Source organism: Ruegeria sp. BC3 (assembly GCF_056539265.1).
Window position 1 is genome coordinate 229,267 of record NZ_JBQFUP010000003.1, and the last position, 55,105, is coordinate 284,371.

Genomic DNA, 55,105 nt, shown 5'->3' on the forward strand with positions numbered 1-55,105 from the left:
GTTCAACGCCTATATCTTTGCCAATATGTACGGACGGGCCAAGCGTGTCGCGGCGTCGTCCGTTTTGGTTGGAACCGGTGTTTCGATCCTGACTGTCTGGCTCTGGCTGACATTATTGGGATAGCTTTTTGTCCAACGGATTGACATTGCCGCGTCGCGCGACACCTATCGGAAAAACCACAGGAACAAGCTGAATGCCGCACGCCCTCATTGTCGCCCATGGCCAACCGTCAGATCCCGAGCCTGCCGAGACTGCGCTGGCCGCATACGCCGCGGAAGTTGATACGTTTTGCGATGGGGTCAGCGTGGTCTCTGCAACGCTTGCGGCGCCGGGGTGTCTTGAGGCGCGGCTGGATGGGCTTCCCGATGACACTGTAATTTATCCGCTTTTCATGGCCAAGGGATGGTTCGTGACCAGTGCGTTGCCAAAACGTTTAGGCGCACGGGCTGTTCAAATCCTTGATCCGCTGGGCGTCGACCCGGACTTGCCCGCCCTCGCCGCCGCTGCGCTGCAGGACACGTTGGCCCAGCACGATTGGGACGCGACTGAAACCAACCTGGTGCTTGCTGCCCACGGATCAGGTCGCAGCCGCAATCCATCGGCCGTGGCGACCGCGTTTGCCTCAAACTTGTCGGAGCACATGTCTTTCAGCTCCACCCGCGTTGGCTTTGTCGAAGAAGCGCCATCCATCGCCGAAGCTGCATGCAACGCAGGTGATAAAGCCCTGTGCCTTCCGTTCTTTGCCTGTACCGGTGGCCATGTCCTGGAGGATGTCCCGCAAGAGCTTGAGAGCGCTAAATTCCAAGGGCACGTCATGCCGGTTGTCGGAGACCTGCCCCAGATCAAACGCCACATTGCCCGAACCCTCAGCAAAGCGTTTTCCTGAAACACGCCTGTTGCGATTACTGAGAGCTGGCGGTCCTGAACCCGGCCTCCACGAGTGCCGAGTACAAGCAGTGACGAGAGCGCCCCTGTCGCTTCGCCTCATACAGCGCCTGATCCGCGGCGTTTAGCAGCTCTGCCGCATCCGGAGTTTTGAATTGCGTGGACAAGGCCGTGCCGACACTGGCCGAGATCTGGCACGGTGCCCCCTGAAACATCATGGGTTGCCGCAACCGATTGATCAGGCGTACCGCGATGTCAGACAGAACAGCTTCGTCCACGAGGCCCTTGAAAATGATAACAAATTCATCACCGCCGATGCGGGCAACAGTATCGTCATTCCGCGTCTCCTCCTCCATAATGCGAGCGGCCTGTTGCAGCACGAAATCCCCTGCTGCATGGCCCAAGCGGTCATTGACGCTTTTGAAAAAATCCAGATCCAGATGCATCAGTGCAAAGGCCGAACCGCTTGAGATCAGGTGGCCGAGAACCATGTCCATCGCCCGGCGGTTCTTTAGCCCCGTCAGCATGTCGGTGACCGCCTGTTCTTCGGCTGCCAGCATGGCACCCTGCAATCGCAGGTTCAGCGAACGCGATGCCTCCATCGCGGCCGACTTTGCCTCAACTAGGTAGAGCAGTTCGATTGCGAGATCCGTTCCCGAAAAGTCCGCGCTGGTCAGAGCATAATCCCGCACCGCATCCAGAATCGAAATCCCGAAAGACAGGTTAATGATGGCCCCATCGCCGTCGGGCAACGGCGCGATGAGCCCCTTCAGTGCGGTCCGGGGTTCGTCGTGAAACCTCAGATGTACTTTACCCCCGGCCAGCGACAACAATGCTGGAATGGTGGTTACCGTTCGGGGCCGAACCAATTCAAAAATATCCAGGAACGCCCGACCTTTCATAGGCTCATCGGGCCGTAGTTTTTGCACTGTCGGTCCGGCGTTTACGATCTTACCTGCGCTATCCACCATCACGAACATGGGGCACAAGGTTTCCAAAAGCGTCGACAGGTCTGCGGTATCCATCATGCCCCTCGCGCCCCAAGATCAAAATGCCGTCCTTCGGCAAACGCACTCTCGACCAGAACAATGGTGATCACTTCCACATCCCCCTGATGCCCCTCATGCGACAGCATAACCAAAGCACCATAGTCATCGGCCACCGCCCGCAGCACGCCCACCATCACGCTGGCATAACCCGGCAGGCCTGGATAGCAGTGCAATTGGTATTCCGCCGGAGACACTTCGCGCAGTTCCAGTACTGGCAAACGCAAGTCCGAGACCGCTAACCTGGCGCGGTCCGACAAATCATCGAGAGAATGCAGAAACTCGACGTATGTCACACCTCCGAACCGCAACAGGCGCCGTAAACCTTCCATGTTGGGGTGCGAGACGAGATAAGTCCCTAGATCCTCAAGTATCTCGGACTGAGGACGATTGAGGTCCGCCGACAGCGCATCCAGAACGCGCGTGGTCATCGAATCCTCATAGATCAGCATCGCCTCAAACTCGGTAAACCCAAGACCAGCTGCCTCAGTGACTCGCAGCCAGCAGGATTGCCCGTAGGTCGCGCAGACAAATGACTGTATCGCCCGATTGATCAGACCATGCATGAGATGCCCCAGATTGGTTTCCTCCCCAATCTGCTCAGACAAACCTTAACAAACAGCCAAGGAGCGCTCTCAAATTCCGACAATACAACCGAGTGTCAGTCTGGAAGCCTTTGCATTTTCACTAAAAATCCGTCGGCGCTCCGCCCTCAGCCTTGCGGCGGGCGACAAAATCGGCCAGTTCGTCGCGGATACCGTCATCCATCGGCGGAGCCTCAAAACTAGTGACAATCTCTTTGAACATGTGGTGGGCGCGTTCTGCCGTCCAGATACCGCCCGCCACATCCCAACCTTCGTAGTTTTTCCAGTCGCTCAGGAACGGCTGATAGAACGCCGTGGTATAGCGATCCTGCGTGTGCTGAATGCCGAAGAAATGGCCATCGTTCCCAACGGATTTGATCGCGTCCAGCGCGATTTCGTCCGGGCCTGTTGCCGTGATCTCGGGCTGCATGTACCGCTGGATTTGCTGCAGAATCTCGCAATCCATTATGAATTTCTCGGGGCTTGCGATCAGCCCTCCCTCCAGCCATCCGGCAGCGTGGTACACCATATTTGTACCCGACTGCACCGCCGCCCAAAGCGAATTGGACGTCTCCCAGATCGACTGTCCGTCCGGCACGTTCGCCGCGCAAACACCTGACGAACGCATCGGTAGACCATAAAACCGCGCCATTTGGCCGGTCATTTGGGTTGAGCGCATATACTCGGGGGTTCCAAAGGCTGGCGCGCCGGATTTCATGTCAACATTGGACGTGAACGTGCCTATAACGCAGGGAATTCCGGGTCGGACATATTGGAACAAGGCAATCGCGCACAAGGCCTCGGCCAGCGATTGCGCCACCGCCCCGGCCATAGTCACGGGTGCCATTGCCCCCGCCAACGTGAACGGTGTCACAACAATCGCCTGACCACGCCGCGCAAGGCGCAGGCACCCGTCGATCATTGGGTGGTCGTGCTTTAGCGGCGAGGTCGAGTTGATGTTGGTGTACATGCGCGGAGTCGCCTCGAACTCCTCATGGCTCAGACCACCGGCAATCCGCACCATCTCCATCACGTCTTCGACGCGCTCTTTGCCCAGCGAATAGGCATGCATGGCCTTGTCGGTCAGCGTCAGCTTGTCATAGAGCACATCCAGATGCCGAACGCTGGCGTGAATGTCGACCGGCTCGACCGGGTAGCCGCCCGCGAAATGGATGCAGTTAAAGTACTGCGTCAGTTTCAGCAGATTCCGGCACATCTCACGGTTTCCGGCGACCTTGGTGCCGATTTCAAGATCCCAATAGTTCGGTGGAGACGACACGTTGCCGAACAGCAGTGTTTTGCCCCCCACCTCAATCGTCTTGTCCGGGTTGCGCGGTGTGATGGTAAAGCTAGAGGGCGCTTTGCCGATCATCTCCATCACAAAATCGCGGCCCATCCGGACGTTGTCGCCGGAGATGGTGCAGCCCGCTTCTTTCAGGATGCCGATGGCTTCTTCGTTGTAGAACTCGATACCGATCTCTTCGAGGATGCGCATCGCCCCTTCGTGGATCGCTTCGATCCCGGCCTGATCCAGAGGTTCCGTGGGCTTGTCGATATTGATCGGCGGGTTCCACGGCATCTGGTCGATCACCGCACTGCCTCTGCGGGCGGCCGCACCGGCCCGTCCCCCACCGCGACGTTTGCGTGTCTGTGTGTCAGCCATAGGAACCCTCCGGAACTTGCTTTTTACAAGCAAGCCCCGAAGTCAGAAAGATCGCCGCTCTATCTGCGACAAGGTTTGTCGGTTTTTTATTCCGGACCGTCGAAATCGGTCCTAAGCGGGTCAGTTTGCAGCCAACCACGCGGGAATGTGACCGATATCCGGCAGTACGACATCTGCCATCGGTGCCAGCGTCTCGGCCGGAGCCAGGCCGGTTAAAACTCCGATCGTTGTCATACCCGCAGCGCGGCCCGCTTGAAGATCATGTAGACTGTCGCCCACCATCGCTACGCGCGAGGGATCGACGCCGACATGCGAGGCAAACGCGATCAACTGGCCCGGTCCGGGTTTGAACCCATGCCCGCTGTCATACCCGGCAACAAAATCAAAATGATCGCGAATTCCTACCGAGGCCAGATGTTGAAGCGCAGGCATTTCGCCGTCATTCGTCGCCACCCCCAGCTTGAGCCCAGCCTGCCGCAATTCGTCCAGGAACGGGATCAGCGGAACAGCCGGGGCCTGCGGAGCGGTGGCTGACTCTATGCTCAAAACCTCGATCAATTCTTCGCGGTCCATGTCCGGGAAGTGTGGCGCCAAGGCTTCGGCGATTTCCTCAACCGTGCCGGCGATGACAATGCTGTCTTCCGCATATTCTTCGGTGACCGGATCAAAACCGATAGCTTGGCCAAGAACTGCGACGCGTTCCGGATCACCACCCGACAGTTTTTCCAACACGCTGCGACCGAAACCGCCCCATGTGTTCGCAAAATCAAACAGTGTTCCGTCCTTGTCGAACAAAATCGCGTCGATGGGCATCATATGCTCCTGTCAGTGGGTTTTCTTATGTCCAATGTACGTCACTGCCACCGGACAGAACCGCCCGCGCCTGACCCGGCAGATCATAGGCTACGGAATTGGCGTCACAAAAGGCGATCACCCACGAATCGTCAAGCATCAAGAACTCAAGAACCGAACTCAGAAACTCGGTCTCGCCGGCGCGCGCGCGTAGATCGTCGGCGGATGCTCCGGTCGAACCCAGAAAGATCGGAAGCAGTTCATCATTTCCGACCAACCAACCAAGGACATTCAGGGCAAGCGTTTCGGCAGATTGGGCGGTGATCGGCATAAAGCGGCCTCGGACATGTGCTTGGAAAGGGTTTGTTAACCAGACTCATAAACACTTTGGCAACGCATGCAATCAACGGTGACTGATATGTCCGTGCAGGGAACCATCCTTGTCCTCGACGGGACTTCGACCAATCGCATAATGCTGAAGGTTCAGCTGACGGCGGCGTGGTATCACGTCGTTCAGGGAGACCGCCTGCATGGTCTGGCCGGACTGTTGTGTCGCACGCGACCAGATCTGATCCTGGCGGCCCAGACATTGCCCGACGGCACCGCAGCGGACGTCAAACGGATGGTGATGGCCGACCCTGATATGGTCGATGTTCCTGTTGTTGCGATTGCTCCGCAAAATGACAAAACGGCGCGCCTGAACGCCTTGGCCGATGGGCTGGACGACGTTCTGGCCCACCCTTTTAAGGACACCCTGTTGCTGGCCCGCGTGCGCAGCCTGTTGCGGTCCCGGGCCGAAACGCAGGAATTGAAGCTAGGCAGCGGGTCGCAACCCATCGGATTTGCCGAACCTGCCGCCGCGCTGATCTCGCCCCCGAGGTCAGCCCGAGTTGCCATTCTGGCGCAAACAGCACGCACCGGTGCGCTGTGGATGAAGGCGCTGTCTGGGCGGCTGCGCCATAGCCTTTCGACACATACGTCATCCAATCTACAAGCCCTGTTGTCAGGCCCTGTTGCGGACGCAATCGTGGTCGAAGTTGGCAAAGCCACAGTAGGGTTGAGCACGCTGGCCGATCTGAAGTCGCGCGGGGCCACGCGGAACACGGTCTTGGTTGCAGTGGTGACCGAAAACGACACGGCCCTCGCATCCGAAGCACTGGACCGCGGGGCAGACGCCGTCTGTATAGGCGGGTTCTGCGTCGAAGAGGTTTTGTTGCGTCTGGAAAACCAGATCGCACGGAAAGCCCGCACAGATCAGATGCGCGCGACATTGCGTCGAGGGATCGCAGAATGCTGGATCGATCCGCTGACCGGGCTGCATAACCGGCGCTATGCCATGCAGGCTATGGATCAGATGGCCAGAAAGCCTTCGCGTAATGGTCGCGGTTTCGTGGTTATGCTGGCCGACCTGGACCACTTCAAAACCATCAACGACCGCTTTGGACATGTGGGTGGAGATCAGGTTCTTACCGAAGCCGCAAAGCGTATGGAGCACACGGTCGGGTCCGGGGGATTCGTCGCCCGGATCGGGGGCGAAGAGTTCATGATCGGCCTGCCCGACAGCTCGCGAGCCGAGGCGATGGATCTGGCGAAAACCCTGCGCGATTGCATCAGTAAAACGCCGTTTACATTGGCGGACACCAAAACCCCAGTTCCAGTGACCATCAGTATTGGCATGACGTCACCAAACCCGCCCCTTCCACAGTGCGAACCGCTGGAGCGATTGATCAAGTCTGCCGACAGTGCGCTTTATGCCGCGAAGAAGGCCGGGCGAAATCAAGTCAGGGTCAGGCAGACCGCCGCCTGATCCGCTTAGTCCTTTTTCTTGTGGCCGCGCGGTCCGTGTTTGACGACCTCTTCCAACCGATCCGCGTATATCAGACGCTCTTCAGCGCTCATGGCGACAACCCGGGCCAGCCACTCTTGCTGCAGAGCTTCCTGCAGATCCGCCATGGATTGCGCCTGCTGGTCCAAAAGCACCTGAACCGCCGCAGGGTCGAATGGTTCCGCCCGCAACGCCGCGCTGAGAACAGCAAAGTCCTGAGATCGGGTCTTGGCCCCTTTTCTATGGCGATCAAAAAGCTCACCCCGCATGGCTTTACGCTCGTCCTTAGGCAGCGCCCGATAGAGTGCCGAACCAAAACCGGGTGGAGATTTCGCGTGATCCCCCCCTTTGACACGCAAGACGGTGCCAAGCGCGACTCCAACGATCAAAAGGTTCAGCGCCAGGGAAAGGATCAACAGCACCGACATCCAGCGGTTTTTGGGTTTGGGGCTATCGCTCATTCGGCGTCCTCCAGAAAACTTGTATCCAGGCTCAGGTCCGCGACCACAAAGCTGGTCTCTTGCGGGTACAGGATCGTCGCCGGATCGGGCAGAAACCCGGGCGCGGAAAAGCCGATCCAGACCCCCGCCACACTCGCGGCGGCCAATCCGCTCATGCCTTGCCAGCCCCCAAGACCGGTCAGAATGCGCCTCCACGGCGGGGCCGCCTTAACTGGCTTGGGATTCAACCGAGCCAGCCGTACGGTTTCCGCATCAGTCAGAATGCGCACGGCCAGGTCATCGGGCAGGTCCTGACGGTCCTGCCGCGCCTGGGCGAACAACAGATCCAGATTGTCTTTGTCGTCAGTCATCGTCATACCCCAGTTCATCACGTCGTCCGGCCAATATCGCCGTCAGAGACCGTTTTCCTCGTGCCGTCAGGCTTTCCACTGCTTCGACCGAAATCCCCATAATCCCGGCGATCTCCGGGTTGGGCAATTCCTCTATATGCCGCAAAACAACGGCTTGTCTTTGACGATCCGGCAGCTGTGACAACGCCATTTGCAACGCATCCTTGCGGGCGGCGTCCTGCAAACGATCCGCTGCGCTGGCTTCTTTATCTTCGGGCTCTGGCACGTCCGCCAACCTGTCCGGTGCCTTCTTCCGGCGCAGATCAACGCAGAGGTTCAGCGTCACACGATAGAGCCATGTCGACACTTTGGCCTGACCTGGCACCCAATCGGGAGCCATCTGCCACAAGCGCATCATCGCCTCTTGCGTAACATCCTCGGCTTCGGCCCGGTTGCCCAGAAACCGCAGCGCGACCGACAAACTGCGCGGCGCAAGTCGGTCCGTGAGGACGCGCGCCGCGGCAGCATCGCCGTCGGCAAACTGCTGCAGCAACGCATCGTCGCCCAGTTCGTCCGCGACGCAAGGTGCGCCGCGAACGTCGTGTGGAGCAGAGGTCAGGTCCTCCATCCCGCATCAGCTGTCGTCAGAGTCCGCATTGCCACGTTTCTTGTGGCGCTTGCCCATTCTGTCTTTGGCATCGGCAAATTCCTGTTCTGAAATCGCACCGTCGTCATTTGCGTCGATACGGTCAAACATCTTGTCAGCACGGCGCGGCTTGGGCAACTCATCCTCGCTCAGAAAACCATCCTGGTTGGCGTCATGGCGTTCAAACATCTTGGTGACGCGGTCGTTGGCCCTTTTTTGGCCCGCTGCCTGCATCTCTTCGACACTCAACTGACCGTCGCCGTCGGTGTCAGCATTGGTGAAACGCTGATTCCGATGAGCCTGCATTTCTTCCTTCGTCACCTGCCCATCGCCATTGGCGTCGAGCTGTTCAAAGGTCACAGGTTCGCGATCTTTACCGCCTGCGGCCAAAACGGAAGTGCCGGTGATTGCCATGGCGGACACCACGATTGCCGGAATGAACTTGGCGCTTTTCATAACGTTTTCCCTTGTTTTCGCGGCACCATTGCCGCTGCTTACATAGGTTCAAACGCAGCCGGGATCGTTTTCCGTCGCTAAAGTTCGAATCTTTTTCGAAACCGCCCGGCGATGCAAAGCGACGCACCCCCCTTCCCCCAAGCTTCAAACACGCGCTATATCGTCTGCATTGAAACGCGCGAGTATCAAGATGACAGATCAGACGATCGAAACCACCAACGTGGATGAGCGCCCGACAAAGGCTGCAATGATCAAAGGGTTCTGCGGTCGCTGCCCAAACTGTGGCAAGGGCAAGCTGTTGCACAGCTATCTCAAAGTGAACGACGAATGCTCGAACTGCGGGCAAGAACTGTTCCACCATCGTGCGGATGACGGCCCTGCCTATCTGACAATCCTACTGGTCGGCCACCTTCTGGCACCTGCCTTGCACGTCTCTTACGTCCATTGGCGGCCCGAACCGCTGACGATGTTCCTGATCTTCGCGATCGGCTGTACCGCTCTATCGCTGTTCTTGTTGCCCCGATTGAAAGGCGCTGTTGTCGCCTATCAGTGGGCGCGCCGCATGCACGGCTTTGGCCAGCCCAAGTGATCCGGAATCGCGGGTCGCGCAACAGATGACGGTCGACAAAACAGCCATACGCAACGCTGCGACGGTCATCGTATTGCGGGACCGTCTGACCAATCCTTCAATCCTGATGGGGCAGCGCGGTGCCAAGGCCGCTTTTATGCCGAATAAATTCGTCTTCCCGGGCGGTGCCGTCGACGCATCCGACGCAGATGTCGCTCTGGCCACGGATCTCCCCGCCATTTGCCGCGATCGTCTGGCCGAGCGATCCGAGGTCGGATTGCAAGACGCCCTAGCCGCCGCCGCAATTCGCGAGCTGTGGGAAGAAACCGGACTGATCCTGGGCCAGCCTGACCGCTGGGCAGGCCCAATGACAGAGGATTGGACGACTTTTGCGCAAATGGGATACCGCCCGTCGGCGCAAGCACTTCAGTTCGTCTTTCGGGCCGTTACCCCGCCCGGCCGACCCCGTCGGTTCGATGCACGATTCTTCCTTGTAGACGCGAGTGCGATCCAAGGTGATCTCGATGATTTCAGCCACGCCTCAGACGAGCTATCGCATCTGCAATGGGTTCCGCTGGAACGGGCGCGCGAGTTTGACCTGCCGTTCATTACCGAAGTCGTCCTGGCCGAGATTGCGGCGCGGGTCACAGACCCCACGCCACCTGAAACCGTCCCGTTCTTTCTGAACAACGAGGAAGAAAACCTATTCCTCAAGCTGCGCGGTTATTCAATGCCGGACGCAGACTGAGGGCGCGGGGCCCTCAGCCGGTCTTACTTCATACGGCTGATTACCGTGGTGACTTCGGGCTTTTTGCCAATTTCTGTTCTGGCCGTTTGGCGCACGATCCGGCGCATGGCCTCTTCCAGCTTGTCATCGTCGCGCAAGGTCTTGGCATCGGCACGCATCAGGAACTGGTTCAGGTCTTCTTCCAAAACCTCAACAAGCGAGGCGCGGGATGATCCGAACTCGGGCAAACCCATCGTGTCGCACCACGGCTCGCCCAGTGGCTCGTCTTCTTCGTCCAGAATGACGGTCACAGTGACATGCCCGTTCAGCGCCATGCGAATGCGGTCACGAACGACACCGTCCAGCGCGCCGATCTTGACTGTTCCGTCCAGATAAGTCCGCCCGGTTTCGACATAGTCTACGACCTGCGGTGCATTGCCGGTCAGGTCTACCATCGTACCGTTCACCGCCAGAATACCCGTGCGACCCGCAGCTTCGGCCAGTTTGGCGTGTTCCCGCAAATGGCGGTGCTCGCCATGCATCGGGATGACCATCTGAGGATCGATCAGTGCATGTACCTTCTCAAGATCGGGACGGTTGGCGTGGCCCGAAACGTGATATAGGCCCGAGCTATCATCCACCACGTCCACGCCCTTTTCGCTGAGCTGGTTCATGATGAAGATCACGCCCCTCTCATTGCCGGGGATGGTTTTGGACGAGAACAGGAACAGGTCGCCCTCTTTCAGCTCGATCCCGCGATACTTACCCCGCGCAAGCTGAGCGCTGGCGGCGCGGCGTTCACCCTGACTGCCGGTCACGATCAGCATCAGGTTCTGACGCGGCAGATCCACCGCCTCTTCGGCGCTGATCACTTTGGGGAAACTCGACAGGATGCCGGTTTCGGTTGCGGCTTCGATCATTCGACGCATCGCCCGACCCAGCAGCACGACCGAGCGCCCTGCCCGCTCGCCCGCCTCGGCCAGCGTTTTGACCCGCGCCACGTTCGAGGCAAAGGTTGTCGCCACGACCATGCCATTGGCCTCTTCGACCAGCTTGGTGATCTCGGGGCCAACTTCGGATTCCGAGCGCCCCGCATGCGGAGAAAACACATTCGTACTGTCGCACACCAACGCTTTGACGCCGGGCTTGGCAACCTCGGCCCACAGGTCAGGATCAAACGGCTCACCTACGACCGGGTTAGTATCCAGCTTAAAGTCGCCAGAGTGCACGATCCGCCCTGCGGGCGTTTCGATTACCAGCGCAGCGCTTTCAGGGATCGAATGTGATACCGGCAGGAAACCTACTGTGAACGGACCTGCTGACACCTGCTCAGGCCATGCAGAGACGGTACGAACCGCATCCTCGGGGTGGCCATGCTCCTCCATCTTGCGGCGCGCGATGTTGGCGGTGAAGGCACGGGCATAGACCGGCGCGCCCAGCGCCTCATAGCAATGTGCCACGGCACCCACGTGATCCTCATGCGCATGGGTAATGAACACGGCCTCTAACTGGTCAGCACGTTCTTTTAGCCACGTGATATCCGCATAGATCAGGTCCACACCTGGGGTCGTGTCCATATCCGGGAAAGTAACGCCCAAATCCACCAGGATCAGCCTTTCCTGCCCGGGCTTACCATAGCCATAGACATAGGCGTTCATGCCAATTTCACCGGCCCCGCCCAATGGCAGGTAAATCAGTCGTTCACTGCTCATTTCGAGCCATTATCCTTGTTATAGCGATGAATCACGGTCAGGCCGTGCATCGTCAGATCATCTTCGATTGCGTCGAAACCCACGTCGGCCTGATCGAACAAAGGTGCCAACCCTCCGGTTCCAACGACTTTCATCGGCATTCCGTATTCGGTCTTGATCCGGGAAATCAGCCCCTCGATCAATCCGGAATAGCCCCAATACACGCCCGATTGGATACAGCCAACCGTATTCGTACCAATCACTTTTTCCGGACGGGTGATGTCGATATGCGGCAAGGCCGCCGCCCCCTGGTGCAACGCCTCGAGGCTGAGGTTCACGCCCGGCGCGATGATGCCGCCAACATAGGCCCCATCCGCCGCGACCACGTCAAAGTTTGTTGCCGTGCCAAAATCGACCACAACGACGTTGCCACCGTGGCGGTCAAATGCCGCGGCCGCGTTTGCCAGCCGATCAGGGCCGGGCACCGTGCCCTCATCCACCCGCGGGTTCATCGGCAGCAAGCATTCGGGCTTGCCAACGACCAGCGGACGACAGCCAAAGAACCGATCCGCAAAGACCCGCAGGTTGAACACCACGCGTGGCACAGTCGAGGCGATGATGACATCGGTGATTTCGGCCTCGATCCCGTAGTGCTTCACCAGTGTCGAGTACCAAGTAAAATAGGCATCCGCCGTGCGCGCATGGTGAGTCGAGGTGCGCAGAGTGCACAGGAACGTCTCACCATCCCAAATCGAGAATACGGTGTTCGTGTTGCCGCAATCGATAGCCAGAAGCATCCGGGCCCCTTTCAGAAAAACACATCCGCCGCCGGAATGCTGACCCGGCCTTTGGCGGTGTTTAGGACAAGGTTGCCCCCTGCGTCCACCGTTTCGAAGGTCCCAACCGTTTCCGACGCTGCGGTCCGGGCGGTGATGACCTCACCCAATCGCGCTGCGCGGGCCAACCAGGCGGTTCGGATCGGTTCAAACCCGTAGGTGACGAACTGAGTCTCATACCGGGCGTAGGCTGCGGCCAATTCGGTCAGGAAATCCTCAGGCGTGACATGGGCTCCTGTTTCGGAGAGAAGCGAGACGGGGCGAACCGCGCCAGCCTCGACCGCATCTGCGCCGGGTGCTTCGGACAAGTTCACGCCGATCCCTATGGACAGGTGTGAAACACCGCGTCCTTGCCCTGTGCTTTCCAGCAGAATCCCAGCCAGTTTACCCCCATTCAGCAACACATCGTTGGGCCACTTTAATGACAACCCCGCCGCCCTGCCCGTTACTGCAACACAGGCGTCGAACAAAGCCAGAGCGGCGACAAAGCTGCGCAGCGCTGCCTGTTCCGGGTTCCCCTGTGGCCGCAACAACAGAGTGGCTGCCAAATTGCCTTTCGGGTTTGCCCACGCACGCCCCCGGCGTCCGCGCGCGGCGGTTTGGTGATGAGCCATGATCCACACTGGGCCCGGCGTCGTCGGCGCGATGCGAGCAGCCTCGTTCAGAGTGCTGTCGACCTCTTGCAGAACATGCAGTCCGTATCCCTGCGGCCAGCCCGTCATGTCAAAAAGGCCCGGTCTGCTGACCGAGCCCCCTGTTTTTGCCTAATGTCCATATCAATTGACAAGCGTTGCCGCCGCTGCAGCCGCTGCGCCTTCTACGCCGAACTGATAGAACACACCGACCAGCATCAATGCTGCCGACCCCATGAGGGCGACCCAAAGAACCGGAGAGGGGCTTGTTTCGATGGGTTCTTCGTTCTCGGCGCCGAAATACATGTAGAACACGATCCGCAGGTAATAGAACGCACCAATCACCGAGGCGATGGCAGACACGATCACCAAACCGGTCAGCCCAGCAGCGACACCAGCCTGCCAGACGCCGAACTTAGCGAAAAACCCCAACATCGGCGGCACGCCCGCAAGGCTGAACATCAGGATCAGAACCGCCAGCGCCTTGCCCGGCTCCCGCTTGGAATACTGGCGCAGCGCATCAATGTCTGTGACGGGTTTGCCGTCACGCTCCATCATCAAGATGAAGGCGAAGGTGCCGATGTTCATCGTGACGTAGATGGCCAGATACATCAGCATTGCCTTGATGCCCAACTCGGTCCCGGCGGCCAAGCCGATCAGCGCATAGCCCATATGCGCGATCGACGAAAACGCCATCAGCCGTTTGATATCGCGCTGGCCAATCGCCGCGACCGCGCCCAGCAGCATCGACAGGACCGAGAGCAAAACGATCACCTGCTGCCAGTCCTTTACAACACCGCCAAACGCATCATGCATCAGGCGTGCGAATAGGGCCATGGCGGCGACTTTCGGAGCGGTGGCAAAGAACGCGGTGATCGGGGTTGGCGAGCCCTCGTACACATCCGGCGTCCACATATGGAACGGCACAGCCGAAACTTTGAACGCCAGACCCGAGATCAGGAAGACCAGACCGAACAGCAGCCCCACCGAGATCTCTCCGTCCTGCACCGTCGCGATGATGCCCGAGAACAGCGTGGTGCCGGTAAAGCCATAAACCAGTGACGCGCCATACAGCAGCAGACCCGAGCTGAGCGCGCCCAGAACAAAGTACTTGAGACCGGCCTCGGTCGATTTCGCACTGTCTCGACGCAGGGCGGCGACAACATAGAGGGACAGCGACTGCAGCTCGAGCCCCATGTACAGCGACATCAGATCGCCTGCGCTGACCATCATCATCATGCCAACGGCGGCTAGTGCCACCAGCAACGGATACTCAAAGCGCAGCAGGTCGCGGCGGGCCATGTAATCCTGGCTCATCAACAGAACCGCAGCCGCAGACAATAGGATCGCCACTTTCGAGAAACGCGCGAAGCCGTCGTCGATGAACATCCCGTTGAACGCCACGTTGGTGCCATCACCATTGGTGGCAATCCAGATCGCCAGCAGTGCCATCAAGCCTGCAGTCGTCCAGACCAGCACAGGTGCCAGCCCGTCTTTCGTTGTGTAGACAGCCCCCAGCAGCGCCGCCATCGCATATACGGCCAGAACGATTTCCGGCAGGATTATTGTCAGATCAGCCTGGATCATGTCTCCAAAGCCTCCTTAATGCGAAGCGGCTGACTGGGTCGCGGCCTCGGCCGCGGCCAGAGCCGTGTCATAGTTCGAAATCAGCGCGGCAGTGGACTGACCGATTACATCGGTCACCAGCGACGGGTAGACACCCAGCAGGATGGTCATCACGATGAGCGGCGCAAAGATCAGCCGCTCACGTGAGCTCATGTCCGTCATCGCCTTCAGGCTTTCTTTGATCAGGTCACCGAAAACGACCCGTCGATACAGCCAAAGCGCATAGCCAGCAGAGAAGATCACACCGGTTGCGGCCACCGCCGTCACCCATGTGTTGACCTGGAAGGCACCCATCAGGGTCAAGAACTCTCCGATGAACCCAGACGTGCCCGGCAGGCCGACATTGGCCATGGTGAACAGCATGAAGACCAGCGCATAGGCGGGCATGCGGATCACCAGACCGCCGTAGGCATCGATCTCGCGCGTGTGCATACGGTCATAAATCACGCCAACACACAGGAAGAGGGCGGCCGAAATGAAACCGTGACTAATCATCTGGAAGATCGCGCCGTCAATGCCCTGCTGGTTCGCCGCGAAGATACCCATGGTCACAAAGCCCATATGCGCGACCGAGGAATAGGCGATCAGCTTTTTCATATCCTCCTGCACCAGCGCGACCAGCGAGGTGTAGACCACGGCAATCGCCGACATCCATAGCACCACATCGGTCATCACTGCCGAGCCCACCGGGAACATCGGCAAGCTGAACCTCAGGAAGCCATATCCGCCCATCTTCAACAAGATCGCGGCCAGCACAACCGAGCCTGCCGTCGGGGCCTGCACGTGCGCGTCGGGCAGCCATGTATGAACCGGCCACATCGGCATCTTCACCGCGAAAGAGGCAAAGAACGCCAGGAACATCAGCGTCTGCATACCGCCGACGACATAGACGCCCAGAACGCTAAACCCTTCGGAAGCGAAGTGATGGCTCATTAGCGCTTCGATATCTGTGGTGCCTGCATCGGCATACATCCCAACCATCGCCACCAGCATCAGCACCGAGCCGAGGAAAGTGTAGAGGAAGAATTTGAAGCTGGCGTAGATGCGATCCTTGCCGCCCCAGATACCAATGATCAGGAACATCGGGATCAGGCCCGCCTCGAAGAACAGGTAAAACAGCACCAGATCCAGCGCCATGAAGACGCCCAGCATCAGCGTTTCCAACAGCAGGAAGGCGATCATGTATTCCTTGACGCGGTCCGTCACCTGCCAGCTGGCCAGAATGGTCAGCGGCATGATGAAAGTGGTCAGCAACACGAACAAAACGCTGATGCCGTCAACGCCCATCTTGTATTTCAGGCCCAGCAGCCACTCACCCTCTTCCACCATCTGGAAGCCGGTGTTGGAAGGATCAAAGCCCGTATAGATGCCGATTGAAACCAGGAAAGTCACAGTTGTCGCCACAAGTGCGACCCATTTTGCATTGCGTTGCGCAGCGGCGTCCTCACCATGCAGGAACAGCGCCAGAATGCCGGCCGCGACTGCGGGGATGAAGGTGACGATGGAGAGGATATTATCCATTATTGTGCGCCTCCGCCGATCGACATCCAGGTGACAAGGGCAGCGATGCCCAGAACCATCCAGAAGGCGTAAGTAAAGATGTAACCGGTCTGCGCCTTGCCTGCGAGGCGGGTGAAGAAGGGCACGACGCCCATTGCAATACCATTCAGGAAACCGTCAATCGTATTTCCGTCACCGCGTTTCCACAGCAAGCGACCGAGCGCCAGAGTGGGTTTCACGAAGATCGCGTCGTAAATCTCGTCAAAGTACCACTTGTTCTTGAGGAACAGGTACAGGGGCCGCTGGTTCTGCGCCAACCGCGCCGGCAGCGAAGTGTTCACGATGTAGAACCAATAGGCGACGACAAAGCCCAGAACCATGGCCACGAAGGGCGAGAACTTGACCCATTTCGGAACCGCGTGGGCATCGTCCAGAACCGTGTTGTCCGGAGCGATGTACAGCGCGCCCTCCCCCGGTTCGCCAACAAAGCTGTAGTGGTGTTTGCCACCCTGCTTGTCATCACCTGCATGCGCCTCGTCCCCGTGGGCGTCGTCGGCATGGGCCGCATCGCCGTGATCGGCGCTGTGATCTTCCGCCTCGCCATGTTCGGACGCTTCGGCAACAGGAATGCCGTAAAACTTGCCGACCTGATCGACGTGGCCGAAGAAGTTGTTGAACCAGATCATACCGGCAAACACGGCCCCCAGCGACAAGACGCCCAGCGGCACCAGCATGACCGTTGGGCTTTCATGCGCATGGTCGTGCGTGTGTTTGTCCCCGCGGGGTGTTCCGTAAAACGTCAGGAAAATCAGACGCCAGCTGTAGAATGACGTGAACACTGCAGCGATCACCAGCATCCAGAACCCGTAGGACGCCCCGGCCGCGTAAGAGCTTTCGATGATCGCGTCTTTCGACAGGAACCCGGCAAAGCCGATGGGCGTACCGAACAGCGTCACGATAAAGCTGGGGATACCAACACCGGTAATGGCCAATGTTCCGATCATCATCGCCCAGAACGTATAGGGGATCTTTTTGCGCAGACCGCCGTATTCGGTCATCTCCTGCTCGTGATGCATGGCGTGGATCACCGAACCCGCACCAAGGAACAGCAAAGCCTTGAAGAAGGCGTGTGTGAACAGGTGGAACATGGCCGCCGAGTACATGCCGACACCCGCAGCGACGAACATGTAGCCCAGCTGCGAACAGGTCGAATACGCGATTACGCGTTTAATATCCGTCTGCACCAGTCCCACGGTCGCAGCGAAGAAGGCCGTCGTCGCCCCCAGCGCAGTGATGAAACCGGTCGCGCCCGGCGCGAACTCCATCAGCGGCGACATGCGGCAAACCAGGAAGACACCGGCGGTCACCATGGTTGCCGCGTGGATCAGCGCCGATACAGGCGTCGGGCCTTCCATCGCGTCCGGCAACCAGGTGTGCAGGATCAACTGCGCCGACTTGCCCATCGCGCCGATGAACAGCAGGACACAGATCACCTCAACCGCGTTCCATTCCCCCCAGAGGAAGGACAGCTGCATCTGCGACAGGTCCGAAGCCGACGCGAAGATGTCTGAAAAGTTGATGCTGTCGGTCAGGAAGAAGATCGCGAAAATACCTAGCGCAAAGCCGAAGTCGCCAACCCGGTTCACTACAAAGGCCTTAATCGCGGCAGCATTGGCGGAAGGTTTACGATAGTAGAACCCGATCAACAGGTACGAGGCGACGCCCACGCCCTCCCAGCCAAAGAACATCTGCACCAGATTGTCCGCTGTCACCAGCATCAGCATCGCGAAAGTGAAGAAGGACAGATAGGCGAAGAAACGCGGCTTATAGCTCTCGCCCTCGCGCCATTGCGGGTCGTGATCCATGTAGCCGAAGGAATAGAGGTGCACGAGCGCCGAGACCGTCGTCACCACAATCAGCATGATCGCCGTCAACCGGTCCAAGCGGATGGCCCAGCTGGTCGACAGCGAGCCGCTTTCAATCCAGCGCAGGATTTCGATCTGCTGGGTCTGGCCGTCAAAGGTGAAGAACACGATCCAGGACAGAAGGCACGCCAAAAACAACAGGCCCGTGGCGGTCCACATAGCGGCTTTTTCGCCAATGAACTTCCAACAGAACCCGCAAATCAAAGCACCCACAAGCGGGGCAAAGAGGATGGTGGTTTCCATAGTTCTCTTAGCCCTTCATCATATTAACGTCTTCAACCGCGATGGTGCCGCGGTTGCGAAAGAAGCAGACCAGAATGGCCAGGCCAATCGCCGCCTCAGCGGCCGCCACGGTCAGCACGAACAGCGTAAACACCTGCCCGACCAGATCGCCCAGGAAGCTTGAAAACGCCACAAGGTTGATATTCACCGCCAGCAGCATCAGTTCGATGCTCATCAGCAGGATGATGACGTTCTTGCGGTTCAGGAAGAGACCGAAGATGCCGATGACGAACAGCGTCGCCGCGACCGTAAGATAGTGTTCAAGTCCGATCATCGTCTCAAAGCCCCTGCCCCGGTTTCACGTCCTTCAACTCCATCGCCTTGGCCGGGTCGCGCATCATCTGGCCGACGATGTCCTGACGCTTGATGTCCTTACGGTGGCGCAGCGTCAGAACGATGGCGCCGATCATGGCCACCAGCAGGATCAGGCCCGCCAGTTGGAACAGAAGGAAGTATTGATCATAAAGAATGACACCCAGCGCCTCGGTGTTGTGGCGGTCCGCCGGGATCGGCTGCGCCAGATTGGCCGCCGCGCCCTGCGCACTGTCCCATGCTCCAAAGGCCATGACGAACTGCATCAGGATCACCAGACCGATCAGCAAGGCCAGCGGCATATAGCGCGCCATCTCGGCCTTGAGTTCGGCAAAGTCCACGTCCAGCATCATTACTACGAACAGGAACAGCACTGCGACCGCGCCCACATAGACGATGATCAGCAGCATCGCTACGAACTCGGCCCCCAGCAGCACGAACAACCCCGCCGAGGACAGGAAGGACAGGATCAGCCACAGCACCGAGTGCACCGGCTGGCGGCTGATTACCGTGAACAGCCCACCGGTGATGGCGCTTATGGCAAACAGATAGAAGGCAAAGACGGTCATTGATCCTCATCCTCGTTATCGCCCATGACCTCTTGCGCCAGATCCAGCGCGCGGGTCATGGCCGGGATGCCGGCAAAGACCGACATCTGACCGATCGTTTCCACGATCTCTTGTTTCTTGGCTCCGGCCTCCAGCGCGTGGCGCACAGTCTGACGCACCGCCGCATCCGCCTGAGCGCCCTGACAGGTCAGCCCAGCCAGCGTCAACAACAAACGGGTCTTGGCGTCCAACCCATCCTTGTTGACGGTGTTGCCGAACATCATCTCCATGACCTCTTTGGGCATGGTCGGCCACAACGCCTCGAACCCCTTGGGCGAGAAATTCTCCATCGCCGGGTTCATCGCCTTGGCCATGTCCTGAGCCTGCTTCATCATCGCGGCAAAAGGGTTCAATTCATCGGTCATTGTGCTTTCTTCTCCAGACCGTCTATCCGGGCGGTCAGCGCATCCAGGCTATCGACCACGACGTACCGCATATTCGTGATGTCCTTGTGGATCAGGTTCATCTTGCGCACCAAATGGCGCAAGACCTCGACCTGAGGGTCGCCGCCAGTTTTATCCGCCAGGCGCTCGATTTCGGACATCATGTCCTCATACACTTGGTCGACCTCGGCGCGCAGCGCGTCTTCTGGCGTCTCATCTGGGCTTGGAGGGTCGAATTCGGTGCTGAGGTCATGCGCCTTTGCTGCAGTGACCAACCTTGTTGTCAGGTCGGCAACGCTGGCGCGCCAAGTTTTGGTTTCGTCAGCATCGGCCCAAAGCTCAGCCAGTTCCGAGTCGTCATCGCCAACCTGCTTTAGCGCGGCCAGCGCCATGCCTACGGTGTCGTCGTAGAATTTGAACGACTTTGCCAAATCAAATGACTGCTTTGCCCCGTCGAGAGGCTGACCAAGAGCTGATGCAACAATCTCAGCGCCCGCAATTGCCGCGGCGCCCGTGTCTGCCTCCATATCCTCAACCGCGGTCAAGAACACCGCTTCAAAGGTCGCACGCACAGCCTCGGCCCGTTCAAACGGCTGATCATACCCGTCCAGTGACGTCAGCAGGTCAGCCGCTGTGTCATTGTCGAAACTATGTGGTCCCCAGGTTCCCATCAGCGATACGGCGCGTCCATTTCAAGATTTCGGGCGATCTCAGCTTCCCAGCGTTCACCGTTGTCGAGAAGTTTTTCCTTGTCGTAAAAGAGCTCTTCCCGGGTTTCCGTGGCGAATTCGAAGTTCGGGCCTTCGACGATGGCATCGACCGGACAGGCCTCCTGACAGAAACCGCAATAGATGCATTTGGTCATGTCGATGTCATAGCGCGTCGTGCGGCGAGAGCGATCCTCGCGCGGTTCGGCGTCGATGGTGATCGCTTGGGCAGGGCAGACTGCCTCACACAGTTTGCAGGCGATGCAGCGTTCTTCGCCGTTCGGATAGCGGCGCAGGGCGTGTTCGCCGCGGAACCGAGGCGACAGCGGACCCTTTTCATGCGGGTAGTTCACGGTGGCTTTGGGGGCGAAGAAATACTTCAACCCCAACTTCATGCCGACCCAGAAGTCTTGTAGCAGGAAGTATTTCGCAGCGCGGGTGTAGTCGATTTGTGTCATAATCAGCCTCCAACGCTCCAACGGGCGAACGCGCCCCAGAACCAATCGAATTTCGCCGCGAAGGCCACAAAGACGACCCAGACCAGCGAGAATGGCAGGAACACTTTCCAGCCCAGTCGCATCAGCTGGTCATAGCGGTAGCGGGGTGTGATCGCCTTGACCACCGCGAAGAGGAAGAAGAAGAACGCCATCTTGGCGACCATCCACAGTACGCCATCCGGCAAGCCGGGGATTGGCGACAGCCAGCCACCGAAGAACAGCAGCGTGGTCAGCGCGCACATCAGGAAGATCGCGATGTATTCACCGGCCATGAACAGAAGGAAGGGCGTGGCCGAGTATTCGACCTGATACCCAGCGACCAATTCCGATTCTGCCTCAGGTAGGTCAAACGGGGGCCGGTTGGTCTCGGCCAGCGCCGAGATGAAGAACAGGAAGACCATCGGGAAGTGCGGCAGCCAGTACCAGCTGAAAAACCCGAAGCGGCCGTCCTGCGCCTCAACAATATGGCCGAAATTCATTGAGCCGGTCGAGATGATCACTCCGATGATGATCAGACCGATGGAAACCTCGTATGAGATCATCTGCGCCGCAGAGCGCAGCGAGCCGAGGAAGGGGTACTTTGAGTTTGACGCCCAACCACCCATAATCACGCCATAAACCTCTAGTGAGGACACAGCGAAGACATAGAGAATGGCGACGTTGATATCCGACAGAACCCACCCATCATTGAACGGAATGACCGCCCAAGCGATCATTGCCAGAACGAACGAGGTCAGAGGAGCAAGGATAAAGACTGTGCGGTCCGCGCCAGCGGGGATCACAACCTCTTTGACGACGTATTTCAGCGCATCCGCCACCGATTGAAGCAAGCCATACGCGCCCACCACGTTGGGTCCGCGCCGCATCTGGACTGCGGCCCAAATCTTGCGGTCGCCGTAAACGAGGAACAACAGCGAGATCATCACAAACGCGACAACTGCAAGCACTTGCGCCAGAATGATGATGGCTATTCCGCCTGGGGTGTTAAAGAAATCAGCCATTGGTCCTCACACCGTGGGTATTCCGTTTTCCGCGCGCGATGCTAAGGCCAAGTGCCTGCGCATAGAGCGACTGGGTCGGCGGGTAGGTGTAAACAGCATCTACAGCCTTCGCGCTACCCTTTTCATTGCGTCTCGTGCGCATTTCTTCGACACCCGCAATGCGGGTCGTCAAACGCGATATGAGACAGGTCTGGTTCATTCTGCCGCGATCTTTTCGGCTTTGCGTGCTTGAGCCTGAGCCGAAAGCTCGGCCATCAGCTGCGACGCGCGTGCGATTGGGTTGGTCAGGTAGAAATCTTTGACCGCGTTGCGGAAGGTGGCTTGTCCCAGAGGACCAGCGTCCAACGGCTGAACCTCATTCTCGATCACCTGGTCGATCTGGGCCAGATGCGGTACGGCCTCAATCAGCGCAGTGCGCAACTGCGCCAGAGAGTCGAAAGGAAGCGCAGCGCCCAGCTCGGCGGAGAGCGCCCGCAGGATAGCCCAGTTCTCTTTGGCCTCACCCGGCGCAAACCCGGCGCGCATGGCCAGTTGTGGGCGACCTTCGGTGTTTACGAACAGCCCGTTTTCTTCGGTATAGGCCGCACCCGGCAGGATCACATCCGCACGGTGGGCACCCCGGTCGCCGTGGCTGCCCTGATAGATCACAAAGGCACCCTCGCCAATTTCGACCTCATCCGCGCCAAGGTTATAGATCACGTCTGCAGCGCTTATCGCGTCCATGCCGCCCTCGTTGGTGGCATCCACATCCATCGCCCCGACGCGCGACGCGGCGGTATGCAGGATCAACAGCCCGCTTTCGGTGTTCGCGGCAATCGTCTGCGCCGCGGCCAGCACGGCAGCGCCATCTGCTTCCTGCAATGCGCCCTGACCGACGATGACCAGCGAGGATTTGCCTTTGATCGCATCATCGCCGCCCATATCGACAACCTTTTGCAAGGCTGCACGATCGTCGCCCACATGATGGTAGTCGTAGGTCAAGTCGACCGCCGGCCCCACCAGAGCCACATCCGCCCCATGCGCCCACGCCTTGCGAATACGCGCGTTCAGGACCGGGGCTTCTTCCCGCGGGTTTGTTCCAATCAGCAGGATGCGTTCCGCGCCGTCGAGATCTTCGATCGCAGCTGTGCCGACATAGGCAGCACGATTGCCCGAGGGCAGTTTGGCCCCATCGGTGCGGCATTCGACGACACCGCCCTGCCCTTCGATCATCTGTTTCAGCGCAAACGCAGCCTCGACCGGGGCCAAATCGCCTACAATTCCGGCAGGCTTTTCAGCCCCTTTCAACGCTTCAGCAGCCTTGGTCAGCGCCTCAGGCCAGCTTGCGGGGCGCAGTTTACCGTTTTCGCGCACGTAAGGTTTATCCAGACGTTGACGCCGCAGGCCGTCCCACACGAAACGGGTCTTGTCGCTGATCCACTCCTCATTCACACCATCATGGTTGCGCGGAAGGAACCGCATCACCTCACGACCCTTGGTATCCACACGGATGTTCGAGCCCAAGGCGTCCATAACATCGATGCTTTCGGTCTTGGTCAATTCCCACGGGCGCGCGGTAAAGGCATACGGCTTCGAGGTCAGCGCACCGACCGGGCACAGGTCGATGATGTTGCCCTGCAGGTTCGAATCCAGCGTCTGGTTCAGGTACGAGGTAATCTCAGCATCCTCGCCCCGCCCTGTCTGACCCATTTGGGTGATCCCGGCGACCTCGGTTGTAAACCGCACACAGCGGGTGCAGCTGATGCAGCGCGTCATAGCGGTGCCAACAAGTGGTCCCAGATCCAGATCATCCACCGCGCGCTTGGCCTCTTTGAAGCGCGAACCCGAGACACCATAGGCCATCGCCTGATCCTGCAGATCACACTCACCACCCTGGTCGCAGATCGGACAATCCAGTGGGTGGTTGATGAGCAGGAACTCCATAACGCCTTCGCGGGCCTTTTTGACCATCGGCGAGTTTGTCTTGACCTGCGGCGCTTCGCCTTCCGGCCCCGGACGCAGGTCGCGGACCTGCATCGCGCAAGAGGCCGCAGGTTTCGGCGGACCGCCAACGACCTCGACCAGACACATCCGGCAGTTCCCGGCGATGGACAGACGCTCGTGGTAGCAAAAGCGCGGCACCTCGACCCCGGCCTGTTCACAGGCCTGGATCAGCGTCATCGCACCATCGACTTCGATTTCCTGTCCATCGATATTGATCTTGCGGAGGTCAGACATGGTCTAGTTCGCCCTCAAATACACGCCAATGGCGCTGTTTCTTTCGATTTCCTTCTGCCCCAAAGTGCAAAAAGAAGTCGGATTGTCATACGACACCCCGTTCGAGGCCAGATAGGCCTCGCCCTTGGCGCGCATACGGTCCTTTTCAGCATCCGACTCCACGTAGGCCCGGATTTCGCTGTCCGAGTAACCGAGGCTATTCGCTTTGGACTTAAGACCCCACATCACCCCAATCGCCTTCAGTCTGCGTCCGCTGATCGACGGACAGTATTCCGAAATTTCGTTCGCGATAGCGATGTAGTAGAGTTCGTCGTCGACCTCTTTGACTTCGCGCAAGGGTGGTTTGGCTTTAGCCACAGTTGGAAGTGCCAGAACCGACAGCAGAGCAAGCAATTTCATACCAGACATGACTATTCCTTTCGTCTTGGAAACTCCAAAACGAAGCGGCGCGAGGGTGCTATTCAATATCACCTTCTGTGCCATGGGCTGATATGCAAAAACTCGGGTCATGGCCGCTGGCACGCTCCTGCAAAGGTCAGCTGATCATCGGTTATACGCAGGTTCTGCGGTTCGGTATCGGGACCGACCTTCCAGTCGATCTTGGAAGTGCCAAACGCGCTGATGCAGAATTTGGTGCCCTCATAGCGCCCAGCCTCGCGAGCACCGTCCAGAGACGCAGACGCCCCACGCACCACAACCGTAAACTCGGTCGGTGACGCCCGTTTATCCACAGGTTTCGCTTTGGCCCGGAAAGCCTTGCCATCAAAAAGAACACGGTCACTGGATGCCGTACCGCAGGCGGATACCAGCAACAGTCCTGCGATGCCCGCCAAAATTGTAAGTTTCGTTTTCGCCACTTTGGCCACTCCTGTCCGGAGGCTGGCGTTTGCGCGGCTGAATGTATCAGACGATTGTATCATCACCCCATTCACTCCGCCGCGACCTCGGCACAACGATTGTCGCGCCACTTGCTTGCCTGTTTCAATTCTGCCCATCCAAAGGCGTGTTCACTTGGGCCATCCCGGCGCAGCTGTTCCAATCGTTCCAGCGCCTCGTCCAAGCCGGGCCGGTGCCCAATTGGGACCCACCACATCACGAAATGCTGGTCCCCCAGCAGTTCGAACCATTCCTGACGTCGTTCATAGAACTGCTTGTGAATGGTTCCCCAAACAAACTGCTCAAGACTTGCGACGTCTTCCCAAACCGTAAGGTTGGCCACAAATTGCGGATCTCCACCGATGGCGTTTTCGGTGTTTCCCGTTCCCGGCTCTCCCGAGCCTTCCATCATCCAGACAAAGCCCGGCATCCGCTTGCCCAGACCATTGACCCGGTCAAGATTGGCCATGAATTCAGCGACCCGCGGATCATCCGTCGGGGCCAAGAGGCGGCCGACATTCAATTCGGCCAGATGATATCCGCTGGGTTGTCTCAAAACGCGGCCACCAATGCCATCAGGCCGAGGATGACCATGCATGCCCAACCGCCCACATAAGCCACGGACCGCAGACCGCTATGCGGCTTGCCGATGCCCTGCAGATGGATCACCAGCATCACCACGCGTGCTACCAGCGCAACCGACGCCAGAAGGTTCACCCAGAACGGGTTTGCGCCCAACAGGATCGCCGCAACCGTGACAGCCAAAAAGGCCGGCAAGGTTTCCGTGCCATTCAAGTAAGCCCGGTTCAGGCGATACGCCTTATCCGAATAGTCCTGCTGAGGCGTTGCGCCGGGTGCAAGCCCCTTGCCCGCCTTGGCTAGTGCCGAAAATGGCGACATGAACAGAACAATCAGGGTGAAAATCACCAGTGACGCGATCGCATGAGAATATTGGGCATAGGCTTCCATCAATCCTACTCCGCTGCCATCGCACCCATGCGGCCCGACTTCTGGGCCTTGATGCGGTCCTCGATCTCTTCGCGGAAATTGCGGATCAAGCCCTGGATCGGCCAGGCAGCCGCATCTCCGAGCGCGCAGATCGTGTGGCCTTCGACCTGTTTCGTCACATCGAACAGCATGTCGATCTCTTCCAGCTCGGCCTCGCCCTTCACCAGACGGTCCATCACGCGCATCATCCAGCCGGTGCCTTCGCGACACGGCGTACACTGACCGCAGCTTTCGTGCTTGTAGAACTTGGACAGCCGCCAGATCGCCTTGATGATGTCCGTGGATTTGTCCATCACGATCACGGCCGCAGTCCCCAGGCCCGAGCCCAGATCGTTACGCAAATGGTCAAAATCCATGATCGCGTCGCGCATGTGTTCACCGCGCACGCACGGCACTGACGAGCCACCGGGGATCACCGCCAGCAGGTTGTCCCAACCACCGCGAATACCGCCGCAATGGGTTTCGATCAGCTGCTCGAAGGGGATCGACATCGCCTCTTCAACCACGCAGGGGTTGTTCACGTGACCCGAGATTGCAAACAACTTGGTACCGGCGTTGTTCTGGCGGCCAAAGCCGGCAAACCAGTCCGCCCCGCGACGTAGGATGGTCGGCACAACGGCAATGGACTCCACGTTGTTCACCGTGGTCGGGCAGCCATACAGACCCGCGCCCGCCGGGAACGGAGGTTTCATCCGCGGCATGCCTTTTTTGCCCTCAAGGCTTTCGATCAGGGCGGTTTCCTCACCGCAGATATAGGCCCCGGCCCCGTGATGCAGGAACAGATCGAAATCCCAGCCCGAACCGGCGGCATTCTTGCCCAGCAGACCGGCGTCATAGGCCTCATCAATTGCGGCCTGCAGCGCCTCACGCTCACGGATATACTCGCCGCGCAGGTAGATATAGCAGGTGTGCGCGTTCATCGCGAAAGACGCGATCAGGCAGCCTTCGATCAGCGTGTGCGGATCATGACGCATGATCTCGCGGTCTTTGCAAGTGCCAGGCTCGGATTCGTCCGCGTTTACAACCAGATAAGCCGGGCGACCGTCGCTTTCCTTGGGCATGAACGACCATTTCAGACCGGTGGGGAAGCCCGCACCTCCGCGCCCACGCAAGCCCGAGTCTTTCATCGTCTGAATGATCCAGTCGCGGCCCTTTTCGATCAGGCCAGCCGTACCGTCCCAATGCCCGCGGGCCTGCGCGCCTTTCAGCGTCCGCTCGTGCATCCCGTAGATGTTGGTAAAGATCCTGTCCTGATCCTTCAGCATCGTATCTAACCTTCAGCTGTCCTGACGCATGCGCCAGAGTTGAAAAATGTTCACGCCCGCATAGACGAACCCCGCCAATGCGGCGAAATCAAACAGCAGCGCATAGCGCCCCGGCAACCCCAGCGCGGGACCGATAAACAGGGTCATCGCAAGCCAAAACAGCATGGTCACGGCGATGACCACCCCGATATGACGACCCTTGCGGGCGATGGCTTGCTCTTTGTCTTTGTCCATCTCACCTAGGTGCCCCAGGGGACACCATCCATTCTAGTCTTCGTATGTGCCATCTTCCTTGGCACGCTTTGCAAAATCTGTTTCTTCGCCTTTCGCCAGTTGGGCCGCTTGGGCAATCCAACCGTCCCGCTCGATCCGGCCTTTGAACTTAAGGCGAGTATCGACCCAGGCCACCTGTTCCGGCGTCCATGCGGCGATCTGGTCGAAGTGGAAGAAACCAAGCTCGTTCAGCGTCTGCTCCAGCTTGGGGCCAACCCCTTTGAGCATCTTGAGGTCATCTGCCTTTCCACCCCGCGCTGCGGTCAAGGTTTCGGGCTGATCCTCTCGAATTTCGGCCTTTTTTGCCTCTTCCGCCTGCTTTGCGGCAGGCTTGGCGGGTGCCGGGGCCTTGGGCGGTTTCGGCGCAGCCTTGGTCGCCGCAGCCTTGCCATCCTTACCCAACCATGGCGTCAGGATCGGAACCTCGGTCCCGTCGATGCGCTTCACCGTGTCCCCAAGGTCGTCGGCCAATTCGACACTGGCGTTATACTGCGGTTTTCCCGCCTCATAGTCCTTGAGGCTGGTCAAACCGTTCAACGGTTCTGCCGCGTAGCGCCCGTTTTGCGGGCCGGGGGTCGGAACTTGGCCAGCCGCAAGATCGTCGATGATTTTGCCAAAGCTCTCGGCGGTCAGATCTTCGTAGTAATCCTTGCCGATCTGCGCCATCGGAGCATTGGTACAAGAGCCGAGGCATTCGACCTCTTCCCAGCTCAGCTTACCGTCCGCAGACAGTTCATGCGCCTTGGCGGCAATCTTTTCCTTGCAAACCGCAATCAGATCCTCAGCCCCGCAGATCATGCAGGAGGTCGTGCCACAGACCTGAACATGCGCAACAAACCCAACCGGTTGCAGCTGGAACATGAAGTAGAACGACGCAACCTCGAGCACGCGGATATAGGCCATCCCCAGCATGTCTGCGACAGATTCAATCGCCGGACGGGTCAGCCAGCCCTCCTGCTCTTGCGCGCGCCACAGCAGAGGGATCACCGCGCTGGCCTGACGACCCTCGGGGTATTTGGTAATCTGCGCTTCGGCCCATTGCTGGTTGGCGGCGGTGAAGGCAAAGCTATCGGGTTGTTCGGGGTGTAGACGGCGCAGCATTAGCAGGCATCTCCGATCACAATAATATAGGGGTCTTCCTGTTGCGCTCGGCCCTGATCAACAAGACGGGCAATCAGGTCAGGCGTTTCCGCCCGTGTAAATCCTGCAGGGCGTAGTTTGAGGTCGGCCTCCTCCGAGCCCATACGGCACCCGTTCAGACGCACGAAGTCATAGAGCGCATCCGCCCTGCCCGAAGCATTATCCGCCGCAAGCCCATGTGCACCGCAGAGCGCAGGCGCGATTTCGAAGGTCGGACCGTCCAGCCCGGCCAATCCCTGTTCGGCCCAAGAGTTGATCACTGCACTGACATCCTCGGGACGCAGATCATGTGCAGAGAAGGCAGGCTCTGCCTGTGATACGTCCAGCCGACAGCCATTTTCGCGCATAACCTCAAGCACTTTTGCCGTTGGGTGCGACGATGCTGCGTGCAGTGGACCAGCGGCAACCAAGGCCAGGATCAGGGCAAAGCCTCTCACCGGTCGATCTCCCCAAACACGACGTCCATGGTGCCGATAATGGCAGCTACATCGGCGAGTTGGTGGCCTTTCGCCACATGGTCCATCGCTTGCAGGTGCAGGAAGCCCGGCGCGCGCAGTTTAGCCCTGTAAGGCTTGTTGGTGCCATCGGCGACCAGATAGACGCCGAACTCACCCTTGGGGGCCTCGACGGCGGCATAGATCTCGCCCGCGGGCACGTGGAAGCCTTCGGTATATAGCTTGAAGTGATGGATCAGACTTTCCATCGAGGTCTTCATGTCGGACCGTTTCGGCGGAGTGATCTTGCCTCGGGCAAGAACGTCTCCGGGGCATTCACGAATTTTGGCGATGGCCTGAAGGATGATGTGCAGCGACTGGCGCATCTCCTCCATCCGCACCAGATAGCGGTCATAGCAGTCGCCGTTTTTGCCGACGGGGATCTGGAACTCGAACTCGTCATAGCATTCATAGGGCTGCGCGCGGCGCAGGTCCCAGGCGAGACCAGAGCCACGGACCATGACGCCCGAGAAGCCGTAATTCTGGATGTCATCTTCGGTCACGACGCCAATGTCGGCGTTACGCTGTTTAAAGATGCGGTTTTCGGTCAGAAGACCGTCAATGTCATCGAGGACCGCGGGGAACTCGTGGCTCCATGCCTCGATATCGTCCAGCAGCTCCGGCGGCAGGTCCTGATGGACACCTCCGGGGCGGAAATAGGCGGCGTGAAGGCGGGCACCACAGGCACGCTCGTAGAACACCATCAGCTTTTCACGCTCTTCAAAACCCCAGAGCGGCGGAGTCAGCGCGCCGACGTCCATCGCCTGCGTCGTGACGTTCAGCAGGTGGTTCAGGATGCGCCCGATCTCGGAATACAGAACCCGGATCAGCGATCCCCGGCGCGGCACCTCGACACCGGTCAGCTTTTCGATGGCCAGACACCAGGCATGTTCCTGATTCATCGGCGCCACGTAATCCAGACGGTCGAAATACGGCAGGTTCTGCAGATAGGTCCGGCTTTCCATCAGCTTTTCTGTGCCACGGTGCAGCAGGCCGATATGCGGGTCGCAGCGTTCGACAATCTCGCCGTCCAGCTCAAGCACAAGACGCAGAACCCCGTGCGCCGCAGGGTGTTGCGGGCCGAAGTTAATGTTGAAGTTGCGGATCTTCTGTTCTCCGCTCAGCGCGTCCGTGCTGCCGTCATCGTATCTTGAGCCGTCCATCAACGCCCCCGTTTCTTTTTCGCTTCGGCCCGAACACGAACCTTTTCAGCCTCAGCCGCCTTGGCTGCGGCCCCTGCAAGCAAGACGCCCAAAGCGCCCAAAATGATCAGCTCACCCATCATGTCAGCGCCGCTCCATCTCTTGCAGTTTCATCGCCATCATCCACAGCAGGACAATAACTACCGGAGAGATGATGCAGGCAAACGCCCAGTTCTTGTTGATCCCGAAATGCGGCAGCAGCTTGATCATCGGAACGACCGTTGCCACCACCAAAACTATCCAGATCAGGAACTCGAACATGATTAGGTCTCCTGTTTCTCATCCCCGGGCAGAATGTAGTTGGCACCTTCCCACGGGGACATGAAATCGAACTGACGGTATTCTTGAACCAGGCTAACCGGTTCATAGACCACGCGCTTTTGCGCCTCGTCATACCGGACTTCGGTGTAACCAGTGGTCGGGAAGTCCTTGCGCAGCGGATAGCCGCGAAAACCGTAGTCGGTCAGGATGCGCCGCAGGTCGGGATGGCCCGAAAACAGGATGCCGAACATGTCGAACACCTCACGCTCGAACCAATTGGCCGAGGGGTGAACGTCGACGATCGAGGGCACCATGTCCTCTTCCCGGATCGAGACCCGCAGGCGGATGCGCTGGTTCTGGTACATCGACAGGAAGTGGTAGACGACGTCGAAACGCTTGGCCCGTTCAGGATAGTCCACACCGGTAATGTCAATCAGGGTCGAGAATTTGCAGTTCTGGTCGGATTTCAGGAACTCCACGAACTCTACGATGTTCGAAGGAGCCACATCTACATTCAGCTCGCCGTGCGTGACGTCCCACGACAGCACGCAATCCGCCCGCTTCAGTTCCAGCTGTGCGCCGAGTTCCTTGAGTGCTTCGCTCATCAGCTCTCTCCTCAGCGTACAATCGTGCCGGTGCGGCGGATTTTGCGTTGCAACTGCATCAGACCGTATAGCAGCGCCTCAGCGGTCGGAGGGCAGCCGGGGACGTAGATGTCCACCGGAACGATACGGTCGCAACCACGCACGACAGAGTAGGAATAGTGGTAGTATCCACCACCATTCGCGCAGGAGCCCATCGAGATCACATAGCGCGGCTCGGGCATTTGGTCGTAAACCTTGCGCAGCGCCGGAGCCATCTTGTTCGTCAGTGTCCCCGCGACGATCATCACATCCGACTGACGGGGGGATGCACGCGGCGCAATACCAAAGCGTTCGGCATCGTAACGCGGCATCGAGGTGTGCATCATCTCGACCGCGCAGCAGGCCAACCCGAATGTCATCCAGTGCAACGAGCCGGTGCGGGCCCAGTTGATAATGTCCTCGGTCGAGGTCAACAGGAAGCCTTTGTCCTGCAATTCCGCGTTCAGGGCCTGGGTGGCGACTTCTTTGTCGACGCCAGCGGTGTTTGCACCCGTCATCACTCCCATTCCAGCGCCCCTTTCTTCCACTCATAGGCAAAGCCGATGGTCAGAACGCCAAGGAACACCATCATGGACCAGAACCCTACGTCGCTGATGTCCTTGAAGCCCACGGCCCACGGGAACAGGAAGGCGATCTCAAGATCGAAGATAATGAACAGGATCGACACCAGATAGAACCTGACGTCGAATTTCATCCGCGCATCGTCAAAAGCGTTGAAACCACATTCATAAGCACTGACTTTTTCGGGGTCGGGGTTGCGAACGGCCAGTACAACGGCCGCAAGAATCAAAACGATTCCAAGGCCCACAGCTACGGCCAGAAACACCAGAATCGGGAGGTACTCCCGCAATAGGTCTTCCACGTACAGCTCCTTTCCTGCGCATACCCCAAAAGGGAGCGCCGTCAATTGGCGTGTTGACTGGACATTCTGTATCCGCGCGGGGTCAGAGGGTCAACCGAACACAAACGCGCAGGGGACTAATAATCGTCTTGACGCAGCCCCCGCATGCCCAGCCTCAACTGCTGTGCAGGTAGCGCCTAAACCTTACTAATCCATGCAGGTTTTCGTTTTTCGAAGAACGCGCCGATTCCCTCTCTGGCCTCGTTGGTTTCCCACCTGTCGACCAGTTGACCAATCGTGTGATCGATCACGGCATCGTCAATGCGTGGACCCAACTGCCGGACCAGTTGTTTGGCTGACGCCACAGCACCCGGAGCGCAGACAAGGTACGGGGAAACTTCGGCCTCAATCGCATCCTCAAGAGCGTCGGCAGGTACCGCTTTGGCCAACAAGCCCAACTCCACCGCCTCGCCCGCATCGAACAGGCGGGCAGACATGAAAACCCGCCGCGCCCGGGCCTCGCCCATCCGCGCGATGACATAAGGACCGATCGTCGCGGGGATCAAACCCAGCTTGGTTTCCGTCAGGCCCATTTTGATCGTGTCTACGCCAACTGCCACATCACAAACCGAGGCCAACCCGACGCCGCCACCGAACGCATTGCCTTGCACCGCACCGATCAGAGGTTTGCTCAGCGTGTTCAGCGCTTGAAGCATTTCGGCCAGTTTGCGCGCCTCGACGAACCGGGTTTCGGCATCGGCCGCCATCTGCGCCTGCATCCACGCCAAATCTCCACCAGCGCAAAAGCTTTTGCCGGCACCGGTGAGAACGACAACACGCACCGCCTCGTCAGTGCCCAGCTGTGCCGCCGCCTGCGTCAGTTCGGTAATCATTTGCGCCGACATGGCGTTGTGCTTGTCCGGGCGGTTCAGGGTCAGAGTAGCTACGCCACGGTCATCCATGATCAGCGAAAGTGTTTCAAACATGATTGCTCCTTACTCGAACCGCATGGCGCGCGCCATCTGCGCGGCCTCTTCGATGATACCCAGCCCGATTCCGGTCTGATATCCAAGCCGTTCCAGATGGGCGACAACCGCCTCGGTCGCTACGTTTCCTGCCGCTCCCGGAGCATAAGGACAACCACCCAAGCCCCCCACGGCACTGTCGAATACCCGCACGCCCAGCGCCAGCGCGGCGTCGATATTGTCTATGGCCCGCCCATTGGTGTCGTGAAAATGCCCCGCCAGCCGGGTCATCGGAACACGCTCCCGCACGGCTAGCAGCATATGGGCAATAGTGTCTGGCGTCCCCTGCCCGATCGTATCGCCCAGCGACACCTCATAGCATCCCAGCGAGAACAGACGATCTGCGACCTCGGCCACCTTTTCGGGCGGGGTTGGCCCGTCAAAGGGGCAATCGGTCACGCATGAGACGTACCCGCGGACCGGCAGGTCAATGTGACGCGCGGCCTCGAGGATCGGAGTGAAACGTTCGATCGACTCCTCAATGGTCGCGTTGATATTGGCTTTCGAGAACCCCTCGGAGGCTGATGCAAATACCGCGATCTCATCCGCCTTTGCCGCCAGAGCGTCCTCGTAACCGCGCATATTGGGCGTCAGCGCGGCATATCTGACCCCATCCGCGCGTGTGATCCCGGCCAGCACATCCGCGCTGCCTGCCATTTGCGGCACCCATTTGGGTGACACAAAGCTGGCCACTTCGATGCGGTTGAACCCCGCGCGGCTCAGGCAATCGACCAGTGCAACCTTTTTGGCCAAAGGGATCTCGCTTTTTTCGTTCTGTAACCCGTCGCGCGGACCCACTTCGAAGATTTCGACCCGATCACCCATGGCTGCGCCCTTCTCTAATTGCCGCGTTCCCTTCGACTGTGCCACGTTGCGCGGAAACTGGACAGATCATTCCTCTTTTAGCCGAACCAGAGCGGCCCCCGCCTCGACCTGCGTACCGTCTTCGGCCAGAACCTCAGCCACGACACCATCACGGGCCGCCAGCAGTGAATGCTCCATCTTCATCGCCTCAAGGATCGCCAGCCGGTCGCCTTCCTGCACCGTCTGACCGACCTGTGCAAAGACGGCTTTGACGAGCCCGGGCATCGGGGCTTCGATGACGTTGGAATCCCCTGCAGCACTCGTATCTCGATCCAGAGGGTCAACGATTTCGAAGACTTGCCCATAGTTATCGAAGACCGTGACCTGTGCGCCAGCAACCGCGACACGCGGCATCGGCGTACCGTCGATCAGCCATACCCCCGAACCACGCTCAGCCCGCAGAGTGTCTTCGCCTACCTGCCAGACCTGGTGGTTTGGACCTTCGACCTGAACATCAAGATCAACGACATCGCCCGCCTGCAACTGAACCGCGCGATGTAGCGGCGCCCAAAGCGAGAACCCGGTTTCTTCGGCGGTATCGACCAGACCCAAAGCTGTCATAGCCGCGGCCACAAGGGTTCTTGCCGGGACCGGCACGACCTGAATCAGTGCATCCAAGTCGCGGCCAATGAGGCCGGTATCGACGTCGCCTGCCGCAAAACCGGAATGGCGCGTCAGTGCCCCGAGGAAACTCAGGTTTGTGACCGTTCCTGCGACCTCGGTCCCTTGCAGCGCGCGATGCAGCTGTTCCAAGGCAACCTCCCGCGTCGGACCATGCACGATCACCTTGGCGATCATCGGATCGTACCAAGGGCTGATCGTATCGCCCGCACGCACGCCGCTATCGGCGCGACAGGTCGCGGGGAACTGCAGATGCGTCAGGGTACCTGTCGCAGGCAAAAACCCCTTCGGGACATCCTCGGCATAAAGGCGTGCTTCGAACGCATGTCCGGTGATCGTCAGATCATCCTGCTGCATTGGCAGGCTTTCCCCTGCCGCCACGCGCAGTTGCCATTCGACCAAATCGACGCCCGTGATCGCCTCAGACACCGGATGTTCGACTTGAAGGCGCGTGTTCATCTCCATGAACCAGAACCGATCCGGGCGAAGACCGTCTGAGGCGTCAACGATGAATTCAACCGTCCCCGCACCTTTGTAGCCAATCGCCTCGGCAGCACGCACTCCGGCCTGCCCCATCGCCTCGCGCATCTCGGACGTCATACCCGGTGCCGGAGCCTCTTCGATCACTTTCTGGTGGCGGCGCTGCAGTGAACAATCCCGTTCGAACAGATGCACCGCATAGGTGCCGTCGCCGAAAACCTGAACCTCAATGTGGCGCGGCTTGGCGACGAATTTTTCAACAAGAACCGCATCATTGCCAAAGGCGGTGCGCGCCTCGCCCCGGGCGCTGTCCAGAGCGGCAGCAAAATCCTCGGGGCGATCGACAAGACGCATGCCTTTGCCACCGCCACCGGCAACGGCTTTGATCAGAACCGGGTATCCGATGGCGTCAGCCGCGCCCGCCAGATGCTCGGGGTCCTGATTGTCGCCGTGGTAGCCGGGAACAACTGGGACACCCGCCTTCTCCATCAGAACTTTGGCTGCGTCCTTAAGGCCCATCTTGCGGATCGCGTCAGCAGAGGGGCCTATAAAGGTCAGACCCGCAGTTTCCACCGCGTCGACGAAATCGGGGTTCTCGGAAAGAAAACCGTAGCCGGGATGAATCGCCTGCGCGCCGGTGTACAGTGCCGCCTGAATGATCACGTCGCCCTTCAGATAGCTCTCGGCAGGGGCTGCACCGCCGATATGGACCGCCTCATCCGCCATCTGAACATGCTTGGCGGAAGCATCCGCATCAGAATAGACCGCTACGCAAGCCACGCCCATCTTCTGAGCCGTTTCCATAACCCGGCAGGCAATCTCACCCCGGTTGGCAATCAGGATTTTGTTGAACATCTCTTACACCTCAATCGCCAGATCTTCGATAAGGCGGAACCGTTCACACAACAGTTCCATCTCTGGGTCGAAACCACCATTTCGCTCAAAGTATCGGCGATGGTCTTCGCGCCATCCTTCTAGCGTGTCGTTTTCACCCTCGGCCAACGCAAAATCCTTTGTCATATCGCAGAAACGACAGATCGAAACATCGACGGTCTCGATCACCAGAGCCGGGCGATCATCCCAGTCCAACGCTATATCTCGCCGACCAACGACAGGAGTTTCAGGGCTACCGCTTGGATAGTCGCGCAAAGCTCCACAGGTTGCCGTTTTCCGGCCCGCGCGAACCAGCGCCAGCAAATCAGCGCTTAGCTTTGCGCTATCGCCGAATTTGAAGGTTTGTGCCCCAGGGTAGCGGTCCAGTACATCCTTCAGGCCCATTGTCATCACATCCTGAACACGCCGAAACGTGTCTCTTCAATAGGGGCATTCAGAGCGGCGCTTAGCGACAAGGCCAGAACATCGCGGCTTTTGCGCGGGTCGATGATGCCATCGTCCCACAGCCGGGCAGAGGCGTAGAGCGGATGTGATTGTTCCTCGAACATATCCAGCGTCGGGCGCTTGAACTCCGCTTCTTCTTCGGCGGACCACGTACCACCCTGCCGCTCGATCCCGTCGCGTTTGACCGTGGCCAGAACACCTGCGGCCTGCTCGCCCCCCATCACCGAAATCCGTGAATTCGGCCAGGTCCACAGGAACCGGGGCTGATAGGCGCGCCCAGCCATGCCGTAATTCCCGGCCCCAAACGAACCGCCCACCAGCATCGTGATCTTGGGCACCGAGGTCGTGGCCACCGCCGTCACCATCTTGGCCCCGTGCCGCGCGATGCCTTCATTTTCGTATTTCCGACCGACCATGAACCCGGTGATATTTTGCAGGAAGACCAGCGGGATGCGACGCTGCGAGCACAGCTCGACGAAATGCGCACCCTTCTGCGCGGCTTCCGAGAACAGAACGCCGTTATTGGCAATGATCCCGACCGGGCAGCCTTTGACATGGGCGAACCCGGTCACCAGCGTCTCACCGAAACGCGGCTTGAACTCATCGAACCGAGAGCCATCGACCAGACGCGCAATCACCTCACGGATGTCATAAGGCGTGCGCAGATCGGCGGGAACTACGCCAAGGATTTCCTCAGGATCATAGGCCGGGTCTTCGGGGCTGGCCCAATCCACCGTCTGCGGTTTGTGTAGGTTCAGTGACCCAACCGCCCGACGGGCTAAGGCAAGCGCATGAGCATCATCCTCGGCCAGATAATCTGCCACACCGGACAGGCGCGTATGAACGTCGCCTCCGCCTAGGTCCTCGGCGCTGACGACCTCTCCGGTCGCGGCCTTGACCAGAGGCGGCCCGGCCAGAAAGATCGTGCCCTGTTCTTTCACGATGATCGTTACGTCCGACATCGCCGGAACATAAGCCCCGCCCGCAGTACACGAGCCCATAACGACCGCAATCTGAGGGATGCCCTTCGCGCTCATCCGCGCTTGGTTATAGAAAATACGGCCAAAGTGGTCGCGGTCGGGAAAGACCTCATCCTGATTGGGCAGGTTCGCGCCGCCGCTGTCGACCAGATAGATGCAGGGAAGGTTGTTTTCCTCAGCAATCTCCTGCGCGCGCAGGTGCTTTTTGACCGACATCGGGTAATAGGTGCCGCCCTTCACGGTGGCGTCATTGCACACCACCATGACCTCACGCCCCTGCACCCGGCCAATGCCCGCGATTACCCCGGCACAAGGCGCGGCATCGCCATACATCCCATGCGCCGCCGTCGCGCCGATTTCCAGGAACGGAGACCCCGCGTCCAGCAGGTTCGCCACGCGGCGACGCGGAAGCATTTTGCCGCGAGATTCATGCCGCGCGCGGGATTTCTCACCCCCGCCCATGCGTGCTGCTTCGGCGGCGGTTGAGATTTGTTTCAGCGCGTCGAGATGGGCGGTTCGGTTGGCCTTGAAACCCTCGGAGGTGGGTATGGCTTTGGATGTGAGTTTCATATCTAAGGCACCTGTTTTTCTTCAGCACGTTCAGCCGCACGTTGGAGAATTCTCAGAGTGAGCCGGCCAGCTAGCGCGTCTGCATAGCCACAAGCAACCTGATCAGAGACGCCTTCGATCTGAATATCTTCGCAATCAGTTATCGCTGGTGCGAATTGTTCCAATATGTCATTGTCGAATATTATCTTTGCATCTCTAATTTCGTCTTGCGCCGCAGGGGGGATGGCGTAGCCAAGACGTTTTCTTTCTGGAATTTGAGACCATTCCGAGATCGTTTCGTCGCGCATCCAATTGGAAACCACCGAAACGCATCTTTCGGCCTCAGCACTCGGATCCGCCAACTCACACATCCTATGACTTTGACCGATACATTCCGCATCCATAGGAAGCGCATAGTCGACATTCGGAACCAAATCACTGCAAGCTCGCAAAAATACGACTGTATCAAAACTGTCGGGGCTAGCTGCCTCGGATTTTGTTGCCACGTTAACTGCAGTCAGCGCAGTCGCCATAACAAATAAGTTTCTCAATTTGAAAATCACCTGTTCAATTCCCCCGCCGCCAGCGCCTTCAATTCCTTGCGGATCACCTTCCCCGTCACTGTCATCGGCAGTTCCTCCAGAAACGCCACCTCGCGCGGATACGAATAATGCGCCAGACGCTCCTTGACCCACTCCTGCAACTCCGTGCCCGACGCTTCGGCCCCCGGTTTCAACACCACATAGGCTTTCACGATCTCGGTCCGTAGCGGGTCGGGCTTGCCGACCACGCCCACCGTCGCCACTGCAGGGTGGGTCAGCAGGCAATCCTCGATCTCAGCCGGGCCGATGCGATAGCCGGCTGAGGTGATCACGTCATCATCGCGACCGACGAAGCGCAGGTAGTCGCTCTCCCACACGCCTCGGTCTCCGGTGATCAGCCAGTCGCCGCGGAATTTCTCGGCCGTTGCTTCGGGCCGGCTCCAGTATTCCAGCAGCATCGAGGCTGAACCGCGACGGATAGCGACGTCGCCCTCTTCACTGGTCAGATTGCCCTCTTCGTCGATCACTGCAACTTCATGCCCCGGCACTGGCTTGCCGATGCAGCCGGGGCGCACCGGGAAGTCCTCGACGCAGGAGGACACCACCATGTTGCATTCGGTTTGCCCGTAGAATTCGTTGATCGTCAGGCCAAACGCCTGCTGCCCCCACGCCAGCATTTCTGCGCCCAGAGGCTCTCCGCCCGACGCGACCGAGCGCAGGCCGGGGATCGCCTGATCCGCCGCCTTAAGCATGCGCAGCGCGGTTGGTGGGAAGAACACGTTCTTTACTCCGCCGCGCGCGACAACATCGGCGCAGGCCTCGGGGGTGAACTTGTCCAGCCGAGCTGCGACAACCGGAATGCCCAGCGCCAGTCCCGGCATCAGCACATCGAACAGCCCTCCGATCCAGGCCCAATCGGCGGGGGTCCAAAGACAGTCACCCTCGCGCAAGTTGTTATGACTGATGGACACGCCCGGCAAATGCCCTGTTAAAACACGATGGCCGTGCAGCGCACCCTTCGGGCTGCCCGTCGTGCCAGAGGTATAAATCAGCACCGCAGGGTCTTCGGGGCCGGTATCGGCAAATGGCACATCCTCGCCGCTCTCGCCGATCTGGTCGACGATCAACGGTTCTGCCAAATCCCCCAGCAGCGCAGCGCCGTCCAAATCCGTCAGCACAACCTGAACGCCGGCGTCACCAATCCGGGACCGCAAGGCATCCTGCTTGAAAAGCTTGAACAACGGGACCGATATTGCACCAATTTTCCAGATCGCCAGATGCGCCGCTGCGCACCACGGCGACTGGCTGAGAAGCACGCCCACGCGATCCCCGGGCTGCACCCGCTTCAACAAGGCGCGCGCGATCCCGTCGCTCATGTCGGCAAGCTGCGCGTAAGTGACCCGCTGCACCTCGGCCCCGGTCAGGTCGATCAGCGCAACCCGTTCAGGCGGTTGCGACAAACACTGGCGTGCCATGTTCAGACGATCAGGGATGTCCCAGCCGCCCGCTGCACGCAAACCCGGTATGCGCCTAGCTTCTAGCACAAGCCAAATCCCTTATTTTTCTGCGTGTTACGCAGGGTGCCACGAGCGCCCCCGTCACAAAAACTTGATGCAGATCAGAGTGTCGATCTGCAACGACTGGCAAGTCAGCCTTATCAACTGAATCAAAGGCAAGATCATGACCAATAAACTCGCCGCTTTGACACTTTCGACCGCGCTGGTGGCGCTTGCCGCCCCTGCCTTCGCCCAATCGCAGGGCGACTGGACTGTCGGTGTTGGTGTCGGTTACCTGAATCCCAAATCCGACAACGGTACGCTGGCCGGGCTGAATGCCGACATTGACTCGGACACACGCCCGATCTTCACCGCCGAGTACTTCATCCGCGACAATCTGGGTATCGAGCTGCTGGCCGCAACGCCGTTCAAGCACACCGTAACCCTGGGCGGAAGCACCGAAGCCGGCACCGTCAAGCACCTGCCGCCCACCCTGTCGCTGAACTATCACTTCCCGACCAACAGCGCGTGGAAGCCTTATGTCGGCGCAGGTCTGAACTACACATTCTTCTTCGACGAACAATCTGCGCTGGGCGACCTGAAAGTCGACGACTCCTTCGGCGTCTCGCTGCAGGCCGGTCTGGACTACATGGTGTCGGATAACGGCGCGGTTCGCCTGAACGTGCGTTGGTTCGACATTGACTCGGACGTCAAACTGAATGGAACCAACATCGGCAAAGCCGAGATCGACCCCATCCTTGTTGGCGTTTCCTACGTCCATAAGTTCTGATCCTTTAATGAAGAACGCCTCGCAGTAACCTCGTCTGCGGGGCGTTTTTTTTGCCTTAGAGCATTTCGGCCATCAGCTCGCGGCCGATCAGCATCCTGCGGATTTCGCTGGTGCCCGCACCAATCTCCATCAATTTTGCATCTCGGAAGATACGGCTGACCGCTGAATCTGCCAAGAACCCGGCCCCGCCCATGGCTTGAACGGCCTGATGGGCCTGCGTCATGGCCTGCTCGGATGCATAGAGACAGCACGCCGCCGCATCCTGACGGGTCACATCCCCGCGATCACAGGCTTTGGCGACCTCGTAGACATACGCTCGCGCCGAGTTCATCGCCGTGTACATATCCGCGATCTTGCCCTGCATCAGCTGGAAGCTGCCAATGGGTTTGCCGAACTGCTTGCGCTCGGCCAGATAGGGCATGATCTCATCCAGACAGGCGGCCATGATGCCAGTCCCGATCCCGGCCAGCACCACACGCTCATAGTCTAACCCTGACATCAGGACAGCGACACCTTTGCCCTCTTCGCCCAAAACGTTTTCAAAGGGCACCTCGACATCTTCAAAGATCAGCTCGGCGGTGTTCGATCCGCGCATCCCCATCTTGTCGAAATGGGGCGACGTGGAAAAACCCTTCATCTCCTTCTCGATCAGAAAGGCGGTGATCCCCTTGGATCCGGCCTCCGGGTCGGTCTTGGCATACACGACCAGCGTATCGGCGTCTGGCCCGTTGGTGATCCAGTATTTGTTGCCGTTCAGGCGGTAATGATCGTTGCGCTTTTCCGCGCGCAGTTTCATCGACACCACGTCAGACCCGGCCGAGGCTTCGGACATGGCCAGCGCGCCAACATGCTCACCCGAGATCAGACCGGGCAGGTATTTTGCTTTTTGCTCATCTGTTCCGTTCAACTTGATCTGATTGACGCACAGGTTCGAATGCGCGCCGTAGGACAACGAAACCGAAGCCGACGCCCGCGCGACCTCTTCGACCGCAACAGTATGCGCAAGGTAAGACATCCCGGCCCCGCCATACTCCTCAGGCACGGTGATCCCGAGCATTCCCAAGTCACCCATTTCTTTCCAAAGTTCATTCGGAAATGCGTTCGAGGAGTCAATCTCACCCGCCATGGGCTTAACCCGCTCTTGCGCCCAACGGTGCACCATTTCGCGCAAGGCATTCACGTCCTCACCCAGATCAAATTGCATGGTCGCCGCGAACATATGCGATCTCCTCCCTCGCATTAATGAACAGTTGTTCAATAAATAGCAGCGATTCTGAATCGGGTCAACGACAGCATGGCAAAAACAAACCGCCGCACTCTTCAGGGCGGCGGCTTCAAACAATCAAGCGTGCGCTGACAGCGCACTCAATTGGATCAAGACTGATAGACGGAACCAACTTCGGCGCGGATGATCCGGGCGATCAACCTGCAATCCTCCAGCGAAAACGTCAGCGGGACGCGCATATCCACGATCCCGGCCAGAATCCGATCACTTTTGGGCAGCGGGCTGCTGTCGGCATAACGCCAACTGTCATAGCGCGAGGTGAACCCGTTGGGTTCAGCCCCACCGAACCATTTCAACTCGACACCGCGCGCGGCGCATCGCTTGATGACCTCGTTGATCCGATCTGCGGACCAGTCCAGCAACAGGAATTGGATCGACGATCCGACAAAAGTCTCATCCTCTGGCCGTTCTACGATGGTCAGACCCGGCGTATCGCGCAGACCTTTTTCGATCTCAAAATAGCGCTCATTCCAGCGCTCCACCTGTCGGTCGAGATCGCGCAATTGCGGGCGCAGGATCGCAGCGCGCAGATTGTCCATCCGGCCCGAGACATTTGGGGTGTGGTACTTAATCCGCTCGAAGACCTCGGGTCCCGGCGCGGCAAGGTGACGTTCATACAGCATGTACGACCCGGACAGCATCGTCGCCTTGGCCGCCAATTCTTCGTCATCGGTGATCAGCAGTCCGCCCTCACCCGAGTTGACGTGCTTGTAGGTCTGGCAGGAATAGCACCCGATCGCGCCCTGACGGCCCGAAAGTTGCCCACGCCATGCAGCCCCCATCGTGTGGGCGCAATCCTCAATTACCGTGACGCCCGCGGCGTCGCACATCTGCATCAACCGATCCATATCGCACAGATGACCACGCATATGGCTCAGCATCAGAACGCGCGCCTGATCCAGCTTGGCCTCCAGTTCGTCCAGGTCAATCGTAAGCCCTTCGGTCACGCCCACGAAAACGGGGCGCGCGTTGACCGAGGCAATTGAGCCCGGAACCGGTGCCAGAGTGAAGGCGTTGGTCAGAACCGGATCACCCGGCTTGACACCGACAGCGCGCAAGGCCGTGGCCAGCGCATAGCCGCCCGACGATACGGCCAGACAGTATTTGGCTCCCGTCTGGGCGGCAAATTCCTGTTCCAGCAAGGCTGTTTCGCCTAGTTCGCCGGGAACGACGTTGTATCTGTGCAGACGCCCGTGGCGCAGTACGGCCAAGGCGGCCTCGACCGCCTCTTCGGGGATAGGTTCCTGCTGGGTGAAGCTGCCAGTGAATGTCTCGGTCATAGGGGTGTTTTGGTCCTGCAAAGGCCTCGGGTCAAGGGACTAGGCTGCCACACCGATCAACTGGGCGACTACATCCGGCAGATCGTCAAAGTGATGCAGCAGCGCTTCGGGTTCCAACGCGGCCATATCCTCACCCGAGGGTCCGAACGTCACCAGAACCGAGGGCACGCCCGCGGCACGCGCTGTATTCCGATCAGTATCTGAGTCGCCAATCAACACACAGAGGTCTGGATGCCCCCCCGCCCGGCGCGCCGCCTCGCGCAAAGGCTCGGGATCAGGCTTGCGAACCGGCAGCGTGTCCGCCCCCACCAACGAGGCAAACTGATCGCGCACCCCAAGCTGGGTCAGCAACTGGTGCGCCAGGGCTTCGGGTTTGTTGGTACAGATACCAACGCCATAGCCAGCGGACCTTAAATCATCGACCGCATCCAACGCACCGGGATAGAAATGCGTATGGGTATCGATGTCCTTGGCATAAGCCTCTAGCAACATTGGATAATAAGTCTGAACGGTTGCATCGTCATAGGCCCCGACCCGCTTCAACCCGTGGGTCAGCATCATCCGGCCACCGCGCAGAGCAACGCCTGCATCCTCTGTATGCACCAGAACATCCCCGTGCCCCATGTGCCGGAAACAGTGGTTTGCTGCCGCCAGCAGATCGCCCGACGTATCGGCCAGGGTTCCGTCCAGATCGAAGATGACTGTGCGCATATTGCCTCCTGATTCGGCGGGTCTTCGCCGCAAGTGTTGCAAACGGCAATCTTGTTTGATGCCTGTACCGCTTGCGCGTTTGAACTCAGCGGATAAAACGGGCCGCAACAAAACACAAAGAGAAATCGTTTTTATGAGCACCGCCCTTGTTATCCTTGCCGCCGGAAAAGGCACCAGGATGAATTCGGATACCCCAAAAGTATTACACCCGATTGCCCAGACCCCAATGCTGGTCCACGCAATGCGCGCAGGTGCCGTTTTGTCGCCCGAGCGGACGGTCATCGTAACCGGCCACGGTTCGGAAGCCGTCGCCAAAGTCGCCACCACCGAAGATGAAACCGCGCAAATCGTGGTCCAGGAAGAGCAGCTGGGAACTGCACACGCCGTCGCACAGGCCCGCGAGGCGCTGGCAGGGTTCGATGGGGACGTCATTGTGCTTTACGGCGATACGCCCTTTATCGACCCCAGAACGCTCGAGCGCATGATCGAGGCGCGCGCCTCGTTTGATCTGGTCATGCTTGGTTTTGATATTGCCGAAGTTCAGCCGCGCTATGGCCGGTTGATCATGGACGGCGACAAACTGGTCGAGATTGTCGAATACAAAGACGCGACCGAAGAACAGCGCGCTATTCGCTTTACCAACAGCGGGCTGCTTGCCTGCGACGCGAAACAGCTGTTCGAGCTGATTGATGAGGTGAGCAACGACAATGCTTCGGGCGAGTATTACCTGACCGAGATTGTTGCACTGGCAAATGCGCGCGGGCTATCGGCAACTGCAATCAAATGCGACGAAGCCGAGACTCTGGGCGTGGATTCTCGCGCTGATCTGGCAGCGGCTGACGCCGAATTCCAGACCCGCGCCCGCAACGAACTGCTGGCGCTGGGTGTGACGTTGATGGCCCCCGAAACGGTTTACTTGTCTGCCGATACAATCATCGGGCGCGACACGGTTATTGAGCCCAATGTCGTCTTCGGCCCCGGCGTCACCGTCGAAAGCGGTACAACGATCCGCGCGTTTTCTCATCTGGAAGGTTGCCATGTCAGCCGCGGTGCAATTGTCGGTCCGTATGCCCGCCTGCGTCCGGGCACAGAACTGGCGGAGAACACGCGCATCGGCAACTTCGTCGAGGTGAAGAACGCCGAAATCGCCGAAGGCGCCAAGGTCAACCACCTCAGCTATATCGGTGATGCCTCGGTCGGCGCGACGACCAACATCGGCGCGGGAACGATCACCTGCAACTATGATGGCGTCATGAAGCACAAGACGACCATTGGCGAAAACGTCTTTATCGGGTCGAACACCATGCTGGTGGCCCCCGTGACCGTGGGTGACGGTGCAATGACGGCAACCGGAACCGTGGTCACGCGCGACGTCGAACCCGATGCATTGGCCGTCGGGCGAACCAAACAGGACAACAAGCCCGGTTACGCGCGAAAATTGTTTGAAATGTTGAAGGCGAAAAAGGCTCGCCGCAATAAAGGGGCCTGATCCATGTGTGGTATTGTAGGGGTACTGGGCGAGCACGAAGCCGCGCCCACTTTGGTCGAGGCGCTGAAGCGTTTGGAATACCGGGGCTATGACAGCGCCGGGATCGCCACCGTGAATGGCGGCGCGCTGGGGCGTCGCAGGGCGGTGGGCAAATTGGTCAACCTGAGTGACTTGCTGGTGCATGATCCCCTGCCGGGAAAATCCGGCATTGGCCACACCCGTTGGGCCACACATGGCGCGCCATCGGTGAACAACGCGCATCCGCATCAGGCCGGCCCTGTGGCCGTCGTGCATAACGGGATCGTGGAAAACTATCGCGAGTTGCGTGCCGAACTAGCCGAAAACGGCATCAGCTTTGTCACAGAAACCGACACCGAAACCGTAGCCTTGTTGACGGAATACTACCTGAAAACAGGCCTGTCCCCGGTTGAGGCCGCGTTCAAAACCATTGACCGCCTGGTCGGTGCGTTTGCGCTGGCGTTTCTGTTCGACGGCCAGGACGATCTGATCGTGGCTGCGCGCAAGGGCTCTCCGTTGGCCATCGGTCACGGGGACGGAGAGATGTATGTGGGCTCGGACGCGATCGCGTTGGCACCGTTGACGAACCGCATCACCTACCTTGAAGAAGGTGACCGCGCTGTTATGACCCGCACTTCGCTTGAGATCCGCACCGAGTCCGGTGAGCTGGCCAACCGCGAAATACGGCAGATTCAACTGGACCACTCGCAGACTGAGAAGAATGGTCACAAGCACTATATGGCCAAAGAAATCGCCGAGCAGCCCGTAGTGATTGCCGACGCAATTCGGTCTTACCTGCCCAGTGGCGGCGATCAGGTCGTTTTGCCCGAAGAAGGGCTGGACTTTACCAAGCTGGACCGCTTGACCATGGTGGCCTGCGGCACAGCCTTCTACGCCTGTCTGACCGCGAAATACTGGTTCGAGCAACTGGCACAAATGCCGGTTGAGGTCGATATCGCCAGTGAGTTCCGATACCGCGAACCTCCGATTCCGGGGCGCACGCTGGCCTTGTTTGTCAGCCAGTCGGGCGAAACAGCCGACACTCTGGCCGCGCTGCGGTATTGCGAGGGCAAGGCGGAAAAGATCGTCTCGGTCGTGAACGTCCCCGAAAGCTCAATCGCACGTGAAAGCGACATTGTCCTGCCCATTCATGCGGGTGTCGAAATCGGCGTGGCGTCAACCAAGGCTTTCACCTGCCAGCTCAGCGTTTTGCTGATGCTTGCACTCAAGGCGGCCGCGGACCGTGGCACGCTGACCGATGAGGAACTGGCTGATCACTATGCCGCGCTGCGCGGGTTGCCGACTGTTCTGAACACCGCGCTTGAACAAGGCCCGGCCATCAAGGGCGCAGCACAGCGTTTGTCCGAGGCCCGCGACGTCCTGTTCCTGGGCCGGGGCCTGATGTACCCGCTGGCGATGGAAGGTGCGCTGAAACTTAAGGAAATCAGCTATATCCACGCCGAAGGTTATGCGTCGGGCGAGCTAAAGCACGGCCCCATCGCCCTGATCGACAAGCATATGCCTGTTGTGGTCATGGCCCCGCGTGATGCGGTGTTCGACAAGACGGTTTCAAACATGCAGGAAGTGATGGCGCGCAAGGGCAAGGTCATTCTGGTGTCGGACGCCGACGGGATCGCCGAGGCCGAAGACGGAGTCTGGAGCATCATCCGAATGCCTCATGTGCACACCAGCCTTGCACCGATCCTTTACTCGGTGCCCGCGCAACTCTTGGCCTATCATACGGCGGTGGCAAAGGGCACGGATGTGGACCAGCCGCGTAACCTGGCAAAATCCGTCACGGTGGAGTGAAGCATGGCCAAGCAATTCCCGGAAATCGACGATGCCCAGCGGAAATTCATCGAAGAGCAGCACGTGTTCTTCGTTGGAACGGCCGCACCTGACGGGCGGGTCAATATCTCGCCCAAGGGCATGGACTCGCTGCGTGTTCTGGGGCCGAACCGGATTGCCTGGATGAACCTGACCGGCAGCGGCAATGAAACCGCCGGTCACCTGCTTGAAACTGACCGCATGACGCTGATGTGGTGTTCGTTTACGACACGGCCCCTGATCCTGCGCAGCTATGGCACTGCGCGCACGCTGCATCTGGGTGATGAGGGCTGGGATGAGCTGGCCGAGCTTTTCCCGGATCACCGAAGCGCCCGGCAAATCTATGACCTGAACGTCGATCTGGTTCAGGCCTCATGTGGATATGCCGTTCCGTTCATGGATTACCGTTCGGAACGCGACACGATGCAGAAATGGGTCGATGGAAAGACCGACGACCAGATCAAGTCCTACTGGGTCGAGAAGAACCAGCAGACCATTGACGGTAAACCCACCGGCACCGCAAGCTGAACCCTAACATGCTTGCGCCCTATCTAGATCAGATTAATGCTCATGCAGACCCGGATCGCGGGGAACAAATGGCCGCCTATCATAAGGTCGACAGGCATTATCTCGGGGTGGCCAATCCTGTCCTAAATGATCTGACCAAAGCGTGGCGGCAAGAACTGGACGTGCCCGCGCGCGTGGAACTGGCGGACGCATTATGGCAGACCGACATTCACGAGGGCCGTGTCGCCGCCGCGAAACTGCTCACTCAGGCCCGTATCCGCCCTGACGATGCCGTATGGGACATACTGCAAAGCTGGTTGCCGGACTTCGATGCTTGGGCCATAGCGGATCACGCTTGTATGGCGATGCAAAAGCGCCTTTCCGCAGATCCGACCCGTCTGGATCAAGTCGAGAACTGGACCTCATCTGACCATATGTGGACCCGCCGCGCTGCCCTGGTGGCCACCCTGCCCTGGACGAAACAGAACCACCCCAAACCGGACGACCTGCTGCGGCGCGACCGTATCCTGGGATGGGCGGCCAGCTATGTACCGGACCGCGACTGGTTTATCCAAAAGTCAATTGCGTGGTGGTTGCGCGAGCTATCGAAACACGACCCTGATCGCGTGATCGCCTTTCTGAATACCCATGGCGCAGCCATGAAGCCTTTCGCGCGAAAAGAGGCCGGCAAGTATCTGAAGGGTCAATTGGAATAGACTTCCAGCTCGACCAGCTCATCAAATGGCAGCAACAGTGCCCGCATGGCATCCAAGGATAACCGGCTGCCGCCGCTGACCGGACCGGACGCTGGCACCAATGTGATATAGGCCTGCGCGCCGGTTCGAGGTACGACAACGCGGCCTGTGAACTCGGTTTCAACCAATGGTGTTTCCAGCCATCGCCCCGGCGTCGTCGGATCGCCTAGGCTGGCGATGGTCGTCTTTGGCCCCACCCAGCCGGTGGCCGCCGTTGCCGCCACAGGTTGCGGTTCGACCACATTTTCCTCGACAACAGCGGGCGCACCGTCTTCGGCGGGCGTATCGCCACCAAAGACGCGATCCGTAGTCGATCGCACTGTTTCACAGCCCGCCAACACAGCACACAAAGCCAAAAGCGAATATCTCATACACCCAAACCTATCGCTCTCGGTTCACGTGCACCAGCGCAAAGCACAGTTCGCTCTTGTCGCAGGGCAGTTGCCGCTTTACCTATGAAGCATGACAGCTCCGCTTATCGACCCGTTCGCTCGCGCCATCACCTATCTCCGCGTATCCGTCACGGATCGCTGCGATTTCCGTTGTGTCTATTGCATGTCCGAGGACATGACCTTTCTGCCCAAGAAAGACCTCCTGACGCTGGAGGAATTGGACCGCATGTGTTCGACCTTTGTGAAGCTGGGTGTCGAAAAGCTGCGCATTACCGGCGGTGAGCCGCTGGTACGCCGCAACATTATGAGCTTCTTCAATTCGATGACCCGCCATCTGGAAAGCGGCGCGCTGAAAGAGCTGACGCTGACCACCAACGGGTCACAATTGCACAGGTTTGCTGATGACCTGTACGCGGCGGGCGTGCGCCGGGTGAATGTATCTCTGGACACTCTGGACGAGGACAAGTTTGCCAAAGTCACTCGCTGGGGTCGCCTGAAACAGGTGCTGAACGGGATCGACGCCGCGCAAAAGGCGGGTCTCCGTGTTAAGATCAACGCCGTGGCTTTGAAAGGGTTCAATGAACCCGAGCTACCCAGGATCACCGAATGGTGCGCTGAGCGTGACATGGACCTGACCTGGATCGAGGTCATGCCAATGGGCGATATCGGCAACGAGGATCGCCTGGACCAGTATTGGTCCCTAAAGGACGTCCGCAAGAAATACGAAAACCACTATTCCGTGACCGATCTGGCAGAACGGACTGGCGGACCAGCCCGCTATGTTCGGCTTGAGGACACGGGTCAGAAGATCGGGTTCATTACGCCCCTGTCACATAACTTCTGCGAAAGCTGCAACCGCGTGCGTCTGACCTGCACAGGTGAGCTGTATATGTGCCTCGGGCAAGAGGACATGGCCGATCTGCGCGCGCCGCTGCGCGATCATCCTGATACCGAACAACCGCTTGAGGACGCCATTCGCGCAGCGATCAACCTCAAACCCAAGGGCCACGATTTCGACTATTCCCGACAGGCCGTAGATGGTCAGATGACCCGCCACATGAGCCATACGGGCGGCTAACATGCCAAACATCTCCGACCGGCCGACGCTGCTCTACCACCTGTATTGCGGCCTGACTTCTGTTGCCGCACCTCTGGCATGGCGTACGGTTCGCAAGAAACTACAGGCCGCAGATGTCCCAGAAGCGCGACAGCAGGAACGTCTTGGACACGCCAGCCAGCCCCGTCCTGACGGCCAGCTGATTTGGTTCCATGCTGCCAGCGTTGGAGAGACGCTATCGGTCATCAGCCTAATCAAGCGTCTGGGAGAACGCCTGCCCGAGGCGCAGTTCCTGATCACGTCAGGCACGCCGACTTCGGCCGCGCTGATTGAAAAACGCATGCCGCCTCGCGCGTGCCACCAATACCCTCCGCTCGACACCGCCCCCGCGGTGCGACACTTTCTTGATCATTGGCACCCCGACGCCGCGATCTTTGTCGAAAGCGAGATTTGGCCGCGCCTGATCGTCGAAGCGTCTCGGCGAGGAACCCCTTTGGCGCTGCTCAACGCACGCTTTTCGGATCGCTCCGTCGCGGGCTGGAAGAAGAGGCCTGAAACCGCTCGCTTCATTCTGGACCATTTCAAACTGTTTCTGACCCAGAACGATAAAACAGCAAAAAACCTGATCGACATGGGCGCGCGTGCCGACCGGGTGCAGCCGGGTACCAACCTCAAGGCCATGTCAGACCCTCTGCCGGTGGATCAGACGGCGCTGGAAGACATACGGTCACAAACCGCCGATCGCCCGCTCTGGATCGCCAGCTCGACCCATGCAGGCGAAGAGGAAACGGTTCTGGCCGCCCATGCCGAACTGATGAAACGCTGGCCAGACCTTTTGTTGCTGCTGATCCCTCGCCACCCGGAACGGCGAGGTGAGGTTGCTGACCTGCTGAACACCACTGGACAAACGGCTGCCTTCCGATCCAAGGGCGACCAAATCGCGGCTCAAACTCAAGTCTATGTGGCTGACACATTGGGTGAGACAGGTACATGGTACGCCCTGTGCCCCATCGTGTTTCTGGGCGGCTCGCTCCAGGAAATCGGTGGCCACAACCCGTTTGAGCCCGCACAGGCAGGTGCCGCAGTCATTACCGGCCCTGGTTATTTCAACTTCGCGGAAACCTTCGCTCCATTGATAGACAGCGGTGGTGCGATCGAGGTCAACTCGGCTGCGCAATTGTCCGAAGCCGTCGCCAACTGGCTTTCCGACGACAACGCCCTGACCCAGGCCAGGGCCGCGGCGAAAACCTGCGTGAACACCCAGAAAACCGCGCTAGACGACGTTGTCGACACGCTATGCAGCAGCCTCGACCTCAAATGATCTAACCAGGATCCAACTTCATCTGGCCAAAAATACCTCGGGGGTGCGGGGTCAGAGCCCCCGCCCTGTCCATCAGGCCGCCGGCATCCGCTGTTCCACGATCCCGGCCCACCAACTGCATCCGGCCGGAATAGCCTCGTCATTGAAATTATACTCCGGATGATGCACCGCGGCGGTATCACCATTGCCCACCAGAATATAAGCCCCCGGACGTTCCTCCAGCATAAAGGCAAAGTCCTCGCCGCCCATGATCAATGGCGCCTCGTCGCAATTGCCAGCAACAGAGCGCGCAACATCCGCAGCAAAATCGGTCTGTTCGTTGCTGTTCACCATTACCGGATAGCCTCGGTAATAGGTCACATCAGCCGTTCCGCCAAAGGTGGTCGCGATACCCGCACAAATCTCATGAATGCGCTTTTCCGCCAGGTCCCGCATGTCTTCGCTCATCGTGCGCACGGTCCCTTTCAACTTCACGCTCTGAGGGATCACGTTGAAGGCATTCGAAGACGTCTCAAATGATGTAACCGAAACCACGACCTGATCCACAGGGTCCGCATTGCGCGCGGCAATCGTCTGTAGCGCCAGAACCGCCTGAGCCGCCATCACGGTTGTGTCGACCGTTTCATGTGGTTTCGCGGCATGTCCGCCCTTGCCCTCGAAAGAGATATCGAACTGGTCCGTTGCGGCAAAAAAAGCGCCGGGTCGAATGGCAAAGCTGCCAACCGGACGGCCCGGCCAGTTGTGCATGCCGTAAACTTCCTGAATACTCCAGCGGTCCATCATGCCGTCTTCACACATCTCGCGGCCCCCACCGCCGCCTTCTTCGGCGGGCTGGAAGATCACCACGACAGTGCCGTCAAAATTGCGCGTCTCGGACAGATATTTCGCAGCCCCCAAAAGCATCGCTGTATGTCCATCATGCCCGCAGGCATGCATCGCACCATCGGTTTTCGAAGCGTAGTCCAAGCCCGTCGCCTCGTGGATCGGCAAAGCATCCATATCGGCGCGCAACCCGATCACCTTGCCGCTTGTATCCGCCTTGCCCTTAATCACGCCGACAACGCCTGTGCGGCCAATGCCGGTCACGACCTCATCACAGCCAAACTCTCGCAGCCTGTCCGCAACCAAAGCGCTGGTGCGATGGGTTTCAAACAGAATTTCAGGGTGTTCGTGAATGTCGCGCCGCCACTCGGTGATCTCATCCTGCAACTCGGCGAACCGGTTCTTGATCGGCATTCTGGTCTCCTAACAAAATATCTTCGGCCCTCAGCCCCGATCCGGGACCGCCGGCAGTTCAATCCAAATCGGCAGGCCGAAGCGCGCCAGAGAGAAGGACAATGAAAACGGCCAGTGGTAATAGAGCCGCAAAAGCTATTCGTAATGTAAACATCTCTGCGAGAAACCCAATAAGGGGTGGACCAATCAATAGCCCGCCGTAGCCTAATGTGGCAACACTGGCGATGGCCTGCCCCGGCGGCACGTCAGGATCCGAGGCCGCCCGGCTGAATGCCAGCGGCATGATCACCGCGTAGCCGATCCCCATCATTGCAAAACCTGCCAACGCAAGGCCCGACTCGCCGGCGGAAACCACACAGAACACGCCCAGTGCAGCGCAAACCCCACCAAATCGCGCAGTAGCGACGGGCCCAAAGCGCATGATCACGACACCGCCCGCCAGCCGGAACGCGACCATCGCCACCGAGAACACAGCATAGCCCAACGCCGCAACACTTTCGGTGGCCCCGGTGACATCACGCAGAAAGATCGCGCTCCAATCCGCCACCGCGCCTTCGCCCAGCGCACCGCAGAGGGCTGTGAACCCAACAAGGATCAGCGCCCCGGACGGAAGCGCGAACACCTGCCCCCCGGTCGAAACCGCGCGACGCGATGTCCAACGCACCCACGACAAGGCCAGCGCAAGCCCGACCACGATCCCGCCCGCCAGCAGAAAATGCTGCATAACGGTCAACTGCATCTGCACCGCAGCAAATCCGCTGAGCGCGCCCAGCCCCGCGCCGAGGCTCCACATGGCGTGGAACGAGGACATGACAGGTTTGTCAAAGGTCTGTTCGACCTCAGCCGCCCAGGCGTTCATCGCAACGTCCATCGAGCCGTGAAAAGCTCCGAACACAAACAGAAAAGCCGTCAGCGCCCAGAACCCGCCTGCGAAGGCCAACAAGATCAAGGACAGTGTATAAAGAACCGCGATATAGCGCGTCAGGCTAACCGCTCCGAACCGGTCCGTCAGCCGCCCTGTAATCGGAAAGGAACACACCGCGCCTGCGGCCATGAACAACAACCCGTAGCCGAGCGCCTCATGCGTCAGATCCAACCGGTCCCGAACCGCGGGAATACGCGAGGCCCAGATGCCGAACAACGCTCCATTCAGGATGAACATGGCGGCCACGGCCCGCCAAGCTGCCACGATTCCGATCACGGGAAACCCTTAGTGCCAGATGCCAAACGCTGTCCTTGTACAGCTTGCTGGCGCGCTGGCAAACACCGTTTCACTCCAGCCTTTTGCGAATCTTCCGAATGGCAAACCAAACGGCCAGCACAACCGGGATCGTCACGGCAGCCGTCAACATCCCCTTGCTTATCCCAACACCGGTCAGCGGATACAGCAGGTAGCTGACCAATGACACTGCGTAGTAACTGATGGCGACCACCGACAGCCCTTCGACAGTGTGCTGTAGACGCAGGGCCAAGTCGGCGCGACGGTCCATACTTTCCAGCAACGCCTGGTTCTGAGCGCTGCGCTCGACATCAACCCGCGTGCGCAGCAATTCCCCCGCCCTGATCGCCCGGTCCGACAGCGCCTGCAATCGCCGCTCAGTCGATTTGACGGTACGGATCGCCGGATCGTAACGGCGCATCATGAAATCGGCAAAGCTCTGCCCGCCGCCAAACCGATCTTCCCGCAAGACCTCAATACGCTGGTTGACGATGGCCTCATAGGCCCCTGTAGCACCAAACCGAAACGAGCATTTGGCGGACAGCGCTTCAAGCTCAATCGACGTCGACAGCAAATCCTGCAACAACGCATCCGGTTGCGCTGTGTCATCATTCATCTGCGCCATTATCTGGATCAATTGGCCATCCAAAGCACCGATGCGCGGCATCAACTGTTTGACACGGGCAAATCCCAACATGGACATCGCCTTGTAGGTTTCTATCTCGCACAGGCGTTGCACGATGCGTCCGGTTCGCCGCCGCCCGGTGCCCTCGGTCACAAACATTGCAAACCGCATGTGCCCGGCCGGATCGATGCGAAAATCGCAGGCGCAGATTGCGGCATCATCCAGCACGCGCGCAACGGCAAGACTTTCAGGCTCGAACCATTCGGCGAGTTTGGACCGGATCGCGTCATCGCTCTCACGCTCGACAACACGCACCATCGCAGAGGTGACACGCTGTCCCGGGCTCGCCATCAGCCAGTCAGGGGGAAACACCTCAAAATCAGCCGGATTGAACGCGCGGTCACTCACATTCTGAGAGATCGCAGTATAGGTCACAAACTCGGTGTGCTGTTCCCATTTCAACCAATGACGCCCGATCTGCCCTGCGTAATGCG

General features: G+C 59.0%; 62 protein-coding genes (2 of these 62 running past the window's edge). 12 read left to right on the plus strand and 50 right to left on the minus strand.

Translation table 11 applies throughout. From position 1 onward, the window contains the following. A protein-coding gene (locus ACR0MV_RS10035; RefSeq protein ID WP_480702023.1) for an AEC family transporter crosses the window boundary here: on the plus strand, positions 1-124 show its end. It extends 809 nt beyond the left edge of the window; 124 of the gene's 933 nt are visible here — the last part of the coding sequence; its start codon lies beyond the left edge, outside the window; the stop codon is at positions 122-124. 70 nt (positions 125-194) lie between these two features. Beyond that, positions 195-887 (plus strand): CbiX/SirB N-terminal domain-containing protein, encoded by a 693-nt coding sequence (locus ACR0MV_RS10040; RefSeq protein ID WP_480702024.1) that lies wholly within the window; start codon positions 195-197, stop codon positions 885-887. A gap of 16 nt (positions 888-903) precedes the next feature. On the opposite strand, the gene ACR0MV_RS10045 is transcribed toward ACR0MV_RS10040, so the two are convergent. From ACR0MV_RS10045 to ACR0MV_RS10065, 5 genes are all read right to left on the minus strand, one after another. Continuing rightward, the gene (locus ACR0MV_RS10045; RefSeq protein ID WP_480702025.1) at positions 904-1,914 is read right to left on the minus strand and encodes a GGDEF domain-containing protein; all 1,011 of its coding nucleotides are present in this window, start codon (positions 1,912-1,914) and stop codon (positions 904-906) included. Continuing rightward, the gene (locus tag ACR0MV_RS10050) at positions 1,911-2,498 is read right to left on the minus strand and encodes a heme NO-binding domain-containing protein (RefSeq protein WP_170422504.1); all 588 of its coding nucleotides are present in this window, start codon (positions 2,496-2,498) and stop codon (positions 1,911-1,913) included. Before ACR0MV_RS10050 ends, ACR0MV_RS10045 begins: the two co-directional genes overlap by 4 nt. 121 nt (positions 2,499-2,619) lie before the next feature. Next, the gene (locus ACR0MV_RS10055) at positions 2,620-4,179 is read right to left on the minus strand and encodes a trimethylamine methyltransferase family protein (RefSeq protein ID WP_480702026.1); all 1,560 of its coding nucleotides are present in this window, start codon (positions 4,177-4,179) and stop codon (positions 2,620-2,622) included. A gap of 120 nt (positions 4,180-4,299) precedes the next feature. Further along, the gene (locus ACR0MV_RS10060) at positions 4,300-4,992 is read right to left on the minus strand and encodes an HAD family hydrolase (protein WP_480702027.1); all 693 of its coding nucleotides are present in this window, start codon (positions 4,990-4,992) and stop codon (positions 4,300-4,302) included. Between the two features lie 25 nt (positions 4,993-5,017). Next, entirely contained in the window at positions 5,018-5,302 is a 285-nt protein-coding gene (locus ACR0MV_RS10065) for a DUF3572 domain-containing protein (protein WP_480702028.1), read from the minus strand. 87 nt (positions 5,303-5,389) lie between these two features. On the opposite strand from ACR0MV_RS10065, the gene ACR0MV_RS10070 reads away from it, so the two are divergent. Next, positions 5,390-6,778 carry a diguanylate cyclase gene (locus ACR0MV_RS10070; protein ID WP_480702029.1) on the plus strand — a complete coding sequence of 463 codons (1,389 nt, stop codon included), beginning with the start codon at positions 5,390-5,392 and terminating at the stop codon, positions 6,776-6,778. Between the two features lie 5 nt (positions 6,779-6,783). On the opposite strand, the gene ACR0MV_RS10075 is transcribed toward ACR0MV_RS10070, so the two are convergent. The 4 genes from ACR0MV_RS10075 to ACR0MV_RS10090 are packed head-to-tail and all read right to left on the minus strand — an operon-like array spanning position 6,784 to position 8,688. Continuing rightward, complete coding sequence (locus ACR0MV_RS10075) at positions 6,784-7,257, minus strand: periplasmic heavy metal sensor (protein WP_480702030.1); 474 nt, start codon at positions 7,255-7,257, stop codon at positions 6,784-6,786. Beyond that, a complete protein-coding gene (locus ACR0MV_RS10080) occupies positions 7,254-7,607 on the minus strand; it encodes a hypothetical protein (protein WP_247744245.1) in 354 nt (117 codons plus the stop codon). Before ACR0MV_RS10080 ends, ACR0MV_RS10075 begins: the two co-directional genes overlap by 4 nt. Next, positions 7,600-8,214 (minus strand): RNA polymerase sigma factor, encoded by a 615-nt coding sequence (locus tag ACR0MV_RS10085; protein WP_480702031.1) that lies wholly within the window; start codon positions 8,212-8,214, stop codon positions 7,600-7,602. Before ACR0MV_RS10085 ends, ACR0MV_RS10080 begins: the two co-directional genes overlap by 8 nt. Before the next feature lie 6 nt (positions 8,215-8,220). Further along, positions 8,221-8,688, minus strand: a complete 468-nt coding sequence (locus ACR0MV_RS10090; RefSeq protein ID WP_170422520.1) for an EF-hand domain-containing protein — start codon at positions 8,686-8,688, stop codon at positions 8,221-8,223. Between the two features lie 190 nt (positions 8,689-8,878). Between ACR0MV_RS10090 and ACR0MV_RS10095 the strand changes: the two genes are divergently transcribed. After that, positions 8,879-9,277 carry a DUF983 domain-containing protein gene (locus tag ACR0MV_RS10095; RefSeq protein ID WP_480702032.1) on the plus strand — a complete coding sequence of 133 codons (399 nt, stop codon included), beginning with the start codon at positions 8,879-8,881 and terminating at the stop codon, positions 9,275-9,277. 25 nt (positions 9,278-9,302) lie between these two features. Further along, the gene (locus ACR0MV_RS10100) at positions 9,303-10,004 is read left to right on the plus strand and encodes an NUDIX hydrolase (protein WP_480702033.1); all 702 of its coding nucleotides are present in this window, start codon (positions 9,303-9,305) and stop codon (positions 10,002-10,004) included. Positions 10,005-10,027: 23 nt separating this feature from the next. Here the strand turns inward: ACR0MV_RS10100 and ACR0MV_RS10105 are convergent, their stop codons facing one another. From ACR0MV_RS10105 to ACR0MV_RS10270, 34 genes are all read right to left on the minus strand, one after another. Further along, a complete protein-coding gene (locus ACR0MV_RS10105) occupies positions 10,028-11,695 on the minus strand; it encodes a ribonuclease J (protein WP_480702034.1) in 1,668 nt (555 codons plus the stop codon). After that, positions 11,692-12,471 (minus strand): type III pantothenate kinase, encoded by a 780-nt coding sequence (locus ACR0MV_RS10110; protein WP_170422528.1) that lies wholly within the window; start codon positions 12,469-12,471, stop codon positions 11,692-11,694. Before ACR0MV_RS10110 ends, ACR0MV_RS10105 begins: the two co-directional genes overlap by 4 nt. An 11-nt stretch (positions 12,472-12,482) precedes the next feature. Beyond that, positions 12,483-13,232 (minus strand): biotin--[acetyl-CoA-carboxylase] ligase, encoded by a 750-nt coding sequence (locus ACR0MV_RS10115; protein ID WP_170422530.1) that lies wholly within the window; start codon positions 13,230-13,232, stop codon positions 12,483-12,485. 54 nt (positions 13,233-13,286) lie between these two features. Then, positions 13,287-14,729, minus strand: a complete 1,443-nt coding sequence (nuoN, locus tag ACR0MV_RS10120) for an NADH-quinone oxidoreductase subunit NuoN (RefSeq protein WP_480702035.1) — start codon at positions 14,727-14,729, stop codon at positions 13,287-13,289. A gap of 15 nt (positions 14,730-14,744) precedes the next feature. Further along, positions 14,745-16,289, minus strand: coding sequence for an NADH-quinone oxidoreductase subunit M (locus tag ACR0MV_RS10125; RefSeq protein WP_480702036.1), 1,545 nt, complete (start codon positions 16,287-16,289; stop codon positions 14,745-14,747). Next, entirely contained in the window at positions 16,289-18,436 is a 2,148-nt protein-coding gene (nuoL, locus tag ACR0MV_RS10130; protein ID WP_480702037.1) for an NADH-quinone oxidoreductase subunit L, read from the minus strand. Before nuoL ends, ACR0MV_RS10125 begins: the two co-directional genes overlap by 1 nt. A 7-nt stretch (positions 18,437-18,443) precedes the next feature. Then, a complete protein-coding gene (gene nuoK, locus ACR0MV_RS10135; protein WP_005984024.1) occupies positions 18,444-18,749 on the minus strand; it encodes an NADH-quinone oxidoreductase subunit NuoK in 306 nt (101 codons plus the stop codon). Between the two features lie 4 nt (positions 18,750-18,753). Further along, on the minus strand, positions 18,754-19,356 hold the full coding sequence (locus tag ACR0MV_RS10140) for an NADH-quinone oxidoreductase subunit J (RefSeq protein ID WP_480702038.1): 603 nt from the start codon (positions 19,354-19,356) through the stop codon (positions 18,754-18,756). Continuing rightward, complete coding sequence (locus tag ACR0MV_RS10145; RefSeq protein ID WP_170422540.1) at positions 19,353-19,760, minus strand: carboxymuconolactone decarboxylase family protein; 408 nt, start codon at positions 19,758-19,760, stop codon at positions 19,353-19,355. The genes ACR0MV_RS10140 and ACR0MV_RS10145 overlap by 4 nt, the downstream gene beginning before the upstream one ends. Next, positions 19,757-20,449: a DUF4259 domain-containing protein gene (locus ACR0MV_RS10150; RefSeq protein WP_170422542.1), complete on the minus strand. Its 693-nt coding sequence runs from the start codon at positions 20,447-20,449 to the stop codon at positions 19,757-19,759. The genes ACR0MV_RS10145 and ACR0MV_RS10150 overlap by 4 nt, the downstream gene beginning before the upstream one ends. Beyond that, positions 20,449-20,943: an NADH-quinone oxidoreductase subunit NuoI gene (nuoI, locus tag ACR0MV_RS10155; RefSeq protein ID WP_480702039.1), complete on the minus strand. Its 495-nt coding sequence runs from the start codon at positions 20,941-20,943 to the stop codon at positions 20,449-20,451. The genes ACR0MV_RS10150 and nuoI overlap by 1 nt, the downstream gene beginning before the upstream one ends. Before the next feature lie 2 nt (positions 20,944-20,945). After that, entirely contained in the window at positions 20,946-21,983 is a 1,038-nt protein-coding gene (nuoH, locus tag ACR0MV_RS10160) for an NADH-quinone oxidoreductase subunit NuoH (RefSeq protein ID WP_480702040.1), read from the minus strand. 195 nt (positions 21,984-22,178) lie between these two features. Continuing rightward, positions 22,179-24,200, minus strand: a complete 2,022-nt coding sequence (nuoG, locus tag ACR0MV_RS10165; RefSeq protein ID WP_170422546.1) for an NADH-quinone oxidoreductase subunit NuoG — start codon at positions 24,198-24,200, stop codon at positions 22,179-22,181. A 3-nt stretch (positions 24,201-24,203) separates the two neighbouring features. Beyond that, the gene (locus ACR0MV_RS10170; protein ID WP_480702041.1) at positions 24,204-24,608 is read right to left on the minus strand and encodes a DUF5333 domain-containing protein; all 405 of its coding nucleotides are present in this window, start codon (positions 24,606-24,608) and stop codon (positions 24,204-24,206) included. Between the two features lie 98 nt (positions 24,609-24,706). Further along, the gene (locus ACR0MV_RS10175) at positions 24,707-25,057 is read right to left on the minus strand and encodes a hypothetical protein (RefSeq protein ID WP_170422550.1); all 351 of its coding nucleotides are present in this window, start codon (positions 25,055-25,057) and stop codon (positions 24,707-24,709) included. A gap of 71 nt (positions 25,058-25,128) precedes the next feature. Further along, positions 25,129-25,632 (minus strand): DUF3291 domain-containing protein, encoded by a 504-nt coding sequence (locus ACR0MV_RS10180; RefSeq protein WP_480702042.1) that lies wholly within the window; start codon positions 25,630-25,632, stop codon positions 25,129-25,131. Then, complete coding sequence (locus ACR0MV_RS10185) at positions 25,629-26,045, minus strand: MAPEG family protein (protein WP_170422554.1); 417 nt, start codon at positions 26,043-26,045, stop codon at positions 25,629-25,631. The genes ACR0MV_RS10180 and ACR0MV_RS10185 overlap by 4 nt, the downstream gene beginning before the upstream one ends. A gap of 5 nt (positions 26,046-26,050) precedes the next feature. Further along, positions 26,051-27,349: an NADH-quinone oxidoreductase subunit NuoF gene (gene nuoF / locus ACR0MV_RS10190; RefSeq protein ID WP_170422556.1), complete on the minus strand. Its 1,299-nt coding sequence runs from the start codon at positions 27,347-27,349 to the stop codon at positions 26,051-26,053. Positions 27,350-27,361: 12 nt separating this feature from the next. Beyond that, the gene (locus ACR0MV_RS10195) at positions 27,362-27,583 is read right to left on the minus strand and encodes a DUF5337 domain-containing protein (RefSeq protein WP_170422558.1); all 222 of its coding nucleotides are present in this window, start codon (positions 27,581-27,583) and stop codon (positions 27,362-27,364) included. A gap of 33 nt (positions 27,584-27,616) precedes the next feature. Then, a complete protein-coding gene (gene nuoE, locus ACR0MV_RS10200; protein ID WP_480702043.1) occupies positions 27,617-28,723 on the minus strand; it encodes an NADH-quinone oxidoreductase subunit NuoE in 1,107 nt (368 codons plus the stop codon). Next, positions 28,723-29,199, minus strand: a complete 477-nt coding sequence (locus ACR0MV_RS10205) for a hypothetical protein (RefSeq protein ID WP_480702044.1) — start codon at positions 29,197-29,199, stop codon at positions 28,723-28,725. Before ACR0MV_RS10205 ends, nuoE begins: the two co-directional genes overlap by 1 nt. Next, positions 29,196-30,419 carry an NADH-quinone oxidoreductase subunit D gene (locus ACR0MV_RS10210; protein ID WP_480702045.1) on the minus strand — a complete coding sequence of 408 codons (1,224 nt, stop codon included), beginning with the start codon at positions 30,417-30,419 and terminating at the stop codon, positions 29,196-29,198. Before ACR0MV_RS10210 ends, ACR0MV_RS10205 begins: the two co-directional genes overlap by 4 nt. Beyond that, positions 30,419-30,541, minus strand: coding sequence for a hypothetical protein (locus ACR0MV_RS10215; RefSeq protein WP_257599041.1), 123 nt, complete (start codon positions 30,539-30,541; stop codon positions 30,419-30,421). The genes ACR0MV_RS10210 and ACR0MV_RS10215 overlap by 1 nt, the downstream gene beginning before the upstream one ends. A gap of 1 nt (position 30,542) precedes the next feature. Next, positions 30,543-30,719, minus strand: coding sequence for a hypothetical protein (locus tag ACR0MV_RS10220; protein WP_170422563.1), 177 nt, complete (start codon positions 30,717-30,719; stop codon positions 30,543-30,545). A gap of 2 nt (positions 30,720-30,721) precedes the next feature. Then, complete coding sequence (locus ACR0MV_RS10225; RefSeq protein WP_480702046.1) at positions 30,722-31,324, minus strand: NADH-quinone oxidoreductase subunit C; 603 nt, start codon at positions 31,322-31,324, stop codon at positions 30,722-30,724. Positions 31,325-31,335: 11 nt separating this feature from the next. Further along, positions 31,336-31,869, minus strand: coding sequence for a NuoB/complex I 20 kDa subunit family protein (locus tag ACR0MV_RS10230; protein ID WP_037307875.1), 534 nt, complete (start codon positions 31,867-31,869; stop codon positions 31,336-31,338). Further along, positions 31,860-32,225: an NADH-quinone oxidoreductase subunit A gene (locus tag ACR0MV_RS10235; RefSeq protein ID WP_050602775.1), complete on the minus strand. Its 366-nt coding sequence runs from the start codon at positions 32,223-32,225 to the stop codon at positions 31,860-31,862. Before ACR0MV_RS10235 ends, ACR0MV_RS10230 begins: the two co-directional genes overlap by 10 nt. 176 nt (positions 32,226-32,401) lie before the next feature. Beyond that, positions 32,402-33,190 (minus strand): crotonase/enoyl-CoA hydratase family protein, encoded by a 789-nt coding sequence (locus ACR0MV_RS10240; protein WP_480702047.1) that lies wholly within the window; start codon positions 33,188-33,190, stop codon positions 32,402-32,404. A gap of 9 nt (positions 33,191-33,199) precedes the next feature. Then, on the minus strand, positions 33,200-34,054 hold the full coding sequence (locus ACR0MV_RS10245; RefSeq protein ID WP_480702048.1) for a hydroxymethylglutaryl-CoA lyase: 855 nt from the start codon (positions 34,052-34,054) through the stop codon (positions 33,200-33,202). A gap of 66 nt (positions 34,055-34,120) precedes the next feature. Next, positions 34,121-36,049, minus strand: coding sequence for an acetyl/propionyl/methylcrotonyl-CoA carboxylase subunit alpha (locus ACR0MV_RS10250; protein WP_480702049.1), 1,929 nt, complete (start codon positions 36,047-36,049; stop codon positions 34,121-34,123). A 3-nt stretch (positions 36,050-36,052) separates the two neighbouring features. Beyond that, the gene (locus ACR0MV_RS10255; RefSeq protein ID WP_170422573.1) at positions 36,053-36,478 is read right to left on the minus strand and encodes an ASCH domain-containing protein; all 426 of its coding nucleotides are present in this window, start codon (positions 36,476-36,478) and stop codon (positions 36,053-36,055) included. Beyond that, the gene (locus ACR0MV_RS10260) at positions 36,478-38,082 is read right to left on the minus strand and encodes a carboxyl transferase domain-containing protein (protein WP_170422575.1); all 1,605 of its coding nucleotides are present in this window, start codon (positions 38,080-38,082) and stop codon (positions 36,478-36,480) included. The genes ACR0MV_RS10255 and ACR0MV_RS10260 overlap by 1 nt, the downstream gene beginning before the upstream one ends. Positions 38,083-38,084: 2 nt before the next feature. After that, positions 38,085-38,624 (minus strand): hypothetical protein, encoded by a 540-nt coding sequence (locus ACR0MV_RS10265; protein ID WP_480702050.1) that lies wholly within the window; start codon positions 38,622-38,624, stop codon positions 38,085-38,087. Then, positions 38,621-40,147: an AMP-binding protein gene (locus ACR0MV_RS10270; protein ID WP_480702051.1), complete on the minus strand. Its 1,527-nt coding sequence runs from the start codon at positions 40,145-40,147 to the stop codon at positions 38,621-38,623. The genes ACR0MV_RS10265 and ACR0MV_RS10270 overlap by 4 nt, the downstream gene beginning before the upstream one ends. A 136-nt stretch (positions 40,148-40,283) precedes the next feature. Between ACR0MV_RS10270 and ACR0MV_RS10275 the strand changes: the two genes are divergently transcribed. Beyond that, positions 40,284-40,889 carry an OmpW/AlkL family protein gene (locus ACR0MV_RS10275; RefSeq protein ID WP_170422581.1) on the plus strand — a complete coding sequence of 202 codons (606 nt, stop codon included), beginning with the start codon at positions 40,284-40,286 and terminating at the stop codon, positions 40,887-40,889. A 55-nt stretch (positions 40,890-40,944) separates the two neighbouring features. Here ACR0MV_RS10275 and ACR0MV_RS10280 read toward each other — a convergent pair whose 3' ends face one another. The 3 genes from ACR0MV_RS10280 to ACR0MV_RS10290 form a co-directional block, all read right to left on the minus strand. Further along, positions 40,945-42,108 (minus strand): isovaleryl-CoA dehydrogenase, encoded by a 1,164-nt coding sequence (locus ACR0MV_RS10280; protein ID WP_170422583.1) that lies wholly within the window; start codon positions 42,106-42,108, stop codon positions 40,945-40,947. Positions 42,109-42,263: 155 nt separating this feature from the next. After that, positions 42,264-43,454, minus strand: a complete 1,191-nt coding sequence (locus tag ACR0MV_RS10285; protein WP_480702052.1) for a DegT/DnrJ/EryC1/StrS family aminotransferase — start codon at positions 43,452-43,454, stop codon at positions 42,264-42,266. 39 nt (positions 43,455-43,493) lie between these two features. Beyond that, positions 43,494-44,165: an HAD-IA family hydrolase gene (locus ACR0MV_RS10290; protein WP_170422586.1), complete on the minus strand. Its 672-nt coding sequence runs from the start codon at positions 44,163-44,165 to the stop codon at positions 43,494-43,496. 133 nt (positions 44,166-44,298) lie between these two features. Here ACR0MV_RS10290 and glmU point away from each other — a divergent pair, with 133 nt between their 5' ends. From glmU to ACR0MV_RS10310, 4 genes are read left to right on the plus strand one after another with little or no spacing between them, the layout of a single operon-like run. Next, complete coding sequence (gene glmU, locus ACR0MV_RS10295; RefSeq protein WP_480702053.1) at positions 44,299-45,654, plus strand: bifunctional UDP-N-acetylglucosamine diphosphorylase/glucosamine-1-phosphate N-acetyltransferase GlmU; 1,356 nt, start codon at positions 44,299-44,301, stop codon at positions 45,652-45,654. A gap of 3 nt (positions 45,655-45,657) precedes the next feature. Next, positions 45,658-47,481 carry a glutamine--fructose-6-phosphate transaminase (isomerizing) gene (gene glmS / locus ACR0MV_RS10300; protein WP_480702054.1) on the plus strand — a complete coding sequence of 608 codons (1,824 nt, stop codon included), beginning with the start codon at positions 45,658-45,660 and terminating at the stop codon, positions 47,479-47,481. Positions 47,482-47,484: 3 nt separating this feature from the next. After that, positions 47,485-48,027, plus strand: coding sequence for a pyridoxamine 5'-phosphate oxidase family protein (locus ACR0MV_RS10305; RefSeq protein ID WP_480702055.1), 543 nt, complete (start codon positions 47,485-47,487; stop codon positions 48,025-48,027). An 8-nt stretch (positions 48,028-48,035) separates the two neighbouring features. After that, complete coding sequence (locus ACR0MV_RS10310) at positions 48,036-48,722, plus strand: DNA alkylation repair protein (protein ID WP_480702056.1); 687 nt, start codon at positions 48,036-48,038, stop codon at positions 48,720-48,722. Here ACR0MV_RS10310 and ACR0MV_RS10315 read toward each other — a convergent pair. Continuing rightward, a complete protein-coding gene (locus tag ACR0MV_RS10315) occupies positions 48,710-49,132 on the minus strand; it encodes a hypothetical protein (protein WP_480702057.1) in 423 nt (140 codons plus the stop codon). The two genes, ACR0MV_RS10310 and ACR0MV_RS10315, sit on opposite strands and share 13 nt — an antisense overlap. Positions 49,133-49,223: 91 nt before the next feature. Here ACR0MV_RS10315 and moaA point away from each other — a divergent pair, with 91 nt between their 5' ends. Then, a complete protein-coding gene (gene moaA / locus ACR0MV_RS10320; protein ID WP_480702058.1) occupies positions 49,224-50,231 on the plus strand; it encodes a GTP 3',8-cyclase MoaA in 1,008 nt (335 codons plus the stop codon). A gap of 1 nt (position 50,232) precedes the next feature. After that, a complete protein-coding gene (locus tag ACR0MV_RS10325; RefSeq protein ID WP_480702059.1) occupies positions 50,233-51,531 on the plus strand; it encodes a 3-deoxy-D-manno-octulosonic acid transferase in 1,299 nt (432 codons plus the stop codon). Between the two features lie 72 nt (positions 51,532-51,603). On the opposite strand, the gene ACR0MV_RS10330 is transcribed toward ACR0MV_RS10325, so the two are convergent. The 3 genes from ACR0MV_RS10330 to ACR0MV_RS10340 all read right to left on the minus strand — a co-directional run. Next, on the minus strand, positions 51,604-52,767 hold the full coding sequence (locus ACR0MV_RS10330; RefSeq protein ID WP_480702060.1) for a M20 aminoacylase family protein: 1,164 nt from the start codon (positions 52,765-52,767) through the stop codon (positions 51,604-51,606). A gap of 58 nt (positions 52,768-52,825) precedes the next feature. Next, positions 52,826-53,968: an MFS transporter gene (locus ACR0MV_RS10335; RefSeq protein ID WP_480702061.1), complete on the minus strand. Its 1,143-nt coding sequence runs from the start codon at positions 53,966-53,968 to the stop codon at positions 52,826-52,828. A gap of 70 nt (positions 53,969-54,038) precedes the next feature. Next, a protein-coding gene (locus tag ACR0MV_RS10340) for a DUF3422 family protein (protein ID WP_480702062.1) crosses the window boundary here: on the minus strand, positions 54,039-55,105 show its 3' portion. Its footprint extends 211 nt past the window's final position; only the last 1,067 of its 1,278 coding nucleotides appear in the window; its start codon lies beyond the right edge, outside the window; its stop codon occupies positions 54,039-54,041.

Bases quoted from the DNA above. Each gene is read 5' to 3' on its own strand.
- ACR0MV_RS10040 (WP_480702024.1), top strand. From the start codon at position 195: ATGCCGCACGCCCTCATTGTCGCCCATGGCCAACCGTCAGATCCCGAG.
- ACR0MV_RS10045 (WP_480702025.1), bottom strand. From the start codon at position 1,914: ATGATGGATACCGCAGACCTGTCGACGCTTTTGGAAACCTTGTGCCCC.
- ACR0MV_RS10050 (WP_170422504.1), bottom strand. From the start codon at position 2,498: ATGCATGGTCTGATCAATCGGGCGATACAGTCATTTGTCTGCGCGACC.
- ACR0MV_RS10055 (WP_480702026.1), bottom strand. From the start codon at position 4,179: ATGGCTGACACACAGACACGCAAACGTCGCGGTGGGGGACGGGCCGGT.
- ACR0MV_RS10060 (WP_480702027.1), bottom strand. From the start codon at position 4,992: ATGCCCATCGACGCGATTTTGTTCGACAAGGACGGAACACTGTTTGAT.
- ACR0MV_RS10065 (WP_480702028.1), bottom strand. From the start codon at position 5,302: ATGCCGATCACCGCCCAATCTGCCGAAACGCTTGCCCTGAATGTCCTT.
- ACR0MV_RS10070 (WP_480702029.1), top strand. From the start codon at position 5,390: ATGTCCGTGCAGGGAACCATCCTTGTCCTCGACGGGACTTCGACCAAT.
- ACR0MV_RS10075 (WP_480702030.1), bottom strand. From the start codon at position 7,257: ATGAGCGATAGCCCCAAACCCAAAAACCGCTGGATGTCGGTGCTGTTG.
- ACR0MV_RS10080 (WP_247744245.1), bottom strand. From the start codon at position 7,607: ATGACTGACGACAAAGACAATCTGGATCTGTTGTTCGCCCAGGCGCGG.
- ACR0MV_RS10085 (WP_480702031.1), bottom strand. From the start codon at position 8,214: ATGGAGGACCTGACCTCTGCTCCACACGACGTTCGCGGCGCACCTTGC.
- ACR0MV_RS10090 (WP_170422520.1), bottom strand. From the start codon at position 8,688: ATGAAAAGCGCCAAGTTCATTCCGGCAATCGTGGTGTCCGCCATGGCA.
- ACR0MV_RS10095 (WP_480702032.1), top strand. From the start codon at position 8,879: ATGACAGATCAGACGATCGAAACCACCAACGTGGATGAGCGCCCGACA.
- ACR0MV_RS10100 (WP_480702033.1), top strand. From the start codon at position 9,303: ATGACGGTCGACAAAACAGCCATACGCAACGCTGCGACGGTCATCGTA.
- ACR0MV_RS10105 (WP_480702034.1), bottom strand. From the start codon at position 11,695: ATGAGCAGTGAACGACTGATTTACCTGCCATTGGGCGGGGCCGGTGAA.
- ACR0MV_RS10110 (WP_170422528.1), bottom strand. From the start codon at position 12,471: ATGCTTCTGGCTATCGATTGCGGCAACACGAACACCGTATTCTCGATT.
- ACR0MV_RS10115 (WP_170422530.1), bottom strand. From the start codon at position 13,232: ATGACGGGCTGGCCGCAGGGATACGGACTGCATGTTCTGCAAGAGGTC.
- nuoN (WP_480702035.1), bottom strand. From the start codon at position 14,729: ATGATCCAGGCTGATCTGACAATAATCCTGCCGGAAATCGTTCTGGCC.
- ACR0MV_RS10125 (WP_480702036.1), bottom strand. From the start codon at position 16,289: ATGGATAATATCCTCTCCATCGTCACCTTCATCCCCGCAGTCGCGGCC.
- nuoL (WP_480702037.1), bottom strand. From the start codon at position 18,436: ATGGAAACCACCATCCTCTTTGCCCCGCTTGTGGGTGCTTTGATTTGC.
- nuoK (WP_005984024.1), bottom strand. From the start codon at position 18,749: ATGATCGGACTTGAACACTATCTTACGGTCGCGGCGACGCTGTTCGTC.
- ACR0MV_RS10140 (WP_480702038.1), bottom strand. From the start codon at position 19,356: ATGACCGTCTTTGCCTTCTATCTGTTTGCCATAAGCGCCATCACCGGT.
- ACR0MV_RS10145 (WP_170422540.1), bottom strand. From the start codon at position 19,760: ATGACCGATGAATTGAACCCTTTTGCCGCGATGATGAAGCAGGCTCAG.
- ACR0MV_RS10150 (WP_170422542.1), bottom strand. From the start codon at position 20,449: ATGGGAACCTGGGGACCACATAGTTTCGACAATGACACAGCGGCTGAC.
- nuoI (WP_480702039.1), bottom strand. From the start codon at position 20,943: ATGACACAAATCGACTACACCCGCGCTGCGAAATACTTCCTGCTACAA.
- nuoH (WP_480702040.1), bottom strand. From the start codon at position 21,983: ATGGCTGATTTCTTTAACACCCCAGGCGGAATAGCCATCATCATTCTG.
- nuoG (WP_170422546.1), bottom strand. From the start codon at position 24,200: ATGTCTGACCTCCGCAAGATCAATATCGATGGACAGGAAATCGAAGTC.
- ACR0MV_RS10170 (WP_480702041.1), bottom strand. From the start codon at position 24,608: ATGTCTGGTATGAAATTGCTTGCTCTGCTGTCGGTTCTGGCACTTCCA.
- ACR0MV_RS10185 (WP_170422554.1), bottom strand. From the start codon at position 26,045: ATGGAAGCCTATGCCCAATATTCTCATGCGATCGCGTCACTGGTGATT.
- nuoF (WP_170422556.1), bottom strand. From the start codon at position 27,349: ATGCTGAAGGATCAGGACAGGATCTTTACCAACATCTACGGGATGCAC.
- ACR0MV_RS10195 (WP_170422558.1), bottom strand. From the start codon at position 27,583: ATGGACAAAGACAAAGAGCAAGCCATCGCCCGCAAGGGTCGTCATATC.
- nuoE (WP_480702043.1), bottom strand. From the start codon at position 28,723: ATGCTGCGCCGTCTACACCCCGAACAACCCGATAGCTTTGCCTTCACC.
- ACR0MV_RS10210 (WP_480702045.1), bottom strand. From the start codon at position 30,419: ATGGACGGCTCAAGATACGATGACGGCAGCACGGACGCGCTGAGCGGA.
- ACR0MV_RS10215 (WP_257599041.1), bottom strand. From the start codon at position 30,541: ATGATGGGTGAGCTGATCATTTTGGGCGCTTTGGGCGTCTTGCTTGCA.
- ACR0MV_RS10220 (WP_170422563.1), bottom strand. From the start codon at position 30,719: ATGTTCGAGTTCCTGATCTGGATAGTTTTGGTGGTGGCAACGGTCGTT.
- ACR0MV_RS10225 (WP_480702046.1), bottom strand. From the start codon at position 31,324: ATGAGCGAAGCACTCAAGGAACTCGGCGCACAGCTGGAACTGAAGCGG.
- ACR0MV_RS10230 (WP_037307875.1), bottom strand. From the start codon at position 31,869: ATGGGAGTGATGACGGGTGCAAACACCGCTGGCGTCGACAAAGAAGTC.
- ACR0MV_RS10240 (WP_480702047.1), bottom strand. From the start codon at position 33,190: ATGTTTGAAACACTTTCGCTGATCATGGATGACCGTGGCGTAGCTACT.
- ACR0MV_RS10245 (WP_480702048.1), bottom strand. From the start codon at position 34,054: ATGGGTGATCGGGTCGAAATCTTCGAAGTGGGTCCGCGCGACGGGTTA.
- ACR0MV_RS10250 (WP_480702049.1), bottom strand. From the start codon at position 36,049: ATGTTCAACAAAATCCTGATTGCCAACCGGGGTGAGATTGCCTGCCGG.
- ACR0MV_RS10255 (WP_170422573.1), bottom strand. From the start codon at position 36,478: ATGACAATGGGCCTGAAGGATGTACTGGACCGCTACCCTGGGGCACAA.
- ACR0MV_RS10260 (WP_170422575.1), bottom strand. From the start codon at position 38,082: ATGAAACTCACATCCAAAGCCATACCCACCTCCGAGGGTTTCAAGGCC.
- ACR0MV_RS10275 (WP_170422581.1), top strand. From the start codon at position 40,284: ATGACCAATAAACTCGCCGCTTTGACACTTTCGACCGCGCTGGTGGCG.
- ACR0MV_RS10280 (WP_170422583.1), bottom strand. From the start codon at position 42,108: ATGTTCGCGGCGACCATGCAATTTGATCTGGGTGAGGACGTGAATGCC.
- ACR0MV_RS10285 (WP_480702052.1), bottom strand. From the start codon at position 43,454: ATGACCGAGACATTCACTGGCAGCTTCACCCAGCAGGAACCTATCCCC.
- ACR0MV_RS10290 (WP_170422586.1), bottom strand. From the start codon at position 44,165: ATGCGCACAGTCATCTTCGATCTGGACGGAACCCTGGCCGATACGTCG.
- glmU (WP_480702053.1), top strand. From the start codon at position 44,299: ATGAGCACCGCCCTTGTTATCCTTGCCGCCGGAAAAGGCACCAGGATG.
- glmS (WP_480702054.1), top strand. From the start codon at position 45,658: ATGTGTGGTATTGTAGGGGTACTGGGCGAGCACGAAGCCGCGCCCACT.
- ACR0MV_RS10305 (WP_480702055.1), top strand. From the start codon at position 47,485: ATGGCCAAGCAATTCCCGGAAATCGACGATGCCCAGCGGAAATTCATC.
- ACR0MV_RS10310 (WP_480702056.1), top strand. From the start codon at position 48,036: ATGCTTGCGCCCTATCTAGATCAGATTAATGCTCATGCAGACCCGGAT.
- ACR0MV_RS10315 (WP_480702057.1), bottom strand. From the start codon at position 49,132: ATGAGATATTCGCTTTTGGCTTTGTGTGCTGTGTTGGCGGGCTGTGAA.
- moaA (WP_480702058.1), top strand. From the start codon at position 49,224: ATGACAGCTCCGCTTATCGACCCGTTCGCTCGCGCCATCACCTATCTC.
- ACR0MV_RS10325 (WP_480702059.1), top strand. From the start codon at position 50,233: ATGCCAAACATCTCCGACCGGCCGACGCTGCTCTACCACCTGTATTGC.
- ACR0MV_RS10330 (WP_480702060.1), bottom strand. From the start codon at position 52,767: ATGCCGATCAAGAACCGGTTCGCCGAGTTGCAGGATGAGATCACCGAG.